This window comes from Hahella sp. CCB-MM4, from assembly GCF_002260525.1.
Taxonomy (GTDB): domain Bacteria; phylum Pseudomonadota; class Gammaproteobacteria; order Pseudomonadales; family Oleiphilaceae; genus Hahella.
Window position 1 is genome coordinate 57,672 of record NZ_MRYI01000006.1, and the last position, 57,671, is coordinate 115,342.

General features: G+C 50.9%; 51 protein-coding genes and 3 tRNA genes (2 of these 54 cut by a window edge). 7 read left to right on the top strand and 47 right to left on the bottom strand.

Going from position 1 to position 57,671, the window contains the following annotated elements:
• The 4 genes from BTA51_RS12825 to BTA51_RS30170 form a co-directional block, all read left to right on the top strand.
• Positions 1–1,569 carry the 3' portion of an OmpA family protein gene (locus tag BTA51_RS12825; protein ID WP_094707872.1) on the top strand. Its footprint begins 201 nt before the window's first position, so the window shows 1,569 of its 1,770 coding nt (coding positions 202–1,770); its start codon lies beyond the left edge, outside the window; its stop codon occupies positions 1,567–1,569.
• Entirely contained in the window at positions 1,566–2,069 is a 504-nt protein-coding gene (locus BTA51_RS12830) for a Rab family GTPase (RefSeq protein WP_094707873.1), read from the top strand. Before BTA51_RS12825 ends, BTA51_RS12830 begins: the two co-directional genes overlap by 4 nt.
• A 273-nt stretch (positions 2,070–2,342) precedes the next feature.
• Positions 2,343–4,505, top strand: coding sequence for a bifunctional diguanylate cyclase/phosphodiesterase (locus tag BTA51_RS12835; protein ID WP_168188160.1), 2,163 nt, complete (start codon positions 2,343–2,345; stop codon positions 4,503–4,505).
• A gap of 203 nt (positions 4,506–4,708) precedes the next feature.
• Positions 4,709–5,596, top strand: coding sequence for a hypothetical protein (locus tag BTA51_RS30170; RefSeq protein ID WP_168188161.1), 888 nt, complete (start codon positions 4,709–4,711; stop codon positions 5,594–5,596).
• A 67-nt stretch (positions 5,597–5,663) separates the two neighbouring features.
• Here BTA51_RS30170 and BTA51_RS12845 read toward each other — a convergent pair whose 3' ends face one another.
• The 47 genes from BTA51_RS12845 to BTA51_RS13075 all read right to left on the bottom strand — a co-directional run bounded on the left by BTA51_RS12845 (position 5,664) and on the right by BTA51_RS13075 (position 54,702).
• The gene (locus BTA51_RS12845) at positions 5,664–6,071 is read right to left on the bottom strand and encodes a DUF2802 domain-containing protein (RefSeq protein ID WP_094707875.1); all 408 of its coding nucleotides are present in this window, start codon (positions 6,069–6,071) and stop codon (positions 5,664–5,666) included.
• Between the two features lie 30 nt (positions 6,072–6,101).
• The gene (locus BTA51_RS12850) at positions 6,102–6,587 is read right to left on the bottom strand and encodes a chemotaxis protein CheW (protein WP_094707876.1); all 486 of its coding nucleotides are present in this window, start codon (positions 6,585–6,587) and stop codon (positions 6,102–6,104) included.
• A 240-nt stretch (positions 6,588–6,827) separates the two neighbouring features.
• Complete coding sequence (locus BTA51_RS30500) at positions 6,828–8,075, bottom strand: chemotaxis protein CheW (protein ID WP_210404826.1); 1,248 nt, start codon at positions 8,073–8,075, stop codon at positions 6,828–6,830.
• A gap of 23 nt (positions 8,076–8,098) precedes the next feature.
• Positions 8,099–8,914 carry a ParA family protein gene (locus BTA51_RS12860; protein WP_094707877.1) on the bottom strand — a complete coding sequence of 272 codons (816 nt, stop codon included), beginning with the start codon at positions 8,912–8,914 and terminating at the stop codon, positions 8,099–8,101.
• A gap of 404 nt (positions 8,915–9,318) precedes the next feature.
• A complete protein-coding gene (gene motD / locus BTA51_RS12865) occupies positions 9,319–10,104 on the bottom strand; it encodes a flagellar motor protein MotD (protein ID WP_094707878.1) in 786 nt (261 codons plus the stop codon).
• A 69-nt stretch (positions 10,105–10,173) separates the two neighbouring features.
• The gene (locus BTA51_RS12870) at positions 10,174–10,917 is read right to left on the bottom strand and encodes a flagellar motor protein (protein WP_094707879.1); all 744 of its coding nucleotides are present in this window, start codon (positions 10,915–10,917) and stop codon (positions 10,174–10,176) included.
• Between the two features lies 1 nt (position 10,918).
• The gene (locus BTA51_RS12875; protein ID WP_094707880.1) at positions 10,919–12,082 is read right to left on the bottom strand and encodes a chemotaxis response regulator protein-glutamate methylesterase; all 1,164 of its coding nucleotides are present in this window, start codon (positions 12,080–12,082) and stop codon (positions 10,919–10,921) included.
• A gap of 55 nt (positions 12,083–12,137) precedes the next feature.
• Entirely contained in the window at positions 12,138–14,564 is a 2,427-nt protein-coding gene (locus tag BTA51_RS12880) for a chemotaxis protein CheA (RefSeq protein ID WP_094707881.1), read from the bottom strand.
• Between the two features lie 11 nt (positions 14,565–14,575).
• Complete coding sequence (locus BTA51_RS12885; RefSeq protein ID WP_094707882.1) at positions 14,576–15,343, bottom strand: protein phosphatase CheZ; 768 nt, start codon at positions 15,341–15,343, stop codon at positions 14,576–14,578.
• Positions 15,344–15,366: 23 nt separating this feature from the next.
• The gene (gene cheY, locus BTA51_RS12890; RefSeq protein ID WP_026180389.1) at positions 15,367–15,750 is read right to left on the bottom strand and encodes a chemotaxis response regulator CheY; all 384 of its coding nucleotides are present in this window, start codon (positions 15,748–15,750) and stop codon (positions 15,367–15,369) included.
• Between the two features lie 206 nt (positions 15,751–15,956).
• Entirely contained in the window at positions 15,957–16,694 is a 738-nt protein-coding gene (locus tag BTA51_RS12895; protein ID WP_094707883.1) for an RNA polymerase sigma factor FliA, read from the bottom strand.
• Positions 16,695–16,777: 83 nt separating this feature from the next.
• The gene (locus tag BTA51_RS12900) at positions 16,778–17,590 is read right to left on the bottom strand and encodes a MinD/ParA family protein (RefSeq protein WP_094707884.1); all 813 of its coding nucleotides are present in this window, start codon (positions 17,588–17,590) and stop codon (positions 16,778–16,780) included.
• A 294-nt stretch (positions 17,591–17,884) separates the two neighbouring features.
• On the bottom strand, positions 17,885–19,225 hold the full coding sequence (flhF, locus tag BTA51_RS12905) for a flagellar biosynthesis protein FlhF (RefSeq protein ID WP_246841026.1): 1,341 nt from the start codon (positions 19,223–19,225) through the stop codon (positions 17,885–17,887).
• A 26-nt stretch (positions 19,226–19,251) separates the two neighbouring features.
• Positions 19,252–21,420 carry a flagellar biosynthesis protein FlhA gene (flhA, locus tag BTA51_RS12910; protein ID WP_094707886.1) on the bottom strand — a complete coding sequence of 723 codons (2,169 nt, stop codon included), beginning with the start codon at positions 21,418–21,420 and terminating at the stop codon, positions 19,252–19,254.
• 210 nt (positions 21,421–21,630) lie between these two features.
• Positions 21,631–22,161, bottom strand: a complete 531-nt coding sequence (locus BTA51_RS12915; RefSeq protein ID WP_094707887.1) for a chorismate mutase — start codon at positions 22,159–22,161, stop codon at positions 21,631–21,633.
• Between the two features lie 122 nt (positions 22,162–22,283).
• Positions 22,284–23,420 carry a flagellar biosynthesis protein FlhB gene (gene flhB, locus BTA51_RS12920; RefSeq protein ID WP_094707888.1) on the bottom strand — a complete coding sequence of 379 codons (1,137 nt, stop codon included), beginning with the start codon at positions 23,418–23,420 and terminating at the stop codon, positions 22,284–22,286.
• A gap of 159 nt (positions 23,421–23,579) precedes the next feature.
• The gene (fliR, locus tag BTA51_RS12925) at positions 23,580–24,368 is read right to left on the bottom strand and encodes a flagellar biosynthetic protein FliR (RefSeq protein WP_094707889.1); all 789 of its coding nucleotides are present in this window, start codon (positions 24,366–24,368) and stop codon (positions 23,580–23,582) included.
• 118 nt (positions 24,369–24,486) lie between these two features.
• Positions 24,487–24,756, bottom strand: coding sequence for a flagellar biosynthesis protein FliQ (fliQ, locus tag BTA51_RS12930; RefSeq protein WP_094707890.1), 270 nt, complete (start codon positions 24,754–24,756; stop codon positions 24,487–24,489).
• Positions 24,757–24,808: 52 nt separating this feature from the next.
• Positions 24,809–25,567, bottom strand: a complete 759-nt coding sequence (fliP, locus tag BTA51_RS12935; protein ID WP_094707891.1) for a flagellar type III secretion system pore protein FliP — start codon at positions 25,565–25,567, stop codon at positions 24,809–24,811.
• Positions 25,554–26,015, bottom strand: coding sequence for a flagellar biosynthetic protein FliO (fliO, locus tag BTA51_RS12940; RefSeq protein ID WP_246841027.1), 462 nt, complete (start codon positions 26,013–26,015; stop codon positions 25,554–25,556). The genes fliP and fliO overlap by 14 nt, the downstream gene beginning before the upstream one ends.
• 2 nt (positions 26,016–26,017) lie before the next feature.
• Positions 26,018–26,536, bottom strand: coding sequence for a flagellar motor switch protein FliN (gene fliN, locus BTA51_RS12945; protein WP_094707892.1), 519 nt, complete (start codon positions 26,534–26,536; stop codon positions 26,018–26,020).
• Positions 26,500–27,525, bottom strand: a complete 1,026-nt coding sequence (gene fliM, locus BTA51_RS12950) for a flagellar motor switch protein FliM (RefSeq protein WP_094707893.1) — start codon at positions 27,523–27,525, stop codon at positions 26,500–26,502. Before fliM ends, fliN begins: the two co-directional genes overlap by 37 nt.
• Positions 27,526–27,695: 170 nt before the next feature.
• On the bottom strand, positions 27,696–28,208 hold the full coding sequence (locus BTA51_RS12955) for a flagellar basal body-associated FliL family protein (RefSeq protein ID WP_094707894.1): 513 nt from the start codon (positions 28,206–28,208) through the stop codon (positions 27,696–27,698).
• Positions 28,209–28,372: 164 nt separating this feature from the next.
• The gene (locus BTA51_RS12960; RefSeq protein WP_094707895.1) at positions 28,373–29,716 is read right to left on the bottom strand and encodes a flagellar hook-length control protein FliK; all 1,344 of its coding nucleotides are present in this window, start codon (positions 29,714–29,716) and stop codon (positions 28,373–28,375) included.
• Positions 29,717–29,825: 109 nt separating this feature from the next.
• Positions 29,826–30,167 (bottom strand): Hpt domain-containing protein, encoded by a 342-nt coding sequence (locus tag BTA51_RS12965; RefSeq protein WP_094707896.1) that lies wholly within the window; start codon positions 30,165–30,167, stop codon positions 29,826–29,828.
• A gap of 319 nt (positions 30,168–30,486) precedes the next feature.
• Positions 30,487–32,313, bottom strand: a complete 1,827-nt coding sequence (locus BTA51_RS12970; RefSeq protein WP_246841028.1) for a fused response regulator/phosphatase — start codon at positions 32,311–32,313, stop codon at positions 30,487–30,489.
• A 43-nt stretch (positions 32,314–32,356) separates the two neighbouring features.
• Entirely contained in the window at positions 32,357–32,662 is a 306-nt protein-coding gene (locus BTA51_RS12975) for an STAS domain-containing protein (RefSeq protein ID WP_094707897.1), read from the bottom strand.
• A gap of 385 nt (positions 32,663–33,047) precedes the next feature.
• Positions 33,048–33,497, bottom strand: coding sequence for a flagellar export protein FliJ (gene fliJ, locus BTA51_RS12980; protein WP_094707898.1), 450 nt, complete (start codon positions 33,495–33,497; stop codon positions 33,048–33,050).
• 51 nt (positions 33,498–33,548) lie between these two features.
• The gene (gene fliI / locus BTA51_RS12985) at positions 33,549–34,922 is read right to left on the bottom strand and encodes a flagellar protein export ATPase FliI (protein ID WP_094707899.1); all 1,374 of its coding nucleotides are present in this window, start codon (positions 34,920–34,922) and stop codon (positions 33,549–33,551) included.
• Positions 34,909–35,928, bottom strand: a complete 1,020-nt coding sequence (locus tag BTA51_RS12990) for a flagellar assembly protein FliH (RefSeq protein WP_246841029.1) — start codon at positions 35,926–35,928, stop codon at positions 34,909–34,911. Before BTA51_RS12990 ends, fliI begins: the two co-directional genes overlap by 14 nt.
• Before the next feature lie 56 nt (positions 35,929–35,984).
• On the bottom strand, positions 35,985–37,013 hold the full coding sequence (fliG, locus tag BTA51_RS12995; RefSeq protein ID WP_094707900.1) for a flagellar motor switch protein FliG: 1,029 nt from the start codon (positions 37,011–37,013) through the stop codon (positions 35,985–35,987).
• A complete protein-coding gene (fliF, locus tag BTA51_RS13000) occupies positions 37,006–38,739 on the bottom strand; it encodes a flagellar basal-body MS-ring/collar protein FliF (protein WP_094707901.1) in 1,734 nt (577 codons plus the stop codon). Before fliF ends, fliG begins: the two co-directional genes overlap by 8 nt.
• 65 nt (positions 38,740–38,804) lie before the next feature.
• A complete protein-coding gene (gene fliE / locus BTA51_RS13005; RefSeq protein ID WP_094707902.1) occupies positions 38,805–39,161 on the bottom strand; it encodes a flagellar hook-basal body complex protein FliE in 357 nt (118 codons plus the stop codon).
• Between the two features lie 146 nt (positions 39,162–39,307).
• Positions 39,308–40,732: a sigma-54 dependent transcriptional regulator gene (locus BTA51_RS13010; protein WP_094707903.1), complete on the bottom strand. Its 1,425-nt coding sequence runs from the start codon at positions 40,730–40,732 to the stop codon at positions 39,308–39,310.
• Between the two features lie 83 nt (positions 40,733–40,815).
• Positions 40,816–42,081: a PAS domain-containing sensor histidine kinase gene (locus tag BTA51_RS13015; protein WP_094707904.1), complete on the bottom strand. Its 1,266-nt coding sequence runs from the start codon at positions 42,079–42,081 to the stop codon at positions 40,816–40,818.
• 269 nt (positions 42,082–42,350) lie between these two features.
• Positions 42,351–43,787 (bottom strand): sigma-54 dependent transcriptional regulator, encoded by a 1,437-nt coding sequence (locus BTA51_RS13020; RefSeq protein WP_094708123.1) that lies wholly within the window; start codon positions 43,785–43,787, stop codon positions 42,351–42,353.
• Between the two features lie 249 nt (positions 43,788–44,036).
• A complete protein-coding gene (locus tag BTA51_RS13025; protein ID WP_094707905.1) occupies positions 44,037–44,330 on the bottom strand; it encodes a hypothetical protein in 294 nt (97 codons plus the stop codon).
• Between the two features lie 99 nt (positions 44,331–44,429).
• Positions 44,430–45,752: a sodium ion-translocating decarboxylase subunit beta gene (locus BTA51_RS13030; RefSeq protein ID WP_094708125.1), complete on the bottom strand. Its 1,323-nt coding sequence runs from the start codon at positions 45,750–45,752 to the stop codon at positions 44,430–44,432.
• Positions 45,753–45,768: 16 nt separating this feature from the next.
• Positions 45,769–47,565, bottom strand: a complete 1,797-nt coding sequence (gene oadA, locus BTA51_RS13035) for a sodium-extruding oxaloacetate decarboxylase subunit alpha (protein WP_094707906.1) — start codon at positions 47,563–47,565, stop codon at positions 45,769–45,771.
• A gap of 46 nt (positions 47,566–47,611) precedes the next feature.
• The gene (locus tag BTA51_RS13040; RefSeq protein ID WP_094707907.1) at positions 47,612–47,866 is read right to left on the bottom strand and encodes an OadG family protein; all 255 of its coding nucleotides are present in this window, start codon (positions 47,864–47,866) and stop codon (positions 47,612–47,614) included.
• A gap of 304 nt (positions 47,867–48,170) precedes the next feature.
• Positions 48,171–48,247 (bottom strand) — tRNA-Arg (locus tag BTA51_RS13045).
• A gap of 23 nt (positions 48,248–48,270) precedes the next feature.
• Positions 48,271–48,347: transfer RNA gene (locus tag BTA51_RS13050), tRNA-Arg, on the bottom strand.
• A gap of 54 nt (positions 48,348–48,401) precedes the next feature.
• Positions 48,402–48,491: transfer RNA gene (locus tag BTA51_RS13055), tRNA-Ser, on the bottom strand.
• Between the two features lie 78 nt (positions 48,492–48,569).
• Complete coding sequence (gene csrA / locus BTA51_RS13060) at positions 48,570–48,773, bottom strand: carbon storage regulator CsrA (protein WP_020410486.1); 204 nt, start codon at positions 48,771–48,773, stop codon at positions 48,570–48,572.
• Between the two features lie 348 nt (positions 48,774–49,121).
• Positions 49,122–50,348 carry an aspartate kinase gene (locus BTA51_RS13065; protein ID WP_094707908.1) on the bottom strand — a complete coding sequence of 409 codons (1,227 nt, stop codon included), beginning with the start codon at positions 50,346–50,348 and terminating at the stop codon, positions 49,122–49,124.
• A gap of 53 nt (positions 50,349–50,401) precedes the next feature.
• Entirely contained in the window at positions 50,402–53,026 is a 2,625-nt protein-coding gene (gene alaS / locus BTA51_RS13070) for an alanine--tRNA ligase (RefSeq protein WP_094707909.1), read from the bottom strand.
• 317 nt (positions 53,027–53,343) lie between these two features.
• Complete coding sequence (locus BTA51_RS13075; RefSeq protein WP_094707910.1) at positions 53,344–54,702, bottom strand: DUF5610 domain-containing protein; 1,359 nt, start codon at positions 54,700–54,702, stop codon at positions 53,344–53,346.
• Between the two features lie 229 nt (positions 54,703–54,931).
• Between BTA51_RS13075 and BTA51_RS13080 the strand changes: the two genes are divergently transcribed.
• From BTA51_RS13080 to BTA51_RS13095, 3 genes are all read left to right on the top strand, one after another.
• On the top strand, positions 54,932–55,543 hold the full coding sequence (locus tag BTA51_RS13080) for an RDD family protein (RefSeq protein WP_094707911.1): 612 nt from the start codon (positions 54,932–54,934) through the stop codon (positions 55,541–55,543).
• Between the two features lie 587 nt (positions 55,544–56,130).
• Positions 56,131–56,901 carry an ABC transporter ATP-binding protein gene (locus tag BTA51_RS13090; protein ID WP_094707913.1) on the top strand — a complete coding sequence of 257 codons (771 nt, stop codon included), beginning with the start codon at positions 56,131–56,133 and terminating at the stop codon, positions 56,899–56,901.
• Between the two features lie 50 nt (positions 56,902–56,951).
• On the top strand, positions 56,952–57,671 hold the 5' portion of the coding sequence (locus tag BTA51_RS13095) for a transporter substrate-binding domain-containing protein (protein ID WP_094707914.1). It continues 39 nt past the right edge of the window; 720 of the gene's 759 nt are visible here — the first part of the coding sequence; the start codon lies at positions 56,952–56,954; the stop codon falls past the right edge of the window.

The following is a 57,671-nucleotide window of genomic DNA, read 5'->3' on the forward strand; positions in this document are numbered from 1 at the left end:
CAGGCACTGGCCCCGATCATTGACGATGCCATTGATAACGCCATTAAGTATCGTCCTCAGCGGATAACCCGGGTTATCTATCCGATCATCGGGCCATCGATCCGTAAGTCGGTTGCCAGGGCTTTGGCTGATATGGTGCAGAACCTGAACCAGATACTGGAGAGCAGCCTGAGCCTCAGGGCCTGGGGTTGGCGATATCAGGCCTGGCGGGCAGGCATGAAATATGGTGAATATGTTCTGCTGAAGACCCTCGATTTTCGGGTGGAACAGGTTCTACTGATACACCGGGAAACCGGCATTCTTCTACATGCAGAAAATGCCGCCGGATTTCAGACGGAAGATCCTGAACTGGTATCTTCGATGCTGACTGCTGTGAGTGACTTTGTTACCGATTCATTCAGCCGGCATCCGGACACATCTCTGGACAATATCCGGGTCGGCGATTTTATTCTGGAAATCGAAACCGGCCCTTCAGCCATTCTGGCTGCGGCTATTCGGGGAACCCCGTCAGAGAAAGTCAGCCAGGTCCTGCGACACACCCTGGAACGCCTTCATCTGGTGTTTTCCCGGGAATTCGACAGATTTAACGGTGACCGTGCAATATTCGATTCTGCATCTCACCTGATGCGTCCCTGTCTGCTGACCCAACACAAAGAAGACTTTTATATTGGCACTCCGTGGCTCGCGTTGACGGCTATTGCCCTGTTATTGGCTTATGGTGGATGGGAAAGCTACCAGAAAGTTCAGAATGAGATCAGCTACCGGCACATTCTTGAGTACATCAGAACCACTCCTGGCTATGTCATTGTTGATGAAAGCAAAGAGCTGCCCCACCTCAGACTGGAAATTCTCAGGCCGCCGTCCTCACCTCCACCAAATCAACGACTTGCCGGTTTGAAAACTGCTCCCTGGCAGGTCAATATCGTTGACCATGTTGCGCCATTAAATATGCGTGAATACCTGCTTCCGTTGATCCCGGAAATGTTTCACCTGGGCCAAGGCGTTGAAATCGAATTGAATGACCAGACACTCGCGATCAAAGGCCTTATAAAAGAATCCCAATACCGTGAAATCGAGCATAGCCCAATGCTTCAATCGGTATATTCATCCGTCGACTTGTCAGCCGCGCAGAGCTATCCGGAACAGTCACCCAAAGAACAGCAATTGAGTCAGTGGTATCGTCTGAAAGCCAAAATCGAGAATATCCGATTTCAGTTTCAGCCGAACACCACCAACTTGGTTGCCGGCGAGGAACAAAAAATTCCGGAGTTGGTCGCTGATTTAAACACTGCCCTGTCGCTGGCAGAAGAAATACCGGTATACCACTGGCAGCTATACATCGTTGGCTATGCCAACAGTGCCGGATCGGACAATGCCAACATCAAAATCAGCGAAGCACGGGCTAAACTGATCAGCGAGCTGTTGCAGGCCAATCACATGGATGCGAGCCTGCTGCTGGCATGGGGGGCCGGAAATCTTCCGGACAGCCGGCTACCTGAGCATCAACAACGCATGGTATCCTTGCAATTGATCCACTCGCCCATCATTTTGGGAACGGAGTACCCATGATTGCTAAAAAAGTATGTTTGCTGGGTTCCTTTGCTGTTGGAAAAAGCAGCCTGATTCGACGATTTGTTGAAAGTATTTTCAGTGACAAATACCACACCACAATTGGTGTAAAAATTGATAAAAAAGTTGTGCGCAGCCAGGATCAGGATGTTCAACTCATGATCTGGGATATTGAGGGCAAGGACGAGTTCAGCACTTACCGCCAGAGCTATCTCCGCGGTGCCGCCGGCTATTTTCTGGTGGTCGACGGAACCCGTCCTGACAGCGTCAGTGTAGCCAAAGAATGGCATGACATGGTCTTGCAACAGGGCCTGAAACTCCCGTTTATTCTCCTGGTCAACAAATCAGATCTTTTTTATGACCAACGCCTGAATGAAGACGACCTGGTTGAGCTATCCTCAATGGGTTGGGAAATCCTGCTTACCAGCGCCAAAACAGGCGAGAATGTAGACTATGCTTTTGAGCGGCTGACAACCAAGCTGCTGGAAAACAATGAATAAGCGGGCGGATTTTCCAGGCAGTTATCTGCGAGAAAATATCCGCCAACTAGCGCTTAATCCCAGCACAAAGCTGGAGTATGATGATGGAAACCAGGCAATTGGACGCCCAACAATGGCTGCTTCAGTGTAGAAGCGGAACTCCGCTTGTACGCAAGGAAGCCGGCCCGAATGGATAACCGGGAAATACTCTTGAACACCCGTCCCTATGGGATATTGGTCTCAAACAGATGAGAACTGATGGAACCCGTTGCGAGGACGCAAGGAGACTCTCCGATGGATAGCCAGAGTTTGTTGGAATCGTTACTGAGTGAACTGGATATTGCGCTTTTTCAAAGCCTTTCTCCAACCGATGACTTCCCCATGTTTCAGCTTCTGCATGAACCACCTTCATGGGTCACCGCATTTGCCGGAATCGACCGGTCCAATCCCATTGCGTTGACAGAAGTCTTCTCCTACCTGGAAGCATTTCTCCCCGAAGCTCAGGAATCCTGGGCCGACAGCAATAACTCCAGAGCTAACTCCGGTGTGTGGACGGAGGTTGACCGGCAGGGCAAAACCCAACAGCTTGAGGCTCTGGCTCTGCTTGTAGCCGATATTCCTCTGCTGGTCCTTCTGAACCTGACGCGAAACTTTGACGAGCGTCATCACCTGTACCAACGGGCCAGGGAAATCGCTCTTGCCAATGAGAAGTTGATCATTCAACTGAATCATCGACAGCGGGAACTGCAAAACAACCTGGAAAAACGCTTGCAGGACGAACAGACGCTGGATGATATCGAAGAAAGTGTTCGCAACAACGCATCTGCCGTACTGATATGCAAACCCGACGGCAGTGTGGAAATCATGAATCAGGCGCTGATCGATATCTATAGAGTTAAAGAGCCTGAAGAGCAGAACGAGTCTCTGCTGGACAAATGGCTCAAAGAGGCTGAGGCCATCTACCCGGAAATCCACCGGGTTGTCGCATCAGGTTCCTATTGGGAGGGGGAGTTCGAAAGCCATAGTGAATCAGGCGCTCCCAAATGGATTCGACTGGCCATAGGGCCCGTGCTGGATACCTCCCATAAACTGACCCATTACGTCTGTATCGCCAATGACATCAGCATGCTGAAAAAGAGCAGCACCGAAATCGAGAGACTGGCAGATTATGATTTCACAACCCACCTGCCGAATCGTCGGCATTTCTGGAAGCAGCTAACGAAGAGCCTGGACAAGGGCGTGCAGAAAAACTCGGTTCTGGCACTGATCTACGTGGACCTGGATCATTTCAAACGGGTCAACGACAGCCTTGGACATCATGCAGGTGATTTCCTTCTGAGCACCATCGGCACCCGGCTGGCAAGATGTATCAAGCACGGGGATTTCATTGCACATCTTGGAGGGGATGAATTCGCCATCATCCTCGAATTACCCCATTCCACGATTAACATCGAGAAAATTGCCCAGCGGGTTCAGTCCGCTATTTGCAAAAACATCACCATTGATAACGCCACGCTGAAAATGACGGCCAGCATCGGTATTGCCATGTACCCCAAGGATGGCCGGGATGCCACATCCCTCATGCGCCATGCAGACCTGGCGATGTTTCATGCCAAGAAAATGGGGCGGGGGAAATATCAGGCATTCATGCCCAATATGAACTATGAATTCCTGCAGATGCTGCAACTGGAAATTGACATGCAGAAAGCCGTCGAGCAGGAGCAATTCAATCTGGTTTATCAGCCACAAGTTTGCTGCGGACAGGATCACTACCTACGGCTTGAGGCTCTGATCAGGTGGAAACATCCACTCAAGGGGAGTATATCCCCTGCCCGCTTCATACCCATCGCAGAAGAAAACGGCATGATTCTGGATATCGGCATTTGGGTTCTGGAGCAAGCCTGCAAGCAGGCCAAAAGGCTTCTCAATGACGGCTTCAATGTCATTATGGCGGTTAACGTATCCGCCAAGCAGGTACGGCAGGAAAACTTTAAGGAACTGGTCAACATTGTACTAAAGAAAACCGGGCTTCCCGCACGCCACCTTGAGTTGGAAATTACCGAAACCACCGTGATGGAAGAAATGGAAGTTGTGGTGGAATTGTTAAAAGATCTTCGCAAGCTAGGCATATCCATTTCTCTGGACGATTTTGGTTCCGGTTTTTCCTCCCTAACCTATCTGAAAAATCTTCCTGTAGACAACCTTAAACTGGATCGTGCATTCATCCACGAACTCCCCGCCAATGAGGAAAGCAAGGCCATCACCACCTCTGTGATCAATCTCGCCCATGAACTGAAAATGAAAGTTATTGCTGAAGGGGTGGAGAACCAGGAACAGGTGGAATTCCTTACCGATAAAGGCTGCGATTATATGCAGGGCTTTCTGTTTTATTACCCGATGGAAGCGGAGAAAATTCAGGAAATTTTCACCGCCATCCGGGGTGTCGCCAACCATTAATCTGGCCTTCTGTTTATAACGGTATGCCTAATATCTATTGAATATCTTCATATATCTGACTTGTAACGCCGATTAAGCGGATTATTAGGTTGAATATTCAATTAAAAATGGCAATAGTGTGCCCTTTGATCAGTAGTTAATCTCAACACTGATAATTGAGAGACTACGATGCTCATTTCCCAGCAACCATTTGGAGTTTTGTAATGGCCAAAAAAGAAAAAGGTATATTGAAAAAAAATATTCAGAAACTGAGTGACGCACTCGGTAAAGAACTGCAAAAAGCAACTGATCAGGTACAGTCCGTAGTATCTGACTTTTACAAGCAGGCTGAAGACATCCAAAAGCAAATTAAAGAGCCAGTAGTAAAACTCGTTAAAGATTTGGAAGACCTGCGCGAAAAAGAACTCAAGCGGGTACAGGACGAATACCAAAAAGTTGTAAAAGAAATTACCACTCTGCAGGAACAGTTCCTGGATAAACTGGGTATTGCACCAACCAAACCTGCAACCACCGCCAAGAAGACAACTGCCAGAAAAACCACTGCGCGCAAGACAACTGCCAAAGCAGCTACCGGAACGTCTACCAGAAAGACAACCACTGCGGCGACAAGAAAAACGACCACCGCAGCGAAAAAACCGGCAGCCAAGAAAACCACTACGGCCGCTAAATCAACGGCAACCAAGGCGCCCGCAGCAAAAGCAGCAGCCACCAAAGCCACAGGAACTGCAGCTAAAAAGACCACTACCCGCAAGGCTCCGGCCAAGAAAGCGGCTGCAACCAAGACAGCCACTACTGGCACCAAAGCTGCTGCACCAAAAACTGCGGCCAAAGCTACTGGTACAACTGCCGGAAAAACCACCGCGGCGAAGAAAACCACTACCGCTAAAAAGACGACTACCGCCAGGAAAACAACTGCAGCAGCCAAGAAAACAACCGCTGCAAGCAAGCCTGCAACAGCCGCCAAGAAACCGGCCACCCGTCGTACTACCAAAAAAGTGGCGGCTCCAGCAGCAAGCACCACGACTACCGGGACAGATACCGCTACCGCAAGTGCAGCAAGCACCAACAGCAGCGAGAACACTTCTTCCTGATCGAAGTGCAAAAAAAAGCCTGGTACAAACCAGGCTTTTTCAGCTTCTTTTTAGAAATGAATCAGTGTCAGCGATATCTAGCCTGGCTGGACACCTGACTATTGTGCAATACCTTGATCAAATCCGCTTCGGCCCTCGACAACCCACAGGTTGTCATCACGTCGTCAACATTGGCTCCCAACGATAACAGCCTGACCGCTTCGTTATAGGAAACCTGTTGAACATCATTGGCTTCGAATTCCTTTTGCTTCCTTTCGGCAGATTTCAGACGCTGGTCCAATGCAACGACCTTACGTCCGACACCTTTGCCACTGTCTGATACCATCAATAACTGTTCATTGACTTTATCCAGCTTCATCTCCAAATCCCTGATGCAATGACGCTGCTGCCGAATATATAGCAATAGCGCACCGCCTATAGTGAAGTTTGCTGAAAGCCCTACCAGGGTTAACCAGCTTGGAATGGCTTCAAACATATCCCTACCCTCTCGTAAGCCGACGTAAAATTAGATCGATGCCAAATCCGACCATTCTTCTTCAGACATCATTTTTTCGAACTCAACCAAAATGATGAGTTCGCCATTTTTGTTACAGACCCCTTGAATGAATTTGGCACTTTCCTCGTTACCTACATTGGGTGCTGTTTCCATTTCAGATTGCCTCAGGTATACCACCTCAGCCACAGAATCCACCAGTATACCGACCACCTGATTATCCACCTCGATCACCACGATACGGGTCTGATCAGTCACTTCGGATTCGGTCAAACCAAAGCGCTTCCGGGTATCAATCACTGTCACCACATTACCACGGAGGTTGATGATCCCCAGCACATAGTCGGGCGCCCCAGGTACCGGGGCAATTTCGGTATACCGCAAAACCTCCTGGATCTGCATCACATTAATGCCATATGTTTCGTGATCCAGTTGAAAGGTCACGTACTGCAGAATTGGATCGTCAGAACTTTGGCCTTGTCCGGTTTGGGATGCCATAGTGATCAACCTCTTGTTAGCAAACCTAGCGCTCGATATCGTATTTCCAGTGCCTGACCTTCATGGGAATCATCCTTGTACACTTCGTCCGACATTGGAATTTGGCGTCAATAATTCAACACTTCTAAGTATTTAATATAGAACAACGCACGATCTATGCCAGCCCAATTGAAGTGAAATTTTGACAAAGCAGAAAGGAAGAGGCGGAAGCGATTCCCTTACAAATTAGCACTATGTCCCTTATTTATGGTCCGACTGAGTCACTGTGGAAGCAGCGGACCCTAGAAGCTTCTCAAATCCTGAGACATCAATCAAGGCACACATATGGGTGATGACGGTTCCTGCCAGCCATGGTCGCTTGGAACGCTCACTTCGCCACTTGACCTCTTCGGGGTCAAGAGTGAATGCCTCAGCAATGTTATCGCAGGCCAGCACCCATTCAGAATCCTGCAGTCGTACCAGATATTTCAAGCCATCCAGCCAATTGGCCGAATAGCGCTCCGGCATTACCCAGAGAGCTGTATCCACCACTTTGAGGTTAAGGTCTCCATAGGGAAACAGCCCCAGAAACCACTTGGGCATGCCAAACAAAGGCGTCAATTCAGAATCCAACGCATATACCCCGCCCAGAGATACCAGTGGTACTGCCAGCTTTAAACCCGCAACGTTAAACAACAGGCACTCAAATCTGTCCTGAGCCCAGGCAGGCCTCTCGTTTGGCCACTCACCATCTGGAGTTCCGACATCCTGAGATACGACTGCGACCACATCTTCCGCCGCATCCTCCACCACTTCCACTGGTTCTTCAACGACGTTTTGACGCTCCACCTTCACTTGAGGTTCCGGTGCGTCAAATTTATGACGATGTATAGTGTCCGGAGACGGAGTCTCCTGCTTCTGTTCAGGCTTTACTGCAGTTTTGGTCTCAACCGGCTTGATGTCAGGAGACACTTCCGCTTTGACCGCTGGTTTACTGGAAACTTCTGTCGACATTCTGAGCGCAGCTGTTTTTGTTGTAACAGCAGTCTTCTCTTCCTCGGCGACCGGAATTCTAAGTTGAAGCTTCGGCTTGAATTTTAGTTTTGGCGGCTCCAGTTCCTGCAGTGGTCGAGCCTTAGCGACAGGCCCCTTCTCGCGGCTGGCAAGCCAATCCTCCCTGGCTCTCTGAAGAAGAGAGTCGGCATGCTCTGTAGGCTCGTGAAGCTGCCTACTGCCAGATGGATATAACTGATCGCCAGAGTCAGCTTCTGCAGCTATGTTTATACCGCCGGCAGCAGGCGCTTCTCCGACGATCGCAGGCGAATCAGATACAGAAGCCTGCATAGTTCTATTTTTATCACCAGGGCTTTTATTTTCACTACCAGGAGCCTTCTTTTCACTACCTGGAGTTTTTTCTTCACTGGCGGAAACTGGGCGCAACAGATCATCGAGATAATCCATTATCGCCTGATCGGCTTCATTAGGGTCTGCAAAACGTTTATCAGACATCGACACAACTCATCCGTACCGGGTTAGGCCTGGGAGGCAGACTTTTCCGGTGAACCGGAAGCCACTCCGACATTGGCCTCGATCAGGTCCTCCAACAGCTTTCGGTAACCTCTGACGCCATGGGTCATAGAGTCGAAGGCGGAGGGTATCACGCCGGCCTTACTGGCATCCCGGAACTTGGTGTCGACGGGAATGGCATAACGCCAGACTTCGTCAGGATATTGCTTGCGCAAGGTTCTAAAGGTATTTACAGAAGCCTGAGTGCGACGGTCAAACATGGTGGGGATTATGGTGTAAGTCAGAACGCTCCTCTGACTCTTCATTACCATACCGAGTGTATGCAGCATGCGCTCCAGCCCTTTCAGCGCCAGGAACTCTGTCTGAACAGGAATCAGAATATGCTGACTGGCCGCCAGGGAGTTGATCAGCAGCACACCCAGCACCGGGGTGTTATCCAGAAAAGCATAATCATATTCATCCCACAGATGGGCCAGGGTCTTCGAGATAATCAGCCCCATCCCTTCAACACCCACCATCTTGCGTTCCAGAGTTGCCTGAGCCGTAGAAGCCGGAATCATTTTCAGGTTCGGGTGAGAGGTATCCCGCACCAATTGACGAGGAAGATCTGCGGGCACCTTACCGTTGTGCATGAAGAGATCGTATACACTCCCTCTCTGGGTATCCGGATCAAATCCGAAATAGGACGATAGGGAGCCATGCGGATCCAGATCCAGCATGAGCACACGCTTACCTTGCTCTGCCAGCAACCCTGCCAGTGATACCGTGGTGGTCGTTTTCCCCACACCACCTTTCTGGTTTGCAACTGTCCAAATACGCACCAGGGATATCCCCCAAAATGTTGATGTCGATGAAATCAGTCAGTGTTGCGGCCGCACATGATCATGCAGCGGTATTCTCATTATGCGGTATTCTCATTATAGTGCCGCCAGCTGGTTCACGCTCCCCTGCTTTTGAGGCTTACCTGCTTTCATGCCTCGCAGGCGGCAAGTCCTTTCCGGTTTAAAGACAATTTATTGTCATTATGCCTTATTTTGCTATGTAACTGACTACTCTGGGAAATTTAGCAGAAAGCGTGCCATATGGAGGGTATTCAAAGCACAGACATTCAATGTTTGGATCGGAAGCAGAGACCTTCAAAAGGAAAAAGCACAACCTGTAGGGGCGAACCTATGTGTTCGCCCCTACAGTGCCAGAGATGTATCGCATTGACTGTGGATGAAAATCAACGGCGCACGGTCAGGCGGACTTTTTCATCCCTGGCAATCAGCAATACCACCCGGCGGTTACGCTGTCGCCCCTCAGCAGTATCGTTGCGGGCGATGGGCTGAAATTCACCATAGCCGACCGCCGCCATGCGTTTGGGGTCCACTCCGCCAAATGCCAGCAGTCGCACAACCGCCGAAGAGCGTGCTGCCGAGAGCTCCCAGTTAGATGGGTACACCGGACTCCGTATCGGTACATTATCCGTAAAACCTTCAACCAGGATGGCGTTTGGGTAGTCTTTCAGGATGGCTGCAATGGAGTCGAGCAAAGGAAAGGCTGGATCCACCGGAACGGCATCGCCGCTACTGAACAGCAGATTATTGCGCAAGGACAACTCTATCCATTCATCATTGGCATTCACCGATACCAAACCATCGCCGATAAGCTTTTTAAGACTGGAACTGAAGCGATCAGCCATCTGCTTCAATGCACCTTCCGCATCCAGGTTGCCAGACCCGCCTACGGGCTGTTTGTCCTGACTTTCAAAGGGCTGAACGATCGGTGACTCGCTTTTGGGTGGAGAAGATGTCTGCTGTCCCACCTGTATAGGATTCATGCTTTTCTGGGTAGCATTGAAAACCCCTTCCAGGGTTTCAGACAGGACCTTGTATTTGCCTTCGTTCACAGACGAAACCGAATACATCACCACAAAAAACGCAAACAACAGGGTAATAAAGTCAGCGTAGGAAACCAGCCAGCGTTCATGGCTATGAGAGTCATCGTGGCGAGGTTTACGTCTCATCATCTGTCACCCTTCATCTGTCACCCTTCTCGTCAGGGAATGAGTGAAGTATAGGCTGAATCAATTCGGGCATTAACTATCAATGAACCCTTTCAGCTTAAGCTCAATGGCTTTGGGGTTTTCACCTTCAGCAATGGCGACGACACCTTCGATCATCATTTCCCGATACAGTGACTGCTCATAGACAATGCCCTTGAGCTTATTGGCAATGGGAAAGTAAAACAGGTTAGCCAAAGCCACGCCGTAAATGGTGGCCACAAATGCTGTCGCAATTCCCGGTCCAAGCATGGAGGGATCCTCCAGATGACGCATCACCTGAATCAATCCCAGCACAGCGCCTAAAATTCCCAGTGTGGGAGCATAGCCGCCCATCGCTTCATACACTTTAGAGCTGTTGAGATCCCGCTGTTCGCGGCTCCCCAGTTCCAGTTCCATCACATTTCTGATCGATTCCGGTTCCGCACCGTCGACCAGTAGCTGCAGGCCTTTTCTGGAGAACGGGTCTGGCTCCTTCTCTGCAATCTCTTCCAGTCCCAGTAAACCTTCCTTGCGCGCCACCATGCTCCAGTTAATCAGTTTGTCTATGCCGGATTGAAAGTTGATATAGGGGGGCAAAAACACCCAACCAAACTGAATCAGGGAACGCTTTAGAACAGGCGCTGAATGCTGAAGGGAAATGGCACCGATTGTGCCGCCCACAACGATCATGGCAGCCGGGAGATTCAGGAGGGCCGAAACTTCGCCTCCCTCAATGATATTGCCGCCGATGATGGCCACAAAGGCAATCAGTACGCCGACTATGCTTAAAATATCCATTTTAGGAGACGCTTTCCACCATTCGAGCTGCAAACTCATCCAGAGACAAAATGTCATCCGCCAGCCCGGCAGTAGCCACAGCCATCGGCATACCATAGATCACACTGGATTCTTCGTCCTGCGCCCAGATTGTAGCGCCGCTATCCCTGAGCATACGACAACCTTCGCGTCCATCTGCCCCCATTCCTGTCAGAATGATACCCAGCACCTTGCCGGGGAAGGTTTTGGCGGCGGACCCAAAGGTGACATCCACGCAGGGTTTATAGTGTAGTCTCTCATCTCCATCCAGGATCTTAACCCGGGCTGATCCTCCAGATCGCTCAATCAAAGTTTGTTTGCCGCCGGGAGCAATATAGGCAACCCCCGGTTTCAGTACTTCGCCATTCTCCACTTGCTTGACGCCAATCGCCGACAGTCGGTTGAGGCGCTCCGCAAAGGCTGGAGTAAAGGTGGCCGGCATGTGCTGCACCAGTACCAATGGTTTGGGGAAGTTGGCCGGTAACTGAGTCAGTATCTTCTGCAATGCGACAGGGCCACCGGTAGAGGTTCCGATTAACACCACACTGGCATTGACCTTTTGGCCTTTCCGGGAGGGCGGCCTTTTGATTTCCTGCTTGGCCGGTGCCGAAGGGGTATCTTTTTTCAGCGGCGCTGCGGGTGAAGGTGTACGACTTATTGGCGACGGTTTAACCGGTGTAACACTCGGCTTCGCCGGCCTGGCGACCGGTTGTACAGGCGCAGAAGCTTTGCTTGCCGCAGCTCCCCGTCGGCTGCCGGATACCGCCATTATACGATCGTGCAGCAGGGCCTTTATGCGTGAGGCATCTCCAGACATTGCCTCAAAACTCTTGGGCAGGAAGTCTACCGCCCCCGCTTCAAGAGCATCAAAGGTCACCCTCGCCCCTTCATATGTCAGGGAGGAAAACATGATCACCGGCGTCGGATTGGTCCGCATGATCTCTTTGACCGCGGAAATACCATCCATCACCGGCATTTCATAATCCATGGTGATGACATCCGGTTTGAGTCGGGATGCCAAATCAATTGCCTCTCTTCCGTTGGTGGCTGCTCCGACGACCTCAATGTCTGTCATAGGTTGCAGGATTTCACTCAGGCGGCGCCTGAAAAATCCGGAATCATCTACAATGAGGACCTTAACGGCCATTCAAACTACGCCCCCTGCTTCCTCATGTTGCCAAGTAAAAATTCTCCGGACATGCTCAACCCGCCGATAATGCGGTTGTTGAACCGTTCGCAACGGTAATGTCATCCGGTACATCATCCTTGAACGATGGCCGGCTGAAAACTTTGCTGGACTTGGAATAACGCCCTAACAGACTCGGGATATCCAGAATGAGAGCAATTCGACCATCGCCCGTGATCGTGGCCCCTGCCATACCAGGAGTACCATGAAGCATCTTGCCCAGAGGTTTAATCACCACCTCTTCCTGTCCAACCAACTGATCAACCACCAGGCCAACCCGTTTAGTCCCTACAGACACAATCACCACATGGCCGGTCTTACTGGATTTCTCGAACTGTGCTCCTTTCACCAGCCAGCGTTTGATATGGAACAAGGGATACACATTTTCGCGCACCACTATACATTCCTGACCGTCGACAATATTGGTCTTGGTCAAATCCAGATGGAAAATTTCCACCACGCTGACTAACGGAAAAGCAAATGCCTGATTGCCAAGTGTCACCATCAGCGTCGGCATAATCGCCAACGTCAAAGGCACTTTGATGGTTAATCGAGAGCCTTTGCCCAGAATCGAATCGATATGGATAGTGCCGTTAAGCTGGGAAATCTTGGTTTTCACCACATCCATTCCCACGCCACGACCGGATACGTCAGAGATCTCAGTCTTGGTAGAGAACCCTGGTGCAAAAATCAGATTGTAGGCTTCAGAATCTGTCAGACGCTCAGCAGCATCCACATCATACAAGCCTTTCTCCACCGCCTTCTGGCGCAGCACGACCGGATCCATGCCGGCACCGTCATCCTCAATGGAAAGCAGGATATGGTCACCTTCCTGCTCTGCTGCCAATACAACACGCCCTACCCGTGGCTTCCCGGCCTGTTCACGTTTTTCCGGTGATTCCACACCGTGGTCAACGGCATTCCTCACCAAGTGAACCAGTGGATCGGAGAGAGCTTCGACCAGATTCTTATCCAGGTCGGTGTCTTCCCCTTTCAGCACCAGATTGACTTCTTTCTTAAGGTTACGGGCCAAATCCCGGACAACCCTGGGAAAACGGCCAAATACTTTCTTGATCGGCTGCATCCTGGTCTGCATCACAGCGGATTGCAGATCAGTGGTGACCACATCCAGGTTAGACACCGCCTTACTCATGTTCTCGTCTGCAAATTCCTCGCCCAGACGTTTCAGCCGGTTACGCACAAGCACCAGCTCGCCCACCATATTCATGATGTCATCAAGGCGTTTGGTATCGACCCGGACAGTGGTCTCAGTAGCGATACTGGCCTGCTGTTCTTTCGGCGCCGCACCAGCGGCAGGTTTCACTTCTTTTTTCGGAACAGCGGCTTCTGCAGCAGGCTTTTGGGGAGCAGCTTTTGCTGGTTCGGCTTTGGCAGCCGGAGCCGGTTTGGCGGCGGGTTTAGGCTTGGCTTTCGCCTCGGCCGGTTTACCTTTCACGGCGGGCCCTTTGCCCTTACCATGCAAGTCATCCAAAAGCTTTTCGAATTCATCGTCAGTGATGAGGTCAGAGTCACCTGCATCTGCTCCTGCAGAAGCTGGCTCTTCTTTTTCATCCGCTTTGGTTGAGGCAGCTTTAGGGGCAGAAGAACTATCAGCTACGGCACCGTCGAATTTGCCTTTGCCGTGCAACTCATCAAGCAGGCTTTCAAACTCTTCATCGGTGATTTCATCGCTGTCGCCAGCGGAAGGTTTTGGTTCAGGAGGAGGAGCAGCTTTCTCTTTCTTCTCTTTGCCTGCTTTTTTCGGAGGCTCTTCGCCCTTCGGTGAGCCACCGAATTTCCCTGGACCATGCAACTGATCTAACAGGGCCTCAAACTCATCTTCGGAAATTTCATCGGAATCTGACTCACCTGCGGTAGCGGCTTCTGCCACATCGCTGTCGGTATCACCATCATCGAGAGCATTCAGGAGATTTTCAAATTCATCGTCGGTAATATCGCCTTCGGTTACCGGCTCGCTCTCTTCCTCGAAATCTTCGGCATAGGCCTCTTCCTCTTCGGGTTCAGCGTCTTCAGAGCTACCCAGGTTAACAGGCTCGCCTTTTACCAGACATTCAAGGGCGTGTATCAAAGCAGGATCGGCAGGTGTGGGTTCTTCACGATTTTTCACGTCATCGAACATGGCGTTGACGGCATCCAGTGCCTGCAGCACCACATCCATCAACTCCGAGGATACTGACAACTGTCCATTTCGCAGCAGGTCAAATACGTTTTCTGCAACGTGGCAACAGTCAACCAGAGGCTCCAGTTGAAGGAAGCCCGCGCCCCCTTTAACAGTATGGAATCCCCGAAAAATGGCGTTGAGAAGATCTTTATCTTCGGGATTTTGCTCCAACTCCACCAATTGCTCGGAGAGTTGTTCCAGAATCTCGCCTGCCTCGACCAAAAAGTCCTGCAGGATTTCTTCGTCAGCTTCGAACCCCATTCACCTGCTCCTCAGAAACCAAGGCTTGATAACAGGTCGTCTACATCATCCTGGCTGGAAACGACATCTGAGCGCCCTTCTGTATTCATCTGCGGGCCTTGCCCTTTCATTATATCTTCTTGTTCAGCTTTCATATCGTGCTGAATTCCTGTTAACCGGTCCACTTTTCCAGCCATGGCAACCAAATTAACCAGATTCTCTTCCACCTCGCGCACGAGGGTGGTCACTTTCTGAATGACCTGGCCGGTTAAGTCCTGAAAATCCTGCGCCAGCAGGATTTCCGATAGATTCCCATAGACCTTGTCGCTGTTTTGGGTCAACTCCAGAAAAAACTTGTCTATGCGTTTGTATAGCTCTCTGAACTCCGATGGATCCATCTCCCGGCGGCGAAGGCGGCCCCAGGCCTCCTTCAATTCTCCCGCCTCATTCCTGATGTCCACCGCAAGCGGCATACTGGCCTCTACCAGATCCATCGTTTTGTTGGCCGCTTTGTTGGTCATATCCACAACATAGGCCAGACGATCGGATGCGTCGGCAATCTTTGACATTTCTTCCTGCTGCTGAACGGTGCCAATGTCGATTGCAAAACGGCGAATCGCTTCATGCAGCGAGCGGGTCAGTTTTCCAACTTCCTGATAGAGAGTTCTGTCACGGGTTTCGTTCAGTTCAGAGATTACCTTCATCGCTTCGGCATAGTTGCCGTTAGAGACATGCTCCATCAACGTGGAAGCCTGCTCACTCAGGCGCTCTTGCTCACCGAAATCGGGTTTCTTTTCCATTGGTAACTCTCTTTTGGGACGATTCAGTCAATCCGCTCAAATATTTTTTCTATTTTTTCCTTCAACACAGCGGCAGTAAATGGCTTAACAACGTAACCATTTACACCAGCCTGGGCGGCGGCAACAATCTGGTCCCGTTTGGCTTCGGCAGTCACCATCAAAACTGGCAGGTTCTTGAGACTCTCATCAGCGCGAACAGCTTGTAACAGCTCAATTCCGGTCATTCCTGGCATGTTCCAGTCGGTTACCAAAAAATCAAACTTACCGGTCTTCAGCATGGGCAGTGCCGTTTGTCCGTCATCCGCTTCCTCGGTATTGGTAAAACCAAGATCACGGAGCAGGTTTTTGATAATCCGCCTCATCGTCGAAAAGTCATCGACTACGAGAATTTTCATATTTTTGTCCAATGTAACCTCCACAATGGCGACGTTGGAAACTCTTTGATTTCATTGCCCTACTGGATAAGTCTAGACGTAGTTCGACGACTATCCAGTTTTTCAGGCACTCCAGTTAAAATAAATATCACCTTCTCCTGACGAGAAAATGAACAGCGTGCCCGATGAAACCGAAAAAAGTCTCCCTGGGGCAACGCGCGGCAGAATATATACCCGGATCAGTCGCCAGTCCAATCCGTGAGACGCGATCTTAGTCGTATCGTCGCCTGGGAATGTATCTGGCTGACCCTGGATTCACTGACGGACAATACCTGACCAATTTCCTTCAGATTCAGTTCTTCGTCATAGTAAAGAGACAGCACTAGTTTTTCGCGCTCCGGCAAGGCATCAATAGCGGCTGTCAGCTTTTGCAAAAAGGCTTCATTTTCAATGCCGGCCAGCGGATTACGATTATGAGGATCTTCCCCGAGAGGGTCCTGATCACTGTCAAATCCCATCTCATCCAGGCTGAACAAACGACCTGCAGAAGCATCCCTGACCGAACTGTGATATTGCTCCAGAGTTATTCCCAGGGCTTCAGCAACCTCATGATCCTGAGCATCACGCCCGGTGCGGGCTTCAATTTCATGTATGGCTTTGGCAATGTTCCGGGCATTCCTGTGTACCGATCTTGGAATCCAGTCTCCTTTGCGGATCTCATCCATCATCGAGCCACGTATCCGGATACCCGCATAGGTTTCGAAAGAAGCGCCTTTGGTGGCGTCGTACTTTTGAGCGGCTTCCAATAATCCGATCATGCCGGACTGTATCAGGTCTTCCACCTGAACACTTGCAGGTAATCTTGCAATCAGGTGATGAGCGATACGCTTAACCAGAGGTGCGTATTGCTGGACTAACAGGTCTGCGCGTTTACCACCGGCATCACTGTAGATCATATAAGATTTCGCCACGTGCATTTACTTGTGTTAATGGAGCATACAATTACCGGACCCATTGCCGGATGCAACCAGGTACCAGATTGATCAGCCACTAGCGCTTGTCAATGCTGTACCAGCCGCTCCACAAAAAACTCCAGATTGCCTCGAGGGCCTGTGGGCAGTGGCCAATTGTCCACTCGCTGAGCTAATTGCCTGAAGGCCAATGAAGCTTTGGATCTGGGATAAGCTTCGTAAACCGGACGCTGCCGTTGCACAGCTTTGCGCACAGTTTCATCAAACGGGATGCTGCCTTCATATTGTAGCGCAACTTCCAGAAATCGTTCGGTGACCTTGGAAAGTTTGTTGAAGAGATTTCGCCCCTCTTCACTGGAACGAACCATGTTGGCGAGAACCCGGAACCGAAACAGATCATGGTTCTTGTTCAACAGTTTGATAACCGCATAACAGTCGGTAATCGACGTCGGTTCATCACAGACCACCATCAGGATTTCCTGCGATGCCCGGGCAAAGGACAGGACCTGCTCAGAAATTCCGGCAGCCGTATCAATAATCAGTACATCAAGATCATTGCTGATCTCGCTGAAAGCGTTAATAAGACCCGCATGTTCCAATGGAGACAAATGAGTCAGATGCTGGGTGCCGGAAGAGGCAGGAACGATCTTGATTCCACCAGGACCCTCGACCATAACTTCCCTCAGGGTGCATTCCCCTGACAGCACATCACCGATATTGCGGGACGAGGTAATTCCCAGCAAAACGTCGATATTGGCCAACCCCAGGTCGGCATCGAGCACCACAACCCGACGCCCCATTTCCGACAAGGCCATTGCCAGATTAATAGACACATTACTCTTGCCGACACCGCCTTTTCCGCCGGTAACCGCAATAACCTGAACCGGATGTAGTCTGCTCATACCGGTATACTTCTCCTCAACATACGCCTCCCCTTCTCAACATACAGCTCCCCACATGGTCCTGACCGGTGACTCCGGGAACACCATTCGAAACTGTCAGACGGAAGACTCAATCAATGACTATCAGTTCAACGCCCTGGGCAAAACAATCATTGCAGCTTTCCCCATGCCCGCCGTCAGCGGCCGTTATGTTCTTTTCTGACCGGCCAAAAACAGAACATTGTCCATTTTTAACCGTGATTTATCTTTTAACCGTGTTTAACCTTGTTACCGCTACCACACTTTTCACACTTGCTACACTACCAGATCCTGCAAGTTGGCATTGCCGCTTCGGTTCTGTTTCTCCCACTCCGAAGATGCCTGCCAAAGCGAGACCGCCCTGACCACCAAAGCGTGAGCCCTGGCATGGTGGATGTCTCTGGGTATCTGCTGTCCATCAGTGAAATACGCCACCGGCAGCCGATTGACGATTGCCATGCTGATCACTTCTCCCAGACTGAAAGCTTCATCCACTTTCGTCATGACGCAGCCTGCCAGCCCAAGCATCTTATAGTAATGGTAGGTCGATTTCATAACCTGTGGTTGGCTAACTGCGGATAATACAAGATAGTTCCTTAATTCATGCCGCTCAACCCTGAGATCCTGACGCTGAATTTCCCAGTTTGGATCCTGCGGATTCAAGCCTGCGGTATCAATCAATATGAGGCGCTTGTCAGCCAGTTCATCCAGCACGTCATCTAACTTCCGACGCTCATCCACAACCACCACAGGAACATTTAACAGACGTCCGAAGGACTGTAACTGCTGCGTCCCCGCCACACGGAAACGATCAGTGGTGACCAATGCCAGTTTATTATTTCCGTATTTCTGTACAAACCGTGCAGCCATCTTGGCAATCGTCGTTGTCTTCCCGGCTCCAGTCGGCCCAACCAGGACCACATTCCCCTCCTGGTCTATCAGCTCTTCCTCTTCGGCTTTCAGGCCGTGGGCCAGTCGTGCCATGAGATTGCGCCATTGCTCCTCAACACTTTTAGCCGGATTGATTTTTGCTGTCAGCGGATCATGTAACTCTGGAAACACACCCATGGTTTGCAAACGTTGTAAAAGCGCTTTATCAATCGTTCCGGGCATGTCCGATGTTTGAGCTTTTTGCTTTTGAGGACGCTCAGAAACCGGTTCGCCCGATGCCTTTACCTGAGGTGCGGCAGGCGTCTGCTGGAAACTCTGATGCTGAATCATATTGCGCAACTGCATAATTTCTTCGCGCATTTCAGCAATGATCTGGCCGGTCTCTCCGGGCGTCGCAGATACCTGAGCAACCGGCTTGGGCTCCATTATCGGCGCGGCTTGTTGAGGCTCCCGCATTTGATCGAGTCTGGCCCTGATGCGTGCCATTTCGTCTTCCAATTGTGCGTGCCTCGAGGCGGCTTCCCTGGCGACAGCAGAGGCTGAAGCGACATCCCGGTTCGGTTCTGACACACTTTCCCGCGCTTCAGTTTCGTCGTAGTTGAGCGCACAGATGACTTCCACCCCTCCGGCAATTTTCTTGCTGGATAAAATCACCGCATCAGCACCAAGCTCCTCACGAATATCTCTCAGGGCTTGCTGCATACTGGCTGCAAAAAAACGCTTCATCTTCATTTTCTATGCCTCTATCAGGGTTAACCGCTGATGGTTGCCACAATCGTAATCTGTTTGTTGTCCGGCACTTCCTGGTATGCCATGACATGCATACGGTCCACGCCAAGGCGGACAAATCGGGATAGCACCGATCTCAATGTATTCGATACCAGCAGAATGGCGGGTTTACCCAGCATCTCCTGCCGCTGAGCCGCATCCGACAGGGAGCGGTGCAGTTTTTCCATCATGCTGGGCTCAAGGATCAGTCCCACATCATCCATACCTCCCGCCTGCTGGGCCTGCTGCATGGATTTCAATAACAGTTGCTCCAGCCCAGGATCCAAAGTCACTACAGGCAGCTCGGACTCATTTCCAATGATATTCTGGACAATCAACCGGCGTAGAGCGGTCCGGACGGAGGCTGTCAATATTCCGGCGTCCTGGGTTTTGGGTGAAGTATTCACAATCGCTTCAGCAATACTGCGCATGTCCCGAATGGGCACATCCTCCTGCAACAGATTCTGCAACACCTTCAGCAACAGGCTGACGGAAACCGTATTGGGCACCAGTTCTTCCGCCAGTTTGGAAGCGGATTTGCCCAGCTGTTCCAGCCATTGCTGAACTTCCTCATGTCCCAGTAGCTCGTAGGCATGTTTGCTCAAGACCTGGTTCAGGTGAGTCGCCACCACGGTACTGGCATCCACCACGGTATACCCCAGCGTCTGCGCCTGCTCCTTCTGGTTGGGATCGATCCAGATCGCCTCCAGGCCAAAAGCGGGATCCTTGGTTTCAATGCCTTCAAGTTTGCCAAATACCTGCCCCGGATTGATGGCCATTTCACGATCCGGATGTATTTCCGCTTCAGCGATAGTGACCCCCATCAAAGTGATGCGGTAGAAATTCGGCATCAGATCCAAGTTGTCACGAATATGGACAGACGGCATGAGAAAACCCAGTTCCTGGGAGAGCTTTTTACGCACCCCTTTTATTCTGGCCAGCAACTGCCCGCCCTGAGACTTATCGACCAGTGGTATCAACCGGTACCCGACTTCCAAACCGACAATATCCACATTCACCACGTCATCCCAGCCGAGCTCTTTGGTTTCCGGACCTTTCATCGCAGGAGGAGCCTCACCGCCGGTCAACGCCGGGCCACCGGCCGGAGAAGGACCACCCCCTGGACGACGGGACATGGGGGCATGGCCTTCATCGACCACATCGGGCTGCTGTTGTTTCTTCCAGATAAAGAATGCAATGGCTGCGGCGATGGCGGACAGTCCGATAAATGCCACATGCGGCATTCCGGGGATCACCCCCATAATGAAAAGAATGATGGCGGGAATGAGCAACGTCCGGGAGGAGCTGAACATTTGCCGGATTACCTGGGTCCCCATATCCTGTTCGGAACTGACCCGGGTCACCATAATGGCGGCTGCGGAGGACAACAACAGGGACGGGATCTGTGCCACCAGACCATCACCAATAGTCAGCAGCGCATATTTCTGCATGGCGTCACTGAATTCCAGATCGTGCTGCAGCATACCAATGCTGATACCACCCAGCAGGTTAATGGCCAGAATCAGCAGTCCGGCAACCGCATCGCCACGCACAAATTTGCTGGCACCGTCCATTGAGCCGTAGAAGTCCGCTTCCTGGGCAATTTCCTGACGCCGGGACTTAGCCTCTTCCTGATCGATCAGACCGGCGTTCAAATCCGCGTCAATGGCCATCTGTTTACCGGGCATGGCATCCAGGGTAAATCTCGCACTGACTTCCGATACCCGGCCCGCACCTTTGGTTACCACCACAAAGTTGATAATCATCAGGATGGCAAATACCACGATACCCACAGCGTAGTTACCGCCGATCAATACCGCTCCGAAGGCCTCAATCACCTTACCAGCAGCGTCTCCTCCCTCATGCCCTTCCAGCAGGACCACACGAGTGGACGCCACGTTAAGCGCCAGGCGCAACAGGGTTGCCACCAGCAACACTGTCGGAAAAATGGCAAAGTCCATCGGTCTCATGGCGTAAACACATACCATGAGTATCACGATGGAAAGAGCGATGTTGAAAGTAAAGGTGACGTCCAGCAGGAATGGCGGCATCGGCAGTGTCATCATGGCCAGCAAGACCATGAGTAGCACCGGGATGCCGAAGTTGCCCTGGGCATAGGAGCGGAAATTTGTCAGCGCAGCGGCTCGATCCATATCACACCTGAATTCAACACATGACGCCAAATCTTTGACATCAACAGCGGGTTTTTAATGTGATTTGCAGGAATCGTGCCTTTGTTCGAAAGACAGTGATTTATCGAGAAAAGATGACCCGTTTACCGTGACAGAATATGCACCTTAATCTGATGAAAAGAGTCTCTTGGCGTACAACAGGTAACGCAAGAGACTACGCGAGAGGCAACATTAGTGAAGTCGGACCTGGCTGAGCGCGTCAAACAACGCCTTCTTATCTGCCTCAACCAGATAGCGTTCATTCAGGGCGACCTCAAATTCCTGCCAGTCATGATCAGACAGCTTGCCACCCTGCTGCAGAAACTCTGCCATTTCCTGATTGATCCGATTGCCCAGCTCAATCAGCGCCGGACGGATAACCGTATTCAGGTCCCGCGGCGTTTTACCTTCCGGACGACTCAACAAGTCGGCACGATAGCGATATTGAATCGCCTTGGCAGCAGCGATTTGAGCAGTAAAGAATGCTACAACACTCTCCCGCTCCAAGCCCGCAGACTCAGCAGACTGAGAGGCCTTCTCAATCACGGTCTTTTCGCGTTCGATATCTTCAATGGCTTTATGATTGTTTGCTTTAAATAAAGCGACATCTTCCATATACCCAAGCCTTTCGTTAATTGTGGAGAATAAACCCTGGGGACTCGGCTCGGATAAAACGTTGACCGAAAACAGCAGAAGCGAAAGCAATGCCAATGCTCGATACATTAGTAACTCCTTGTTATCTATTTAAAAAGCAAAGCAAATTGGAACATGCAAATTACCATGCTCTGCGATAAAAAGCCTACTTTTGGCATTCCAGCATTATGGAATTAACCGTCACAGTAAAGCTAACTGTCACGGCGCAGATGCGAGGGGATATCAAAATCAGGTATTTTGCCGGGACGTTTACCGAACCCACGGCGAAACCGGCGCAACTGGAATACATACGCCAAAACCTGGGCGACAGCTAAATAAAGACCTGATGGAATTTCTTCGTCAATATCCGCGTGATAGTAGATCGCACGGGTTAATGGTGGCGTTTCCACCAACTCCACGTCATGTGCTCTGGCAATCTCCCGGATCTTCATTGCCATATGGTCCACCCCTTTGGCCACTACCACCGGGGCATCCATGGTTTTAGCATCATATTTAAGAGCTACAGAATAATGGGTCGGATTGGTAATAACCACATCTGCCTTGGGAACTTCCTGCAGCATCCGGCGCTGGGTCATCTGGTACTGCAGCTCCCTCACCCGGCGCTTCACTTCAGGCTTACCTTCTGTGTCCTTGAACTCGTCTTTTATCTCCTGCTTGGTCATTCGCAGGTTCTTGGTGTGGTCATAAATCTGGAAGGGAATGTCCACCATCGCAATCAAAATCAGTGAACTGGACAGAAACAGGAAGCTCCAGGCCATAAGCTCCAGAGTGTGCCGAATACTCACCATGGGATCCTGCCCGGTCATATCCAGCAGACTGGGAATGGCATTGTTGAGGATCAGCCAGCCGACACCGCCCACCACCAGAGTTTTTGCAATCGCTTTTACCAGTTCCATCAGGGATTTCAGCGAGAACATGCGCTTGAGCCCTTCCAATGGATTGATGCGACTAAACTTGGGCATGATGCTCTTACCGCTAACCAACATACCACCCAGGGCAATATTGCCGAAGATCGATGCAATCAGCAGTATCAGCATAAAGGGAATCAGTGCCGTAGCGGCCTCTATAGCCATGGCTCCGAGATGTATGATGGGTTTTCCGGGATCAAATATCTCATCCCGGGTCATGGAAAAACTGTACCTTAATATGTTTTCCAAAGACCGACCCAACGCAGGACCAAAAATCAGGAAAGCGACGGCAGCGGACATAAGGACGGCCATTGTCCCGAGTTCCTTGGAACGCGGAATCTGCCCTTCCTCCCGGGCTTTCTGTATCTTTCGCCCGGTAGGTTCTTCGGTTTTTTCCTGGCTGCTATCGGTTTCTGCCATTGCTCTAAACCTAAGCTACTTCTCTTTGGTCAGGCTTTCGCCTTACGTTGATGTTCCGATTCCATACTTTTCGGGTTGAGTACGGGAATCTCTCTGGTTTGTTTCGTCTGGTCCCACGTTCTTCCGAGCATTCCCACGCCATACCACCTAACCCCAAATTCATGGCTGCGAAGACACCAGTAGCATGGCCCGCATAAACTCAAAGGTATTCTCGCTGAACCCGGTAAATTGGGGGATGATATTTCCCACGCTTATCCAGAACACCAATAGTCCGAACAATACGGTCAGCGGAAACCCGATCGAGAATATATTCATTTGGGGAGCCGCACGGGTCATAACCCCAAAGGAAATATTGACGATAAATACCGAGGTAACAGCAGGAAGCGCCACCACCAATGCGCCGGCAAACATCCAGCTGATACGGGACGCCAGATACCACCAGCTGAGTCCATCCATCGCCCCTTCCGATATGGGCAGAATAGTGAAGCTTTCAATCAGCGTTTCAAACATCACCAGATGCCCGTTCATGGCAAGAAACAACAGGGTGACCAGCATCAGATAAAACTGGCTCAGTGCCGTCACGGAAATACCGTTGGTTGGATCGACCATTGCCGCAAACCCCAACCCCATCTGCATCGCGAGCATCTGCCCTGCGACCACAAACAGTTGAAACAACATCAATACCGCAAACCCCATCGCCAGGCCGATAAAGACTTGATGGAATATCAAGGTTACCGCCCCCAGACTGAGCGGATCGATCTGGGGCACATCGGGCAAAGCCGGAGCCACCACGATCGTCATCATCAGCGCCAGCAAGAGCCGTATCCTGGCAGGCACGATTTGGGTACCCAATATCGGCGCGGTCATCATAAAGCTGGAAATACGAAACAGCGGCCAGAGATGACTACCGATCATGGCACCGATCTGTTGTTCCGTTAGCTCAAACATGTCTATCTGCCACTACTCACTTATATCGACCCACTAGCCACCTATATCGACCACTAGTCATGCATATCAACCATCAGCCAAGAAGATCCACAGCCACCAGAGCCGGGCGCATGTACCGTTACCCGATAACCATCGGAATATTGGTGATTAACATGTTGGTATAGTCCATGATTTTGTTGAGCATGTAGGGGCCTGCGATAATAATGACAATCAACGTCACCAGCAGTCGCGGCAGGAAACTGAGTGTCTGCTCGTTAATCTGGGTTGCTGCCTGAAAAATACTGACAATCAGACCCACCACCAGACTGGGCGCCACGATCAGCGTCACCAGAGAGACAATCAGCCACAGGGCTTCACGGAAAATATCCAGTACCACTTCGGGAGTCATCGTTATCCCCTCATTTCTTGTATGAACATCAGCTCTTGTATAAACATCAGCATTACACGCCGAAACTGGCAGCCAGGGTTCCCATAATCAGCGCCCAGCCATCTACCAGAACAAACAGCATGATTTTGAAAGGCAACGAGATAATGATCGGTGACAACATCATCATCCCCATGGCCATCAAGACACTTGCCACCACCATGTCGATAATCAGAAAAGGAATAAACACCATAAAACCGATCTGAAAGGCGGTTTTCAGCTCGCTGGTCACAAATGCCGGTAACAGGATTCTGAACGGAACATCTTCCGGATTTGCATATTTGCCTTCTTCCCTGGCAATACGGACAAACAGATTCATGTCGTCCTCACGGGTCTGAGCCAGCATGAACTCACGAAACGGTTCACTGGCAGCCGCCACGGCATCCTGGGCGACCATCTGCTCAGCCAGATAGGGCTGCAACCCGGCTTCATTAGCCTTTTCAAAGACCGGAGACATAATGAAAAACGTCAGAAACAGCGACAGCCCCACCAATATCTGGTTGGAAGGTGTTTGCTGGAGACCCAAGGCCTGACGCAGGATTGCGAAGACAATGACAATTCGGGTGAACGAAGTCACCATCATCATGAAGGCGGGAATAAAGGTCAGCGCTGTCATCAGCGCCAGGACCTGTAGCGTCACGGAATATTCCTGGGTACCGTCGGGATTGGTCACCAGTTTTAAAGCAGGCAACCCCTCAATGGCAGCAGATGCCAGAGTGGGGACCGAACATAAAATCAGGAGTAATGCGGCTTCAAACCACCTATTGCGCACCATTCGCTTCGCCTTCTGCCTCGTTTTCATTACGACGCAAAAGGAACTGCAACTTTCGTGCAAACTCACCGCCAGACTGCGAAAGATCTAGGGGTTCGTCCAATACATACAAGGTGGAAATCTGTTGGGGAGTGATGCCGACAAGAATTTGACGGTCACCTACCTGGACCAGGGCAATGCGTTCACGGGTCCCCACCGGCAACACCGCCACCGTTTTCAGGTTTTGATTCTGTTGCGGTGTCAGGCCGGTAAATCGCTTACTGAACCAAGCGATGCCGAGGATCATCAGCACCACCAGAATCAATGCCCCGAATATCTGCAATATCTGCCCTCCCTCAACACCTGACACCGGTGCGGGAGCTTTTTCTGCCTGCTCCACCGCCATCGCCATTGAGCTGCTCAACAGCAAAATCAGCGAAGCGTAGAGGCTTCTGAACAATGTACTAAGCAAACCTAGCCTCTTAGTTTCTTGATGCGCTCAGTGGGGCTGATAACATCAGTCAAGCGGATGCCGAACTTTTCGTTCACCATCACCACTTCCCCGTGAGCGATGAGTGTTCCGTTCACCAGAACATCCAGTGGTTCGCCCGCCAACCGGTCAAGTTCAATCACTGACCCCTGGTTGAGCTGCAGCAGATTCCGGATGGCGATCTGGGTATTGCCCACTTCCATGGAAATGGTCACCGGGATATCAAGAATGACATCCAGATCCGGTGCTCCAGCCTGCACAGGCGCAGACTCGGTAAAGGATTCCATTGGAGCCTGCCTGACATCATCGTCCGCTTTGGCAGCACTTTGTTCCGCAGCTTCGGCCTCAGCCATTGCCGCCGCCCAATCATCTTCCACGCTTGAACCCTGCTCCTCGTCCTGCTGTTGTTCCAGAGCCGCAGCCCATTCGTCCGCCAACGCCTCATCGTCAGCAGAATCGGCACCGCTCAACTCGTCTTCTTGGTCACGTTTGTCTTCAGCCATTCTGCCTCCTTCATTACACCACCGCTTGTGGAACGCTTGATCTTACCAACGATTTTCAATGCCAGATTCTCGTAGCATTGCCCGACCTTGGCGGTATAGATCGGAACACCGTTAGCCGTGACGGTCACGGTCTCCGGTAATTCCACAGGAATCACATCACCTGCTTTAAGCCTGGACAGCTGCCGCAGGGAAATTTTTTGTTTGACCACCGATGCATTAATGGGAACCTGAGCGTCGAGGATGTCCTGCTGCAAAGCATTAATCCAACGCTCATCCACATCATCCACATCACTTTGCACGCCAGCATCGAGAACTTCCCGGATAGGCTCAATCATGGAGTAAGGTAATGCCACATGCATATCACCACCGCCACCATCGAGTTCAATGTGGAAGGTGCTGACCACCACGACTTCACTGGGACTGACGATATTGGCCATCGCCGGATTCACCTCAGATCCGGTGTATTCAAAATCCACTTTCATGACGGCGTTCCAGGCTTCCTTCATGTCCACAAATATCTGTTCCAACACCATCTGGACGATACGGATTTCCGTTGGGGTAAATTCCCTCCCCTCGATTTTGGCGTGCCGGCCGTCACCACCGAAAAAATTATCCACCAGCTTGAATACCAGTTTGGCATCAAGAATAAACAGGCCGGTACCCCGTAATGGACGAATTTTGACAAGGTTAAGGCTGGTGGGAACATACAGCGTATGAATATATTCACCAAACTTGAGTATCTGGACGCCACCGGAGGCAACATCCGCGCTGCGCCTGAGCAAATTGAAAAGACTGATGCGGGTATAACGGGCAAAACGCTCATTAATCATTTCCAGCGTGGGCATACGACCACGCACGATGCGATCCTGGCTGGTCAGATCGTAGGTCTTGACCCCCGTCGCATCGACCTCTTCCTCGGTATCGATATCACCATCGTCAACACCGTGTAAGAGGGCATCAATCTCGTCTTGTGATAATAAGTCTTGCACCCGTTACTACCTTCTTTTTGCCTTCGTTACGAACTTCTATCCACCCATCTAATGGCCAATAGGCTTTCCGGCTTGATGGGCGGAGCCCGTGTGTCCGAAATCGGCCTTCGAACACGCATATACTTTGCTATTCTACTATGACCTGCCGGCAGGAAGTACAGGCAAGGCCACTACTGTAATACCAGATTGGTATACAACACTTTTTCCACCAGGGTTTCCTGCCCCTGCTGTTGCAGCACTTCGTTGATCACAGCAAGCGACTGATCCTGCAGTTTGATCCTTCCTTCGTTGCTTTGCAGCTCCTCGAAGGGTATGCCGCCGAACACATTCAGCAATTTATTGCGAATCAGCGGAAGGTGAAGCTCCACCGCTTCCATCGCATCATTATCACGCCCCATCAACGTCAGCGAGGCCTGCATGTATCGCTGCCTGCCCCCGACATCGAATGTCACAATAATGGGGGGCTTGATGTCATAGTATATTGCCGGAGCCTTGGTAACCTCAGTTTCCTGCCCTTCAGCCGGAGCCTCGTCACCGTTGCTGCTCCCGGACACCAGATACCATGTTACTCCGACACTGGCCATCACAGCCAACACGAGAACAACCACCACAATGATGATCAGTTTTTTATTGGAACCTCCGGCAGCTGCCGGAGCATTCTCCACCTTACCTGCTTTCGCCATGACTCGACTAACTCACCTTAGCATTATCCAATCACCCACCTGGGGCATTTCCCGGTACCCTTACCGGACCTGAAAGTCTCATGCTAAGTGTAGCCCATTACTTTGATTTATCAGAAAAAACTCACAGCCTCAGGCGCTCGGAATCTCTCTACATGCCGGACTGCCTAGACGTAATAGTCCACTAGCTGATCCAACTCCAGCGTCTGCTCCACCGTTCTGGCGCTCTCTTCTCCGGCCTGGCCATCAGCCAGGGAGATATCCGAACCGCCCTCACTCTGTCCCTCACCTGACTCGGAACCGAATTGCTGCCCCTGTTGGCTGGACACATCAAACTGGGAAAGCTCGATCCCCTGATCCGCCAACATTTCACGCAATCGGTGAACCGTACCTTCCATCAAATCTCTGGTAACCGCATGTTGACTGTGGACCTGGATATGCGCCTGATCTTTGTGGACCTGGATTTTCATTTCAATTGGGCCAAGTTCCGCCGGATTCAAATGAATCTTTGCACTCTGGATATTTTGACTGACCATCCAGGTGACTTTATTGGCCATTCCATCTTTCCATTCCGGATGCTGGATGGATTGCTGTATCGTGGTGATGTAAGGACCGGATGCCGCAGCATCGTTTCTGCCGACACTCATCTGCACGGCCATCTGGCCTGACACCGCACTCTGTGCCGGAAGCTTGATTTGAGCCCCATCAGCCAGCTTTGAGAGAACAGCATCGAGCCCCTGCTGATCCGTAGCTTTGCTCTTTCCTTCTGTTGCACCTTCAGCCGACACCTTCCCAATTAAATCTTTCAGAATTTGTGAAACTTCGGCACCCTTACCGTTATCTGAAGCTTTTGCAGCATCTTTGGAATCACCGGAACCTTTCTGATTCTGCAAAACAGACTGCAGCACTTTAGCAAGCTCTGCTCTGGGATCATCTCCCTCTGTCAAACCGTCAATCTTTCCTTCACCTTTGGCGGAGGTCGAGGCGGCAAGACCGGCAATAAATTCAATCAGCTCATCTTCTGTCGGAGCCGCAGCGTCAGTCGTCGCTTGCTCAGCTGAACTGCCTGTCGCTGATATGTCTACTATCTGCTGTACATTTATCTGTTGTACATTGTCGGCATCCGTTTGCTCCAGATCCTGCTTTGAGTCGGTCTCATGGCCATCTTTCCCTTCAGCAGAACCGGCTTCCGTACTTGCCTTTTTAACCGGCAAAGAATCTCCGCTATCGGAGACCTCACTGGAACTTGCTTCATCATTACGGGAGACCTCGCGCTTATCGTCCTGACGATCAGCGTGGTTCCGGGAAGAAGCCTTACTGCTGGCCTGGGAACTTTTTTCCGAGGCACGATCAGCCGTATCATTCACCCGGTCGTTATAGACTTCCGAGAACGATTTATTCTTTCCTGTCATGGAGTTAAGTGGATCAGGAGCTGTTGACGATTTCTTGCTGGCTCCCGACTTCGGAGCACTGACCAGATCCAGAATAGACGTAGATGCAGGTGCAGCCATAACTACCTCGTTCCAAGCAATTACACCGCAGACTTAAACCTGTCTTGCGGCAATCAGTGAGTTAACATGAGAATATGCACAGAACGGGCCAATAAAATTTACTGGCTGACTAAATGTAATCCTTTAAAAGCACCGACACTTGATCAAACTCCGTTTTGATTTGATCAACAAGCTCAACAGCCTGATTCAACTGACCGCCGTACCCCATCTCCTCTCCCTGCCGGCACAGATCGGATAAATTCGGAAGCCCGAGATTGGTGGCACTTCCCTTCAAGCTATGACAAGCCCGGCCAAACTCTGCCGGATTATCGGTTTCCAGATAAGACTGGATGTCTTCCAGACGTTGCTTTGAGTCATCAATAAACGTGGTGACCAGAAATTCGAACTCTCCTTCCATCATCTCTTTCAAGTCGGAAAGGATCGCATCGTCCAGATGTGTTTCAGTAGTCATTATACAAGCCTTGATTACAGTGCTATTGACGCAACAAACGATCTAACATTCAGCTTGGCTCAGCAGCCTCTGTTCTTGCAGTGCCGGAACCAAACAAACTGTTAGACAACTCAGCCGCAGGCGGTTAACAGTCATTCGTTGAAATATTTTATTGTTTTATACGCCGACCGCTGCCATTTCTATCACCCGGGTGGCTTATGCATTGGTTCATGCGACAGGCTATACGAGCAAAAACCGCAGACGTTCTATCTTTACAAAACAGACCAGCTATACAGAACCGCCCCGCATGATACGGCTCTCATTATACTTGGATTGGCCTCTACAATCGCCATTCATATTCGACTTCCACAATATTGCCCGGTTCAAAATACTCGACTCGCCTGCACAGAGATTTGAGCAGAGCCACTCCTCTGCCTGAATATTGATTCGTGCATGGTTGTGTAGCACGAACCTTTCGCCAGTCAAAGCCTTGGCCGCTGTCTTCTACACGGATGGTTAGTATCCCCCCCTGATGGGTACCATTGTGTGTCAGATTGACCAGCACAGAGGCGTCTTTAAGCTGGGAGCAACGCTGTTCCCGCAACTGATAGTATCTGGCAAATCCTTCAGAACTGTTCTTCAGGGACGAATCCAGTCTCAGTACGCCATGGTCGAGAGCATTGGAGTACAACTCACTGATAATCGTAAATATTTCGCCGTTAAAGCTCCTCATTCCAGGAACTTCCATGACGATTTGCAACAGCAGAGGAATCGGATCGAATCTGGCCAGGGATTCATCCGTCAAGCGGTAGCTCATCTCCCATTTACCCGGCCCCCAGCCACTGGCACTGGAATGTTCACTTTCATGAATACCCAGTTGATCTTCCGGCATCATGGTAATTTCAGCCATGGTAAGGTCATCGCCCGGACCAGAATCTCCGGCAAATGCCAGTACGTCCTGCTGTATCCGGTAGAACAACTCATTGGAGTCGATATACTGCTCCACCAATGCCTGCAGACGCTCCTCACCATAGAACTCATTTTCCGCGTTGGCGGCTTCTATGATGCCGTCCGACCAGACATAAAAGCGATCTCCGTCATGCATTTCATAGCGATCGGTTGAGGCATCAAAAGAATCACTCCCACGAATCCCCAGAGGCAGGTGGCGGGAAGCCACTTTGACTAACTTCCCACCTTGCAACAGAAATCCACTGGGCAGCCCACCACTCCATATCTCAATGGACTTGTCACCAAATTCGATATCAACCATGGTGGCACAACAGAAAAACCCAATCGGCAATATGGTTTTTAGTTTGATGTTGATCTCCCGGAGAATATCCGGCAGCGCATACCCCTTGGTGGTCATCCCGTAAAATATCTCAGCCATTGGCATAGCGCCGATAGCCGCAGGCAACCCATGACCGGTGAAATCCCCCAGCAAAACATGCATACCACCGGAGGGCTTTTGGCAGGCCAGCAGAACATCCCCGTTAAATACCGACAGAGGTGAAAGCAGGTGCCGGATATTCCTGGCTCCGAGGCAACCGACGTGGGCCACGTTGTCGAACACCTTTTTAGCCACTTCCTGCTCTCGCACTAGGTGTTCGTTATGATCCGCGATCTGATCCCGCTGCATTTGCAACGTCCGATGCATGACCCTCATGCGGTTAAAAGCATTGATCTTGGCCTGAAGAATAATCGGATTGTAGGGTTTGGATAGGAAATCATCACCACCGGCTTCGAGACATTTCGCCAGCGATTCCGCATCGCTCAATGAGGTCAGGAAGATAATTGGAACCAGGTCTTCACCGGAAAGTTGCTTGATTTCCTTGGCGGCTTCAAAGCCGTCCATACGTGGCATCAACGCATCCAGAAGAATGATGTCCGGATTCTCGCGGGAGAATTTATCCACGGCATCGACACCATCCACCGCGGTTACCACATGATGCCCCTGCCGTTTGACGATGGCCTGGAGTATAAGACGGTCGGAGTGATTGTCATCGGCAATCAGAATCTTGAGAGAACCTGTGGAGGTATCCTCAGGCTTATAGGGAGACTCCGTGACCACCATGAAGATCTCGTTTAAGGAATGGATACCGGTCGGCTTCTCATTGTTACCCCTCTTGTCATAGTGATCCCCCTTGTAGAGGAACAAATCCAAGAGCAAAGAAACCAACCGGATGTGTTCACGCTGCTAACCTGCCGCGTCCTTACTGAATGACAAACAGTTGCTCAAAATTGGAAATGGTAAGGATCTTCCGAACATCGTTGTTACAGTTCAGAATCTGGATATTGGCACTGTCACCACCTGCATAATCTCTCAGCAGCAGCAACATGCCTAACGCGGAACTATCAAGATAGGTCGTTTCAGCCATATCAATTTTATAATGCTCGTAGGGCCCTTCAGGATTCTCATAAGCATCCCGGAACTCCTGGTGTGAGCTGAAATCAAAGCGGCCTTTGATGCTGATAGTCAGCTCAGACTGATTAGTCGACCTATTAGTCGTAATGGACATGTTTCCTCCTTATCCAGGTGTTTCCTTATCTAAAACAGTTTAAGAAAACTTCTTGAGCATTGCATTTTTCAAGCGCGACCAACGTTCACATTGCAAACACTCTCACTTCCTGGCCGATTATCTGCCGAGATGAAGATTCTGATCGTCTTTATGTTGAATGTCATTAACCTGAATATAGTATCAAGTTACAAAAACTGAGAAATAGACTCGCTGAAACGAACCGACTAACTTCCCATATGCCCGAGAATACTATCGCCGTTAATCCAAATACTCTTCACATTTCTACGAATATTCGGCCGCGGGTACATGGGAGGTTAGTCATACGTTCACCCTAATAATAATCAATAGCTTAAACTCTGCAAATGTCCAATTGATTGCAATTCATTTATATATTTCTGTGAGGTCGTCGATGTGTGGCGTCATCCAGCTGGCGCTGCTCCTTCCGGTCCTCTTCTATCTGCTCTTCGTTCCTGCACCGATCAACGAATTCTTCCATATTTTTTTTCTTTTGATAGACCATCTGCCATTTGCCGGTCTGGACTTCCAGCTTTTGCTTGAGTAACAACGATTGCTGCTGCTGTTGCTCGATAGCAGTTCCCAGGCGACTGATAAAAACATGGAATGTCTGAATATGACGAACAGATTTCACCGAGCTGCTGGTGCTGCGCAAATCCTCCTGATACTGACGCTGATAGGCGATCAATTGCTCAATTTTGGCATCTGATGCGTGCAGCTGGGAACGAATCTGCCCCAACGCCTGACGCTCCTGCTCTTCTTCCCGGTCAATCAGATCAAGCACAATCTTAAGGCGTTGCGAACGTTTCTGAGTTGGCATATCTGCCTGGCCTCCGGATAACTTAAAGCGGCACTTCAACCTATACCAATTTTACCCTCTTGTGGGCTGGGGCGCCTGAGGTGTCTGCTTATCTGCGGGCTTAACTGGTTCAAACAGACGGGCCAATCCGCTAATACAATCATCCAAAGACGCGCTTTCGTGCAAGCCCTGCTGCAGATATTTTCGCATATGGGGAAACCGTTCAATCGCATAGTCGGTTTCCTTGTCGGACCCGGGTACATAGGCTCCGACACTGATCAGATCCCGAGTCTGTTGATAGCGGGCATATAACTGCTTGAACCTTTGTGCCTGTTGAAAGTGATCCGGCTTGGTAACCTGAGGCATTACCCGGCTGATTGACGCTTCAATATCGATCGCAGGATAGTGCCCCTCTTCTGCCAGCCGGCGATTCAGCACGATATGTCCGTCGAGAATAGCCCTGGCCGCATCGGCAATCGGATCCTGCTGATCGTCACCTTCGGTCAATACCGTATAAAACGCCGTAATGGAACCACCTCCCGGTTTGCCGTTGCCAGCCCTTTCCACTAGCTGAGGGAGCTTGGCAAATACTGACGGCGGATAACCTTTGGTCGCCGGGGGCTCGCCAACGGACAGGGCAATTTCCCTCTGAGCCTGGGCGTATCGGGTCAAACTATCCATCAGCAGCAAGACATTCTTGCCCTGGTCGCGATAATACTCGGCAATCCGGGTGGTAAGCACTGCCGCCCGCAAACGCATCAACGGCGAATCATCCGCAGGTGACGCAATGACCACAGAGCGGGACAGGCCTTCATCCCCAAGGATATCCTCGATAAATTCCTTAACCTCACGACCCCGCTCCCCAACGAGACCGACAACCGTAATATCCGCCGTGGTAAAACGTGTCATCATGCCAAGCAGCATACTTTTACCCACGCCACTACCGGCAAACAAGCCGAGGCGCTGGCCGATCCCGACCGATAACAAAGCATTAATGGCCCGAATACCGACATCGAGCTTTTGACGGATGGGAGCCCGATGCAATGGATTGATCGGCTCACCAAACAAATCCACATGGTGGTCGGCCTCAATCGGACCACGCCCGTCCAGAGGCTCTCCCGCTCCGTTCAACACTCGTCCAAGCAGCTTTTGTCCGACCCCGATACGACCCACACCGGACATTGGCCGAACCCGAGCTCCAGGCTGCAGCCCTTCAACAGCCGCCATTGGCATCAGGTAGATCCGCTCCTCAGCAAATCCAACAACTTCCGCTTCAACCATCCGGCCGCCACGCACTTCGATCAGACAACGTTCCCCGAGGGTCATCGGACAGCCGACCGCTTCCAGCGTTAAACCTACAACTCTGGTTAGTCGGCCATTAATTTCAGGGCGAATCTGGGTGGGGACATAATTCTGATATTGCTTCAGCCGGTCAGCCAGGTTCATTGTCCGGATCCTCAGCAGCAGGAGGTACCTGACGATCATCATCGTCCGGCGCTTTGCTTCTATCAAGATGGCTATTGTCGAGATGGCTATTATCAAGATAGTTTCCATCAAGACGGCGATTATCGAGACGATTTTTGTCGAGACCGCCCTTGTCGTGAAGCCCCGCTTGCTGATCAATCCTGTCCTGATCAGTGACTTCGTCGGCCGTCGTCTCCAACAGATCCCGATGGAAATCGCTCATTTCCCCCATTTGATCAGTGTAGTCATGGGAATCGGTACTGACAGTTTCATCACTATGCCGCGACAGCATTTGCTGTATGGCCGCCTGAAATCTTTTTTCAACGGTATAGTCGAGCAATGTATGACGGGTCTCGACCCGGCATCCGCCGGCCATGATCTTAGAGTCCCGCGTGTAGCGATAGGTGTGATCAGCGGGTAAATGCTCCTCCAGATAGTCAACATCGGACGGAGCGACATACACGGTAATCTGTTCTTCTGTGTTCGGCAATGCAGCCAATGCTTCACGAACAACTGCCACGATCTGCGTCGGACCCATGGCCAATTCGCGAAATATTACCGACCGGCTGATGGCCAACACCAGGTTCAGCATGGCCTCTTCCACTTCTTCCTGGTATTCCTGGATTGGCTGCTGCAGCGCATTCATCAACTGACCGAACTGGGTCATCTGACTTTGAATAGCGGCGCTCTTGGCTTTAAGTGCTGCGGCCTCACCCTTGGCCGTTCCCTCTTTCAGGCCTTCCTGACGCCCCTCTTCCAGACCTTTCCGATACCCCTCGTCATGACCCTTCTTCAGTCCCTCTGCCTTCCCCTGTTCAAGCCCTTCCTCATAGGCGGCCTCACGGATACCTTCAAGCTCTGCAGCGGTCGGTGGCTTAGGGGATTTAGCGGAATTCTTTCTGGCATACTCTTCCCCGATGACCGGGAGCTCCCAGCGCTCATACGCAGTCAGCTGCTCGGGGGGAATCTTGGGATCATTTTTCTTCATTTGAATCAACCAGGCCTTGGGGTGCAACAGGAATCAAAGGGTATAACCAGATCCTACTACAGCATTTCTTCACCAGCACCACCAAGCATAATCTCGCCGGCATCAGCCATACGGCGAGCAATAGTGAGAATCTCTTTCTGTGCAGTTTCCACTTCGCTGACTCTGACCGGGCCACGGGCCTCCAAATCATCACGCAGCAATTCTGCTGCCCGTTTGGACATGTTGCGGAACACTTTCTCCTGCAGCTCCTCATCTGCCCCTTTCAGAGCCAGAATCAGGTTATCGGAGGACACTTCTCTGAGCAGGGCCTGAATACCACGATCGTCCACATCTTTCAGATTGTCGAAGACGAACATCAAATCCTCGATCTGGGTTCCCAGGTCGGTATCCATTTCCTTGATGGAATCCATCAGGGGAGCTTCAATGCTACTGTCCATGAAGTTCATGATGTTGGCCGCACATTTCACACCGCCAATTTTACTGGTCTGGGCGGAGGTACCGCCGGAAAACTGACGCTCCAGGATATTATTGAGCTCCTGCAGTGCCTGGGGTTGAACAGTCTCCAGGGCCGCCACCCGCATGATAATGTCCAAGCGGACTTTCTCATCGAAATTGGCCAGGACTTCTGCGGATTGGTCTGCATCCAGATAGGATATGACGATCGCCTGAATCTGCGGATGTTCATACCGGATAATATCGGCCACCGCACGGGATTCCATCCACTTCAACGTATCCAGACCGGTGGTATTGCCCCCCATCAGGATACGGTCAATCAAACCGGAAGCTTTATCTTCTCCCAGCGCCTGGGTCAGCATGGTACGAATATATTCGTCGGCACCAATTCCCAGACCGGTTTGGCCTCCGACCGCCTCCAGGAATTCCGAGGTAACCTGCTCAACTACTTCCTGGGTAACGTTCTGCAATTGCGCCATCTGGGCGCCCACACGCTGAACCTCTTTGGGCCCCATGTGCTTTAAAATCTGTGCAGCATCAGCCTCACCCAGCGACATTAACAGAATCGCTGCGGCTTCCGTCCGGTTAACCTTACGTACCGGCTTTTTCTCGGCTGGTTTCGCTTCATTCATCCGCCATTACCCACTGCCGAACCACCTGGGCTACCCGACCCGGGTCTTCGGCGACTAGACCTTTCAATGCGTTGATCTGTTTCTCATAACTTTCTGACGCTCCCGGAAGCATGAACTCACCGCTGGCGGATAGTCCAACGCTTTCTTCCATCCCGTCCGTATCACCGAGCTTCTGCAATTCTACCAAGCCTTCCTCGTCTCCGGCGAGTGCCAATTCTTTAGCATCAGAACCACCGGAAGACAGGTTCTTCAGTGTAGGACGAATAACACCGAATACCAAAATCAGGATAATCAAAATCGCTGCCGCCCACTTGAGCAACCCTCCAGCCCAAAGTTCCCATATCTGTTGCAGCAGCGTCGCTTCAGGCTCTATGAACTCTATGTCTTCAGCCAGGAATGGTGTATTCACGACGTTCACACTATCCCCTCTTGCCGCGGAATAACCCACGGCATCACGGACCAACACGGTAAGACGGTCAATTTCGGCCTGGGGCCATGGCTGCATGGTAGCAACACCATCTGCACCCGGACGGCGGATATCGTCCACCACCACCGCAACGGTCAAGCGTTTGATCTTGCCTTGGTGATGTTTGATGTAACTGACGGTGCGATCCACTTCGTAATTACGTACTGTCTGTTTACGAACATCGGTTGCCTGGCTTTGCGCCTGCCCCTGAGTCGCCTGGCCAGCTTGCTCTGGCACACTTGTGGTTCCCGGAGGTTGGTTGGACAAGGCACCTGGAACCCCTTGAGGACCAGTACCAGCGATACGCTGCTCACCAATCTCCTGTTCACTGCGTATGGCCTGAAGGTCGGGATTGAACACTTCTTCAGCCTGCTCAATCGCCGTAAAGTCAACATCAGCAGAAACCTCTGCCCGGAAGCGCCCCATCCCCAGAATAGGCTCAAGAATACTGTTAACCCGACGGGTCAGCACTTCCTCCATTTTCCGGGCATATTCAAACTCCCGGGAAGTACGGCGGTCATCCTCACTGAGATTATTCTGTGACAACAAAGTCCCGCGTTGATCCACGACTGTCACATCACTCTGGTCCATTTCAGGCACACTGCTTGACACCAGGTTGACGATGGCCTCGACCTGCGATGCCTGCATGTTCCGGGTACCAATCAATTCAAGAAAAACTGACGCTGAAGGCTTACGCGTGTCCCGCACAAAAACACTCTGCTTGGGAATTGCCAGATGCACCCGGGCACTTTTGACGTTACGCAGGCTGGCAATCGTTCTCGCCAACTCGCCTTCCAGTCCACGGCGATAACGGGTGGACTCCATAAACTGGCTCGTCCCCAGACCGGTATCCTGGTCCAGCAACTCGAATCCAATGGTTTTATCCTGAGTAATGCCGGCAGAGGCCAGCTGCAACCGGGCACGCGGCAGATCCTCGGCTGCAATCAATAAAGCGCCTGACTTGGGCTCAATCTTAAAGGCAATATCGTTCTGGTTAAGAATGCCCGCCACCTCTGTCGCATCGTAGCGACTCATATCGGCGAACAATGGCTGGTAAGCCGGCTCATTGGCCCAGAGAATGATCGCAATCCCCATAGCGATGCTGGCAGCAACCCCCACCATCAGAACCAGTTGACGCAGCAGCGAGAGACGGTTAAACCCCAGCAGGAGATCACTCTTGTTCTCAATTAAATCAGTATCGGCGCCGCCTACGTTGGCCGTCAGGTTGTTGCCAGGTATTTCTGCCGGTACGGATGCCATGGGGAAACCTCAATTACAAACTAGTGTTTATCCTGAAACAGCAATGCAATGATCTGCTATCGCTCTTAAATAGGCATTTTCATAATGTCTTCATACGCCTGAACCACCTTGTTCCGCACCTGGGTCAAGGCCTGAAAGGCGATGGAGGATTTCTGCGACGCGATCATCACTTCGGTCAGATCAGCCTGGGGATCACCTGCCTGATAGGCATTCGCCAGACCGGCAGCATTCTGCTGCAGATCATTTACCTGATTGACCGCCTGTGTCAGCATCTGGTTGAAGTTGGGCGTTTCCCTGGCCGGCTGCACACTACGCACCTCAGCGGGATTGACTTCCGGCTTGATTTTGACGGGCTGCTGCATCTGCGAACGAATGTTTCTGATCTCAGCCAAAACATTGTTGATGTCCACTCGATTATTCATGCCACACTCCTCGTCTTAAGCCCCGTACCGGATTGCTGATCAAGCTATTCAGCTGCGTCAATATTTCGTCGTTTTTGACGCTTAACAGGCTGAAAATAAGCCTCTCCTATTGATTAAGCAGAATCCGTACCAGATATAAGAACGCTTTAAACCGCACGGGCCAGCTGTTCATCGACATCGATACCGCAATCTCTCATTCGAGCGATTTTGTATCTCAGGGTGCGGGGAGAGATTCCCAGCTTCTCCGCCACTCGATTGCGACGACCGCCTTCGCTCTTCAACGTATCCAGGATGATTTGAAATTCCCGCATCTTCATTTCCTGCCCCAAACCACTGGCGTCATCCTCTTCCAGTGACATCCCCTCATCGGAGTTGTCATCGGATCGGACTGACGACATATCGGTGCGAAGCTCATACCCCATCATGGCGGAGTCCAGACCTGCGCCTTCCAGACACAGATCTGCAGCGGTAATCACACCGCTCTGCTGAAGAATCAGCGCTCTCTGCACCGCATTGTCCAGCTCACGAACATTGCCCGGCCAGTCGTGAGACATCAGCACCTTCCTGGCACTGTCATCAAAACGGACAAATGACAACTTCATCTTACGGGCATGATTCGCCAGCAGGTGCCCAGCCAATGGAACAATATCGTCACGACGAGCCCGCAAAGGCTGCCAGGCAATTGGAAATACCGACAGCCGGTAATATAGATCTTCCCGGAACCGGCCTTCCTGAACGTAGGTTTTGAGATCACGGTTCGTGGTGGCTAACACCCGGACATCCAATTGAATACTCTTACGGCCGCCAATCCTCTCCACCTCTCTCTCCTGAAGGACCCGCAACAGTTTAGCCTGCAGTCCCATATCCATTTCCGAGACTTCATCCAGTAACAAAGTACCGCCATTCGCCTGCTCAAATTTCCCCGGCATACTGGCATGCGCACCGGTGAATGCCCCTTTTTCATGACCAAACAGCATGGCTTCCAGCATATTTTCCGGAATCGCAGCACAATTAATGGCAATAAACGGCGCATTTCTGCGAGAGGACTTCTGATGGATGTAGCGGGCCAATACCTCTTTACCGGTACCGCTCTCCCCTGAAATCAGGACAGTGGAATCGGTTCTCGCCACCCGTTGCGCAAGCTGGAATATCCGCTTGCTGTTGATATCCACAGCCACCGGCTCATCTTTCGTTGTTTCACCGCTGATCTTGCCCAGGTATTTTTCCAGAGTGGAGACCAATGCTTCTGATTCAAAAGGCTTCACCATGTAATCCACAGCACCTTTCTGCATGGCAGCCACAGCCTGACTGATCTGACCATAAGCCGTCATCAGCAGAACCGGCACTCCGGGATACTGACGACGGATATCTTCCATCAATTCAAATCCGTTCATACCCGGCATATTCACATCGCTGACCACCATATCGACGGTTTTCTGCTCCAGGACCGCGAGAGCCTCTTTTGCCGAGTCCACTCCGATATAGTCATAGCCATGAATCTCCAGGGTGGTGGTCAAAGCGTCCAACAACTCCAGATCATCTTCCACAATTAATACGGTTGATTTATTCATGGGTTCTCTCCCGGGTATCAAAATTCTTTTTCAATCCTGTTGTCGTTTACGTCGGTCTCACTATTCAACAGACGTCATCTTCACTAGACACCATCGCGGCGACTTACCGGTAACGTCAAAATGGCTCGGGCACCCCGCCCGCTTCCTTTCGACCCGATAAAGAACCTGCCATGATGTGCCTGTGCCACACTGTTGACCACAGCCAGTCCCAGCCCGGTACCGTTTGATTTAGTGGTATAGAAAGCATCCATCAACCGCGCCGCCTGCCCAGGCTCAAAACCGGCACCATTGTCCCTGACTTCAATGGAGGCGAAGCCCTGAACAGGAACACTGAAGTGCACTTCAACTAAGGGATTTTCAGCGGTGGAAAGCGCCTCACAGGCGTTATTGATGAGGTTAAGGAGCGCACCGATCATGGCATCCTTATTACACAGAAGTTCTGCCTCGACACCATCCGTATACCATTGGATAGAAAGGTTTTCCGGGCCTCTTACCGCTTCAGCCGCCTGCTTGGTTTGCTCAAACAGATAAGCCAGCCTGATGCGTTCGGCGATAGGTGAGTCACCTTTGGCAAACACCAACATGTCACGCACCTGCTGTTCCAGATGAGTAAGCCGCGACATCAATTTAGTGGCGCATTTAATTCTTAACGCCGGAGAAATTTCCTCTGACGCCAAATGACCTGCGTACAGCATTGCCGCCGACAGAGGCGTTCTGATCTGGTGGGCCAGAGATGCCACCATTTTCCCCATGGCGGAAAGGCGCTCGTTGCGCGCCAGCTGCGACTGCAGGTTGCGGGTCTCTGTCAGATCAGACAGCAGAATCAATTGACCAAAACCATTTTCCAATGAGCAAGTCTGAATATTCAGACGGCGTCCGTCTTTCAGGGACACTTCATGCCCATCATCCGCTTTGGGAGAAAAGCAACGCTGGATAATATCCACCCAACGCTCACCACTTAAGGGTTCGCCCAACAGCCCCACAGCGGCAGGATTGCAGTCCTGCACAGTCCCCCGGGCATCCAGTACAACCACACCGGCAGGCAGAGCCTTCAGCAGAGTGGATAAACGGTCAGCCAACTTTTCTTTTTCCTCAAACTCCGCCTGTCGGCGGCGACCAAGGATTCTTAATTCATCTGCCAGTACACTGATACGACCGTTCAGTTCCGAGTAGGAACTTGATATCTCATCAGCGATATCATCAAAAAGCGCGACTGCTCTGTCCATTTCCTGCTCAGGAGGCATCCCGGCAGAACTGACGGACATGTTGCCCTTATAGGATTTGAGAGAATGTAGTACTGCAACATTCGACTCGGCCCCATCGGCGGATACTGCTTTTGGTAAACTCATAAGGTTCCCCAACATTTCTGATGATGAATCTTTGACACACAAAGACGCGTTACCTGCAGTCAATCACAGATCGTGCCATCTGAAATATTTTCTTTTTATTCAGCGATATAGGGGCAGCAAAGAATGAGGGGCGGCGGTTTTTTGACGCCAAGAGAGGAGCAAATACAAAAGCTGAGAGTCAGCCAACCGACTGCTGGAAATGAATGGAACTAAGGCTATCGATACCATGAATGCAGAGCATTCACAGAGACCAAGAGCCTTATCGGAAATCACTCGGAAGCATTCAGATTATACTTCCGTACTTTTTCAACCAAAGTGGTCCGCCGAATATGCAAACGCTCTGCGGCTCTGGCCACAACACCTCCGGCTTCATCAAGCGCCTGACGAATAAGATCCTTTTCCAGATTGGCAAGATAGTCTTTCAAATCCAATCCATTCACAGGTAACACGGCAGGACTGTTGAGCCCGACCAGTCCTGGTTCGCCCTGGGGCATATCCCCGAGATCCGCGAGATCTTCCTCGTCATCATCAATATGCCGGAATTTTGCCGGAAGCTCATGGACTCCAACCACCCCATAGGGATTCATGATGGCAAGCCGCTCAACCAGATTGGCCAGTTCACGCACATTGCCCTGCCATTCATGCCGACAAAGACTGAGAATCGCGGCAGAATTAAAGCGGATGGATCCACGCTTCTCCTTCTCCATTCTGGAAATCAGCTCATTGATCAGTAAAGGAACATCCTCCGCTCTCTCTCGGAGAGGAGGCATGTCTATTGGAAAAACATTCAGGCGATAGTACAAATCCTCCCTGAAATCCCCTTTTTCAATCATTTCATCCAGGTTTTTATGAGTGGCGGCAATAATTCTCACATTCGCTTCAATGGTCTTACTACTACCTACCCGCTCAAAAGTACGCTCCTGCAAGACACGCAGAATCTTGACCTGCATGTGCAAGGGCATATCCCCGATCTCATCCAGAAACAGAGTTCCACCCTGCGCAAGCTCAAAGCGCCCTACCCGGGAGGTTATAGCGCCGGTAAAAGCCCCTTTCTCATGACCGAAGAGTTCACTTTCAAGCAGTTCTGCCGGGATGGCACCACAGTTAACGGGAACAAAAGGTTCATTGCGACGATGAGAGTTATAGTGGAGATTCCTGGCGACGACTTCTTTACCGGTTCCGGACTCACCCGTAATCAACACACTGACTTCTTTATCCGCGACCTGGGACATCAATTCACGGACTTTCTGAATACTACGACTGGTACCCACCAGGCTTCTGAACAACAAAATTTCCCTTTGCTGCCCACGACCACGGTTAGCGGCGTACTGATCACGATATACCTGGGCCCGATACAGACAATCCATAAACTTGTTATACAGGGGGGGCATTTCCAATTGGGCGATAATCTTCCGTCGGAATGTTTCATCAAGATCATCCAGATCCGCTTCCCCCAATAACAGGACGGGAAGTCCGGCATCCCACTCGTGAAATTGCGTCAGCAATGATGAAAACTCATTACACTGACTATCAAGGAGAACCACCCCGACCTCTGCACTCTCCTCTGTGTTTTTCGATGTCTCTTCCTGCCAGCCTGCTGCATCACAGGAAAGACAAATCTCACCTAAAAATTCGAGGATAATCTGGATGGCCTGACGGCGTTCCGAATCATTGCTTACCAATAGAACTTTGGTTTCTTTATTCATTGATGTCGTTTTTATTTCCCGGCTTTGCAGGACCATTGAAGGCTGCTGTTTTTATTTCTGGGAATTAAAGTATGAAAATGGAGTTGGGTCAAATAAATGACGCTTCTTCCCGTCCAGGCTGGTCAAAAGGTAGTCGCATTCAAAAAACCGTCACTTGAAACCGCCATCCGGAAAGTAACTGAGTATCTGCGACGGAGAATTCTTCCGGCCCCCATAACAGCATGGTGGCCCTTAGACTTGAGAACGACCTTAAAGCTTCGACGAATCCAGATAGGATTTCGCCGCCCTATAGCTTTTCTGCATGGATGACAGCTCCTGAGCGGACTCTCCCTGGCGGCTTTGCATTCTGGCCACTGCCGTAGCATAGAACTGCTGAATGTCGTTCAGCTGCGCTCTGACGGCTTCACGGCTCTCGTCCGTCACAGACTCAAGAGCTTTACCAACAACATCACGAACGATCTCATCCATTGCAGCAATCTGGTGCCACTGCTCCTCCCGGACCAGAGACTCGATCTTTTCTCTTAGAACACTGAGTTCACTCATGAGATGCCTATCATTTTCCAAGGTAATTTATAAACCATTACGGCTAACATAAAAAAAAGGCCCTGGAATTACCAGAGCCTTTTAGGATTGTGCATAGGATCAGCCAAGGAACTTGATCATGATCCCCGCTGCGACAGCCGAGCCGATAACACCAGCCACGTTCGGTCCCATCGCATGCATCAGCAAGAAGTTCTGTGGGTTCGCTTCCAATCCCACTTTGTTGGACACACGCGCTGCCATTGGAACAGCAGATACGCCCGCAGAACCGATTAGAGGGTTCACTTTATGGTGGCTCAAGATATTCATCAGCTTGGCCATCAGTACACCCGAAGCAGTCCCCACGCAGAATGCTGCCAGACCAAGCACCAGGATACCCAGAGTTTGTATATCCAGGAATTTATCGGCGGATAGCTTACTACCTACAGACAGCCCCAGAACGATGGTAACAATGTTGATCAGAGCGTTCTGAGCCGTATCACTCAGACGATCCACCACACCAGATTCCCGCATCAGGTTACCCAGACAGAACATCCCAAGTAGAGGCGCAGCATCCGGCAGGAACAGAGCCACCAGTACCAGAAGTATAATCGGGAAGAAGATCTTCTCGGTACGACTGACATGACGCAACTGTTCCATTTTCATCTTGCGCTCTTCAGCGGTGGTCAACGCCTTCATTATTGGTGGCTGAATCAGCGGCACCAATGCCATGTAGGAGTATGCCGCTACCGCGATAGCACCCAAGAGGTGTGGAGACAGCAAAGTCGCTACGTAGATCGAAGTCGGACCATCTGCCCCACCGATGATACCAATGGCTGCCGCTTCCTTAATGGTAAACGGAATCATACCTGAGGCATCCAGCGCTGCTGCACCAAGGATGGTACCGAAGATACCGAACTGGGCAGCCGCCCCCAACAACAAGGTGCGAGGATTCGCCAGCAAAGGTCCGAAGTCGGTCATGGCACCAACACCCATGAAGATCAACAAGGGAGCTACACCACTCATGATCGCCACTGAGAAGAATTGATAGAGCATGCCATGAGCGTAACCCATATCAAGAGCTGCAAAAGTCACCGCTTCATGCATCGCTGATGCAGACCCTTTATAGGCCAGCAGCAACTCATGCCTCAGAGATTCAGTGATAGTTGCAGCACTGTCGAAGGGAACATGCAGCGCAGCGGCGATATTGGCCAACTGATCCGCATTCCCAAGATGTATCGCATTCTCCACAGCCGACATTGCCAGCCCGGCTTCAGGGATATTTGCCAGCAGACCACCAAAGCCGATGGGCAACAACAACAGTGGCTCAAAGCCTTTGCGAATTGCCAGAAACAGCAATGCAAGACAGATCACCATCATCAGGGCCTGGCCCCATTGCAGGTTGTATAGCCCGCTACCAAAAAACAGTTTGGACAAACCTTCCATCATAAGAGTCTACTCCTTAAGACAGAGTCATCAGGGTTTGACCAACGACGATGGCATCACCGGCCTTAACATCGATACTGGCCACGGTACCCGCTTTAGGAGCGCGGATCTCTGTTTCCATTTTCATGGCTTCCAGAATCAGCAGCAGATCACCTTCCTGCACAGTGTGCCCGACTTGGGCAACCACCCGAACGATGGTTCCAGCCAATGGCGCCGTTACCGGTTCAGCAGGACCTGATGGTGCAGCTGCCGGTGCGGCAGGTGCAGCGGGAGCAGATATAGCAGTACCGCCAGCCGGCGCCACAGCAGTAATATCACCACCTTCCGAAACCTCCGCAACATAGGTTTTACCGTTAACGGTAATGGTATAGGTTTCCGGTCCGCCTTTACCTGCAGATGCAGGCTTAACTTCTTCACCCGTCGGCACAGGTTCAAAGGCATCCGGATTATTGCGATTTTCCAGAAACTTCAAGCCAACCTGTGGGAACAGTGCGTAGGTCAGAACATCATCCACTACGGCATCTGCCAGCTTAATTCCTTTCTCTTTGGCGAGATTCGTCAATTCAGCGGTCAGCTTGTCCATTTCCGGTTCAAGCAAGTCAGCCGGACGACAGGTAATTGGCTCAGCACCGTCCAGAACCCGATCCTGCAACTCCTTGTTATAAGGAGCAGGAGCAGAACCGTACTCACCCTTAAGCACACCTGCGGTTTCTTTGGAAATCGACTTATAGCGCTCACCGGTCATCACGTTAAGTACCGCCTGGGTACCGACGATTTGAGAGGTTGGAGTTACCAGAGGAATGAAGCCCAGATCTTTCCGCACCTTGGGAATTTCTTCCAGTACTGCGTCAATCTTGTCAGCAGCACCCTGCTCACGGAGTTGGTTTTCCATGTTGGTCAGCATTCCACCAGGAACCTGGGCCACCAGAATACGGGAATCAACGCCTCTCAGTGCACCCTCAAACTTGGCGTACTTCTTACGGACTTCGCGGAAGTATGCGGCGATTTCTTCCAGCAGATTGATATCCAGGCCCGTGTCACGATCAGTCCCTTCCAGAATAGCAACCAGCGCCTCTGTGGGAGAGTGACCGTATGTCATGCTCATAGATGAGATAGCGGCATCCACATTATCAATTCCGGCTTCAGCCGCCTTCAATGCAGTCGCTGTCGACATACCGGTAGTGGCATGGCACTGCATGTGAATGGGCACTGACACCTCTTTCTTCAGGCGGGTAACCAGTTCGTAAGCCACATAGGGCTTCAGCAATCCGGCCATATCTTTGATGGCGATGGATTCTGCCCCCATGCTTTCAATGTTCTTCGCCAGGTCAATCCACATATCGATGGTATGAACCGGGCTGACTGTATAAGACAGTGTGCCTTGGGCATGCTTGCCTACTTTCAGAACCGCTTTGATCGCTGTTTCCAGGTTGCGGGGATCATTCATGGCGTCAAATACGCGAAACACATCAACACCGTTGTCGGCTGCGCGTTCCACGAACCGCTCAACAACGTCATCCGCATAATGTCGGTAGCCCAGAAGATTCTGACCACGCAGCAGCATCTGCTGCGGAGTATTTGGCATAGCTTTCTTTAACTGGCGGATACGATCCCAGGGATCTTCTCCGAGATAGCGGATACAGGAGTCAAATGTTGCTCCCCCCCAGGATTCAAGTGACCAGAAGCCAACTTTATCCAGCTTTTCCGCAATGGGAAGCATGTCGTCAAGACGCATACGGGTCGCCAACAAAGATTGGTGAGCGTCACGTAAAACAACATCCGTTATACCTAGGGGTTTTTTAGTCTCAGTCATGGGTCTAGAGCCTTAGGGTCAAAGGTTTATTTTCGCGTTGCGACACTCACTTCTTGTGGCGTGAGCGGTATTTAGCTACTGCGGCCGCGATAACGGCCATAACATCCTGGTCTATTTCAGAACCGGACTGCGCTGGCGCAGGGGCCGGTACAGATGCAGGCGCAGGCTGAGCCTCCGGGAAATATTTATTCACCAGTTTGGACATTAGCGATGTTGCAACGACCAGAATGGCCAGGAAAAGGAATACAAACCCCATCCCTACAAACATCAGCGTAATGGCATCTTGGAACAAATTATTCATCTCGCACTACCTGTTATCTTCTTCTAGGCACACTGAAGCGGAAGTTCGAGCTCCCGTCAGCGTCATTTTTAGGGATTTACAAGACCTTGAGGAATGGCAAATCCCGATTAATGTACAGAGATGATGGCAGAATCGCAACCAAAGGAGGGACAAAATGAGAAAAAAGTTTACAATCTTGTCACATTTGTCAATACGTGATTATACGTATCGATAGACATACCAAGGCTATAACCTGTTTCGAGGCATTTTAAGCGCAGTAAGAACTTGGGGGAATATATTTTTTGAAGATTTGAAAGAAAGGGAATGGCGCGCCAGGAAGGATTCGAACCTCCGACCGCCTGGTTCGTAGCCAGGTACTCTATCCAGCTGAGCTACTGGCGCACAGAGTAAAGTCGTTTAGAAAATGGCGCGCTCGGGAGGATTCGAACCTCCGACCGCCTGGTTCGTAGCCAGGTACTCTATCCAGCTGAGCTACGAGCGCGCTGATCGTTTTTCTTGATAGTCACACCTTCGAAGAAGATGTGACTGAATCAAATGGCGGAGAGGGAGGGATTCGAACCCTCGATGAGATTTCTCCCATACGCCCTTAGCAGGGGCGCGCCTTCAGCCTCTCGGCCACCTCTCCGTAAAAACGCGGCGTATAATACCACGGTTATTATAAAAAGATAGAGTTAAATCGATAAAAATTGCAGAAAGTTTTCGATTAATCGTCCTGATGGTCCGATTCACCGGCGTTAGGTGATTTTTCGCGCTGAATGCGCTGATAAATCTCCTCACGGTGCACTGCAACCTCTTTCGGCGCATTAACACCAATACGGACTTGGTTACCTTTTACCCCCAAAACGGTTACAGTAACGTCGTCACCCACCATCAAGGTTTCGCCAACACGGCGAGTCAAGATCAGCATTTGAATCTCCTTAAAGATCGACCTATTCCAATCTACCCTTTGTCGCCGACCGGACTGAAACAACTTTCACTGCCACCGACAAACTACTGTTCCATTATGAGTATTGTCTAAATTCCATTTTTTTAAAGGGTATATTTTTTATTTAAGTAGAGAGTCATCCTGATTTTGCCTTTTTTGACAAACGAATAAACTCCCCATTTCATTTTGGCCAGTCAGACCGGCCGGTTATTTGGAAGGCGATGGGCCTACTCCCGAAGAGGCAAACAACAATCCATCAACTTCCGCATCCGCGGTAGAACGAAGCCGCAGCCATTCTACCCAGCATTTCCCAGCATGACAAAAAGTCTTTTATGCAGGCTTCTCACTCAGTTCGAATGCACTATGCAGACTTCTCACAGCCAGCTCCAGATATTTTTCATCGATCACCACAGAAATCTTTATTTCCGAAGTTGAGATCATCTGGATATTGATACCTTCCTGGGAAAGCGCTTCAAACATCTTGCTGGCCACACCGGCGTGAGAACGCATACCTACGCCGACGATGGAGACTTTAGCAATCCTATCGTCCCCTTTCACCTCTTTCGCTTCAAGCTCCTCAGACAGCCTCACAAGGATTGCCTGCGCCTTCTTGAAATCGTTACGGTGTACCGTAAAGGTAAAGTCAGTATGGTTGTCCGCACCAACGTTCTGAACAATCATGTCCACTTCAATATTGGCATCGCTTACCGGCTTCAAAATCTTGGACGCCACACCAGGAATATCAGGCACGCCTGCAATTGTCAGCTTGGCTTCATCACGGTTGAACGCGATACCTGAAACAATGGGTTGCTCCATATTGTCGTCATCCTCTATGGTAATCAGCGTGCCCGGCCCTTCCTGGAAGGAATGCAGAACACGCAAGGGAACATTGTATTTACCAGCAAATTCAACGGAGCGAATCTGCAGTACTTTGGAACCAAGGCTGGCCATCTCCAGCATTTCTTCAAAAGTGATGGTATCCAGACGACGGGCACTGTCCACAACACGCGGATCAGTGGTATACACTCCATCGACGTCGGTATATATCTGGCACTCATCAGCTTTCAGGGCTGCAGCCAAAGCAACAGCCGTCGTATCGGAGCCCCCACGCCCCAGAGTGGTAATATTGCCACTCTCATCCACCCCCTGGAATCCGGCAACCACAACCACCCGGCCAGCAGATAAATCCGCTTGAATGTTGTGATTATCGATATCCAGAATGCGCGCCTTGGTATGAGAATCATCTGTCAGGATGCGAACCTGGGATCCAGTATAGGACCGGGCCGCCACCCCACGCTTATGCAGCGCCATACACAAAAGAGCAATAGTTACCTGCTCTCCTGTAGACACCAGCACATCCATTTCCCTCGCAGTAGGTTCTTCCATGATCTCGCTGGCCAGTGAAATCAAGCGGTTGGTCTCGCCAGACATGGCAGAAACCACAACCACAATATCATCGCCATCTTCACGGAACTTTTTAACTTTTTCCGCGACTTTCTCGATGCGATCCACCGACCCAACGGAGGTACCACCAAATTTTTGAACCAATAGGGCCATAAGCTTTTATCTTACCCTTCTGTCTATTTCACAAAATATTCGAGAAGATTGAACTATTGCTTTTCAACCCACTCATAAACCGATGCCAGAGCCTCATCAAGCTTAGCTACATCCGTACCGCCACCTTGTGCCATGTCCGGACGTCCGCCACCTTTACCGCCAACCTGCTCGGCAACCAGCTTCACCAGATCACCGGCTTTAACCTTGCTGGTTTCCGCCTTGGTGACACCGGCAACGATACTGATCTTGTCATCTTCGACTGATGCCAGCACGACCACTCCCTGACCGAGCTTATTCTTAAGCTGATCAACAGTGTCCATCAGCGCTTTCCGTTCAACGCCATCAAGTTTGGTCGCCAACACCTTGAGACCATTTATCTCTTTGGCAGACGAAACCAGATCGCCGCCCGCAGCTGCAGCCAGCTTAGCCTTCGCCTGTTCCAGCTCTTTTTCCAGTGAGCGGTTACGCTCAAACAAAGCCTTCACTTTTTCGGCCGCACTTTCACGAGTTCCTTTCACCAGAGCAGCAATTTCACGCAGAGACAGCTCTCCAGCCTTCACCCAGCGCTCAGCATTTTGCCCGGTGACAGCCTCAATTCGGCGCACACCGGAAGCAATGCCCGATTCACCGGTAATGATCAGCGAACCGATATCACCGGTACGCCCCACATGAGTCCCTCCACAGAGTTCCACGGAGAAACCGTCTTCCCCCATCGCCAGAACGCGAACTGTCTCACCGTATTTCTCACCAAACAGAGCCATAGCCCCTTTCTTTTTGGCGGACTCCATATCTGTCAGCTCGGTGGTGACTTCAGCATTCGCACGAATCTGGTAGTTAACGATTTCCTCAACTTGACGCAGCTGCTCGGGTGTTACCGCCTCGTAGTGAGCAAAGTCAAAACGCAGCTTTTCTGCGTCTACCAGAGACCCCTTCTGCACGACATGCTCGCCTAGCACACGACGCAAAGCTTCGTGCAGCAGATGGGTGGCAGAGTGATTCAGTGCGGTCGCCTGACGCTTGTGACGATCCACCGCCACATCTGCCTGCTCCCCATTACTGATTTGACCTTTGCTTACACGGCCAATATGCAGGATGGCACCCTCTTCTTTCTGGGTATCTTCGACAACGAATTCGCTATCCCCCACCTGAATAAGACCGGTATCACCAACCTGGCCGCCAGACTCGGCATAGAAAGGCGTTCTATCCAGAACCACAACTCCGTGCTGCCCTGATTCAAGCTTCTCAACTGTCTGACCATCCACCACTAGCGCCACAACCTTATGTGCGCCGGTAAGATGGCTGTAACCAGTAAACTCTGTAGTCACCCCCAAGTCCAGCCCTGCGTTGTAATCCACACCGAATTTACTTGCGGCACGAGCTCTGTTTCGCTGGGCTTCCATGGCAACTTCGTAGCCATCCATATCCAATTGAAGCCCTCTCTCACGAGCGATATCGTTCGTCAGATCGGTGGGGAATCCGTAGGTATCATAAAGAGTGAAAACTGTTTGACCAGGAATTACATTCCCCTGCAATTCAGCAATGTCCTGCTCCAACAGTCGCAGCCCTTTATCCAGGGTTTTAGCAAACTGCTCCTCTTCCTGGAGCAATACCTTTTCGATCTGGGCCTGACCACGAGCAAGCTCCGGATAGGCATCCCCCATTAACTCGACCAGAGCCTTGACCAGTTTGTGGAAAAACGGCTCCTGAGCTCCAAGCTTATTACCATGACGGGCAGCACGACGGATGATTCTGCGCAACACAAAACCACGCCCTTCATTGGAAGGCATAACACCATCCGCAATCAGGAAAGAGCAGGAACGGATATGATCGGCGATAACACGCAGAGAGGATTCAGTTGTTGCAACACCACCCAGAACGCCTGAGGCAGCTTTCAACAGATCCTGAAACAGGTCAATTTCATAGTTGGAGTGAACGTGCTGCAAAACAGCAGAGATACGCTCAAGCCCCATTCCGGTGTCGACGGAAGGCTTGGGCAATGGCAGCATTTCGCCATCAGCCTGGCGATTAAACTGCATGAAAACCACGTTCCAAATTTCAATATAGCGGTCACCATCTTCATCCGGACTGCCGGGAGGTCCACCCGCTACTTCAGGGCCGTGATCATAGAATACTTCTGTACAGGGACCACAAGGACCGGTATCCCCCATCTGCCAAAAGTTATCAGAGGCGAATTTAGCGCCCTTGTTGTCACCGATCCGCACAATGCGATCAGCAGGCACACCGATATCCTTGTTCCAGATATCAAAAGATTCGTCGTCGTCAGCGTAGACGGTCACCCACAGTTTTTCGCTGGGAATATTTAACCATTGAGGCGATGTCAGGAAGTCCCACGCAAAATGAATCGCTTCTTTTTTGAAGTAATCACCAAAGCTGAAATTTCCGAGCATTTCGAAGAACGTATGATGGCGCGCGGTATAACCAACGTTTTCCAGATCGTTATGCTTGCCGCCTGCACGAACACACTTTTGCGAGGTCGTAGCCCGGGAGTATGAGCGCTTGTCTTTCCCAAGAAAAACATCCTTGAACTGGTTCATACCCGCATTAGTAAACAGCAGAGTTGGGTCGTCTGCAGGTACCAGGGAGCTACTGGACACGATTTCGTGGCCGTTCTGCTGGAAAAACTTCAGGAAAGCATTACGTATATCAGAGCTCTTCATACTCATTCCGTTCTTCGGAGTTCATTTATTATGGGTGACGGGCCCACCTGTATCGGCCTGACAAACAGGCACAGAGCCCACCGAGCGGCGTACTTTAACATAGATTCAGCAACGTAAAAACGGGCACCGGCGGGCGAAATGGCGGGTTTTCACAATAATTTTGCCGAAAGGTGAGTGAATTGTGGCGGGAACCACAGAAAAAGGCCCATATCCGGGCCTTTGGCTATAGTAACAGGGGCGTCCTGAGCAGAAGTAACAGGGGCGTCCTGACCAGACTATCGAGGGCGTTCTGGCCAGTCTACTGGCAGCACGCTATATCAGGCAGACAATTGCTGAAGCAGTTGGCGGCTAAAATCAAGAAACTGATCATTTTGCAGCTGCTCAGACTCTCCATTAAATTCCACCAGACGCTCCATTATCTGCTCAATCAGGCTGGCAGGCTCATCAAACCGTGCCGCCTGGGATAACGCATCTGCATACTTGGGCACTTGATCTGCCAAGGGCTGGAACTGATTAGCCGAATGACGCCCTCCGGAACGATACGCAGCCTCAACTTCTTCGTATTGCATGCTGCTCATGGATACTGAATAGCTGGCAATTTCAGACATATCCACGTCCATCTCCAGCGCAGCAGCAAAAGCATCATTGAAATCGCCGGCAAAGAATGATCCGGCAATGTCTTCAACCTGAGCCAACATCTCTTCCAGGGCAGTCAGCTCATCCTGATCCAATTCCCCGTCTACCAGCAATTGATAACCACTGGTTTCGAAACTGCTTTGCGATACGCCCAAGTACTGATTCCCGCCGCGAGCCGCATATAAGGCCGAAGTCTGACTTCCTGATGCCGCCCCCACATAAATGGTCACCTTATCTCCATCACGTGTGGTCACGGTCAAACCCAAATCATTTGACGTCAATTGGGTACGGTTATATGCAAAAGCTTCAGCCAGTCTGGAGAGACGAGGCCTGTCCTGCTCGGAGTTACTACTCACAGCTCCCGACGCATCTCCGTCGTCGCTATCAGCAACCACTTCTCCCTCATCATTAGCTTGAGAGTTTTGCACAACTTCGTCTTCTGGTGCGCTTTCTGTCTGGGCAGGATCAACAATTACCGCGCCATCTTCAACGCCTTGCGGATCCCCTGGCAGATATTTCTCCCGCAGATCAGTCAAACCGGTCTGGATCAGGTCGTACCCTTCGTCAATATCAGATTGGAGTTCATCGGTCATCAGGCCCCGAGTCTCAATCTCTTCGATTGCTTCAGCATAACCTGTACTTACTCCTTCAGTTGCCTGCGCAAACAGGTCCTCCAGCTCTTCAGGCGTCGCTCCATTCTCAGCCTCCTGAGCAATACGCTGCTCAACAAATCCCAATACCTTGTTGGCAACATCCTGAGGGGAAGGCAATGCAGACTGATAAGGATTTTGTGCGGGCTGCTGAAAAGCCGAAAGTCGCCCGGATAATCTGGTTTCAAATACCTGAGCACTGAACTGACGCTGCCCTCCAGCCGATCCTTGAGAGGAAAAGCTCATCTCCACACTGGAATATTCGACCGAAAGAGAATACTGGCTAACGGATACCGACTGACCATTGGAAGCAGGATGATGGGAATGATGTGCGTTTCCCCGCCCAAACCCTGCAAACAATTGATTTAACGACCCGATACCATGAAACATAATCCGTCCTCCCGAAGGTGTTAGTCATATATCGGCAGCCCAATCCAATCCTTTAGAAACGATGACTTATGAAAATGCCGCGCCTTACAACCAGACCTTATCAATAAGCAGACCCAGCATCTCGATATGCAGACCAAACGGCATAAATTTCAGCAATGAGAAAGACTCCGTTTACCCAACCTATGTTATATTGCGCCTCCATTTGTACGAACAGACACAAGACCCACGAATGACGCCAGCACAGATCAAACAATTCCCGGAAGACCCCTCGACCCTCAAGTCAGCACCGCTATGGCGGCGATTTGCAGCGATGTTTTACGATGGCATATTGCTGATTGCGGTTTGGTTTGTTACCACCATGGTCTACCTTCTTCTCAAAGGCATGGTGATCGGGCTGGAGGCAATGAAAGCACTTGCCGAAAGTGAAAAAGGTCCGGGGGACCCACTTCTGACTATTTGCCTTTTCCTGGCAACATTTTACTTTTTCGCCTATTTTTGGACACGTATAGGACAAACTCTTGGCATGCAGGTCTGGCGCATCAGAGTTCAGAATCCCAACGGCTTTAAGATCAACTGGAGCCAAAGCCTTCTGCGATTCTTTACCGCCATGGCTTCAGCAGCCTGCCTGGGTCTGGGATATATTTGGAAGCTCTGGGACAAAGAAAAACTGACCTGGCCGGACCGCGCATCGATGACACGGGTCTACTATGTTCCTCCCGAGAAAAAACAAATTCCGCCGGAGAAGAAACAACCGACTTCACCGGAAAATAAGCAACGCGAATTGGAAAATCGCAAAAAAGGAAACCAATCCCGAAATGGAAAAAAGAGGAACTCCAAGTGAGACACAGGCAAACATAACGCAAAAAATCGTCACCATAAGACGGGAGTCTATAAGGGATATCCGAAATCAGCAGATTGTTGACATTAAATTTCAATTGAGCTGGAATACCCCAGAACCGCAAACGAAGCGAGTCTTTCTGAAACATTCGGCTTGGAAGAAATGTGTCAATCACCAGACCAATAATCCAGGCAAGCACCTAAACTTAGAACATATGAGTTCAGGGCCTTCCAGAAAGAATGGTGAAAAAAATAACAACACGTTCCTGTGCGCGAGCAAGCATCTAGGACAATACAGTAAAGCGGTCTGGTTCTTATGAACGTAGATACATCTAATCAAAATACGAAGTCTGGCATCGCTGACGCCCTCGCCTCTTCGTTATCCTATCTGGATGATTTCCTCGCTACGCGCTTGTCTTTGAGCGAAGTGCTCGACGAGTAGCACCCCCAACTCCCAATTCAAATTATGGAACCCGTCACTGAGCAGCATTGCGTCTATTCTGGATTAACAACCAGCCTCGCAAGCGTCAGTGCCCCGGTATTCGCACACCTTTTCCAGGTGGCAAAAATTTTATTCACTGGAGTCTACATATGGCTGAAGTAGCCCCATTAGTTGTCAGAGATGTACACAAGAAGTTCAACGAACTGGAAGTACTGAAAGGGGTTTCTCTGCAAGCACAAAAAGGCGACGTCATTTCTCTGATTGGCTCATCCGGCTCAGGTAAGAGTACCTTCTTGCGCTGCATCAATCTTCTGGAAGTCCCCACCTCCGGAGAAATCGAGGTTCATGGGGAGCAGATCAAATTTCTGACCACCCGCAAGGGAGAGCGCAAACCCGCAGACAACCGGCAGGTGGAAAAAATGCGCTCCCGCCTTTCAATGGTCTTCCAGAGCTTTAACCTCTGGTCACATATGACGGTTTTGGACAACGTCATCGAAGCACCGGTCAACGTACTGGGCATCAGCAAAAAAGAAGCCATGGAGCGGGCAGAATCCTATCTGCAAAAGGTCGGTATCTGGGAGCGCCGTAATTATTACCCAGCCCAGATGTCCGGCGGACAGCAGCAGCGTGCAGCCATAGCCAGAGCCCTGGCTATGGAACCCGACGTTATGTTATTCGACGAACCCACGTCGGCACTTGATCCTGAATTAGTTGGCGAAGTATTGAAAGTCATGCGCTCATTGGCAGAGGAAGGCCGCACCATGATTGTCGTGACCCACGAAATGGCCTTCGCCAAAGACGTTTCCAGCCACGTGATGTTTCTGCATCAGGGTCGGATAGAAGAGGAAGGACCACCTAGCAAGGTATTTGATAACCCTGACTCGGAGCGTGTCCGTCAATTTCTTGCTCCCAAGTATTAACGGGCGCAGGCTATACCTAAAACCAAATGAAAGACGTTGGAGTCAATAATATGAAAAAACTGTTTATCTCTGTAGGTTGTGCGCTGACGCTGGTTGCCGGACAGGCACTGGCTGACAAATGGGACACTGTTCGTATCGCTGTTGACGTACCATATGAGCCATTTGAGTACAAAAATCCTGATGGCAGCCTGACCGGCTTTGAAGTAGATCTGGGCAATGCCGCCTGCGAAGAGATCAAAGCCAAGTGCGAATGGGTAGTACAAGCTTGGGACGGTATCATTCCCGGCCTGCTGGCACGTAAATATGACGCCATCATGTCCTCCATGTCCATCACTGCTGAGCGCGCAGAGAAAGTTCTATTCTCTGAAGGCTACTACAACACTCCTACCGCCTGGTTCGGTAAGAAAGAAAATACCTCTCTGGACGTCACCTCCAAAGACGCCCTGAAAGGCAAAACCATCGGGGTTCAGCGTGGTACCGTTCAGGACAACTACGCCACTGAAAACTTCGGTTCCGTAGCAGACATCAAGCGTTACAGCACAGCTGATGACCTGGTACTGGATCTGCAGGGCGGCCGTCTTGACGCTGTCGTTCTGGACTTCCCTGTAGGCGAACAAACCATCATGAACGATGCAGCCTATGCTCAGATCGGCGATCGCTTCCAGCTAGGCGAAGGCATCGGTATGGCATTCCGTAAGCGTGACAAAGATCTTGCCGCCAAATTCAATGCAGCTCTGGACAAGCTGAAGAGAAACGGCACCTACGACACG

What these genes read in the sequence shown, in the direction of transcription:
- BTA51_RS12830 (WP_094707873.1), top strand. Translation starts at nt 1,566, where the DNA reads ATGATTGCTAAAAAAGTATGTTTGCTGGGTTCCTTTGCTGTTGGAAAA.
- BTA51_RS12835 (WP_168188160.1), top strand. Translation starts at nt 2,343, where the DNA reads ATGGATAGCCAGAGTTTGTTGGAATCGTTACTGAGTGAACTGGATATT.
- BTA51_RS30170 (WP_168188161.1), top strand. Translation starts at nt 4,709, where the DNA reads ATGGCCAAAAAAGAAAAAGGTATATTGAAAAAAAATATTCAGAAACTG.
- BTA51_RS12845 (WP_094707875.1), bottom strand. Translation starts at nt 6,071, where the DNA reads ATGTTTGAAGCCATTCCAAGCTGGTTAACCCTGGTAGGGCTTTCAGCA.
- BTA51_RS12850 (WP_094707876.1), bottom strand. Translation starts at nt 6,587, where the DNA reads ATGGCATCCCAAACCGGACAAGGCCAAAGTTCTGACGATCCAATTCTG.
- BTA51_RS30500 (WP_210404826.1), bottom strand. Translation starts at nt 8,075, where the DNA reads ATGTCTGATAAACGTTTTGCAGACCCTAATGAAGCCGATCAGGCGATA.
- motD (WP_094707878.1), bottom strand. Translation starts at nt 10,104, where the DNA reads ATGATGAGACGTAAACCTCGCCACGATGACTCTCATAGCCATGAACGC.
- BTA51_RS12870 (WP_094707879.1), bottom strand. Translation starts at nt 10,917, where the DNA reads ATGGATATTTTAAGCATAGTCGGCGTACTGATTGCCTTTGTGGCCATC.
- BTA51_RS12875 (WP_094707880.1), bottom strand. Translation starts at nt 12,082, where the DNA reads ATGGCCGTTAAGGTCCTCATTGTAGATGATTCCGGATTTTTCAGGCGC.
- BTA51_RS12880 (WP_094707881.1), bottom strand. Translation starts at nt 14,564, where the DNA reads ATGGGGTTCGAAGCTGACGAAGAAATCCTGCAGGACTTTTTGGTCGAG.
- BTA51_RS12885 (WP_094707882.1), bottom strand. Translation starts at nt 15,343, where the DNA reads ATGGAAAAGAAACCCGATTTCGGTGAGCAAGAGCGCCTGAGTGAGCAG.
- BTA51_RS12895 (WP_094707883.1), bottom strand. Translation starts at nt 16,694, where the DNA reads ATGCACGTGGCGAAATCTTATATGATCTACAGTGATGCCGGTGGTAAA.
- BTA51_RS12900 (WP_094707884.1), bottom strand. Translation starts at nt 17,590, where the DNA reads ATGAGCAGACTACATCCGGTTCAGGTTATTGCGGTTACCGGCGGAAAA.
- flhF (WP_246841026.1), bottom strand. Translation starts at nt 19,225, where the DNA reads ATGAAGCGTTTTTTTGCAGCCAGTATGCAGCAAGCCCTGAGAGATATT.
- flhA (WP_094707886.1), bottom strand. Translation starts at nt 21,420, where the DNA reads ATGGATCGAGCCGCTGCGCTGACAAATTTCCGCTCCTATGCCCAGGGC.
- BTA51_RS12915 (WP_094707887.1), bottom strand. Translation starts at nt 22,161, where the DNA reads ATGTATCGAGCATTGGCATTGCTTTCGCTTCTGCTGTTTTCGGTCAAC.
- flhB (WP_094707888.1), bottom strand. Translation starts at nt 23,420, where the DNA reads ATGGCAGAAACCGATAGCAGCCAGGAAAAAACCGAAGAACCTACCGGG.
- fliR (WP_094707889.1), bottom strand. Translation starts at nt 24,368, where the DNA reads ATGTTTGAGCTAACGGAACAACAGATCGGTGCCATGATCGGTAGTCAT.
- fliQ (WP_094707890.1), bottom strand. Translation starts at nt 24,756, where the DNA reads ATGACTCCCGAAGTGGTACTGGATATTTTCCGTGAAGCCCTGTGGCTG.
- fliP (WP_094707891.1), bottom strand. Translation starts at nt 25,567, where the DNA reads ATGGTGCGCAATAGGTGGTTTGAAGCCGCATTACTCCTGATTTTATGT.
- fliN (WP_094707892.1), bottom strand. Translation starts at nt 26,536, where the DNA reads ATGGCTGAAGACAAACGTGACCAAGAAGACGAGTTGAGCGGTGCCGAT.
- BTA51_RS12955 (WP_094707894.1), bottom strand. Translation starts at nt 28,208, where the DNA reads ATGGCGAAAGCAGGTAAGGTGGAGAATGCTCCGGCAGCTGCCGGAGGT.
- BTA51_RS12960 (WP_094707895.1), bottom strand. Translation starts at nt 29,716, where the DNA reads ATGGCTGCACCTGCATCTACGTCTATTCTGGATCTGGTCAGTGCTCCG.
- BTA51_RS12965 (WP_094707896.1), bottom strand. Translation starts at nt 30,167, where the DNA reads ATGACTACTGAAACACATCTGGACGATGCGATCCTTTCCGACTTGAAA.
- BTA51_RS12975 (WP_094707897.1), bottom strand. Translation starts at nt 32,662, where the DNA reads ATGTCCATTACGACTAATAGGTCGACTAATCAGTCTGAGCTGACTATC.
- fliJ (WP_094707898.1), bottom strand. Translation starts at nt 33,497, where the DNA reads ATGCCAACTCAGAAACGTTCGCAACGCCTTAAGATTGTGCTTGATCTG.
- fliI (WP_094707899.1), bottom strand. Translation starts at nt 34,922, where the DNA reads ATGAACCTGGCTGACCGGCTGAAGCAATATCAGAATTATGTCCCCACC.
- BTA51_RS12990 (WP_246841029.1), bottom strand. Translation starts at nt 35,928, where the DNA reads ATGAAGAAAAATGATCCCAAGATTCCCCCCGAGCAGCTGACTGCGTAT.
- fliG (WP_094707900.1), bottom strand. Translation starts at nt 37,013, where the DNA reads ATGAATGAAGCGAAACCAGCCGAGAAAAAGCCGGTACGTAAGGTTAAC.
- fliF (WP_094707901.1), bottom strand. Translation starts at nt 38,739, where the DNA reads ATGGCATCCGTACCGGCAGAAATACCTGGCAACAACCTGACGGCCAAC.
- fliE (WP_094707902.1), bottom strand. Translation starts at nt 39,161, where the DNA reads ATGAATAATCGAGTGGACATCAACAATGTTTTGGCTGAGATCAGAAAC.
- BTA51_RS13010 (WP_094707903.1), bottom strand. Translation starts at nt 40,732, where the DNA reads ATGAATAAATCAACCGTATTAATTGTGGAAGATGATCTGGAGTTGTTG.
- BTA51_RS13015 (WP_094707904.1), bottom strand. Translation starts at nt 42,081, where the DNA reads ATGAGTTTACCAAAAGCAGTATCCGCCGATGGGGCCGAGTCGAATGTT.
- BTA51_RS13020 (WP_094708123.1), bottom strand. Translation starts at nt 43,787, where the DNA reads ATGAATAAAGAAACCAAAGTTCTATTGGTAAGCAATGATTCGGAACGC.
- BTA51_RS13025 (WP_094707905.1), bottom strand. Translation starts at nt 44,330, where the DNA reads ATGAGTGAACTCAGTGTTCTAAGAGAAAAGATCGAGTCTCTGGTCCGG.
- BTA51_RS13030 (WP_094708125.1), bottom strand. Translation starts at nt 45,752, where the DNA reads ATGGAAGGTTTGTCCAAACTGTTTTTTGGTAGCGGGCTATACAACCTG.
- oadA (WP_094707906.1), bottom strand. Translation starts at nt 47,565, where the DNA reads ATGACTGAGACTAAAAAACCCCTAGGTATAACGGATGTTGTTTTACGT.
- BTA51_RS13040 (WP_094707907.1), bottom strand. Translation starts at nt 47,866, where the DNA reads ATGAATAATTTGTTCCAAGATGCCATTACGCTGATGTTTGTAGGGATG.
- csrA (WP_020410486.1), bottom strand. Translation starts at nt 48,773, where the DNA reads ATGCTGATCTTGACTCGCCGTGTTGGCGAAACCTTGATGGTGGGTGAC.
- BTA51_RS13065 (WP_094707908.1), bottom strand. Translation starts at nt 50,348, where the DNA reads ATGGCCCTATTGGTTCAAAAATTTGGTGGTACCTCCGTTGGGTCGGTG.
- alaS (WP_094707909.1), bottom strand. Translation starts at nt 53,026, where the DNA reads ATGAAGAGCTCTGATATACGTAATGCTTTCCTGAAGTTTTTCCAGCAG.
- BTA51_RS13075 (WP_094707910.1), bottom strand. Translation starts at nt 54,702, where the DNA reads ATGTTTCATGGTATCGGGTCGTTAAATCAATTGTTTGCAGGGTTTGGG.
- BTA51_RS13080 (WP_094707911.1), top strand. Translation starts at nt 54,932, where the DNA reads ATGACGCCAGCACAGATCAAACAATTCCCGGAAGACCCCTCGACCCTC.
- BTA51_RS13090 (WP_094707913.1), top strand. Translation starts at nt 56,131, where the DNA reads ATGGCTGAAGTAGCCCCATTAGTTGTCAGAGATGTACACAAGAAGTTC.